We start from the raw sequence: 52,729 nt of genomic DNA, 5'->3' as shown, positions 1-52,729 counted from the left end.
ACGACGCCGCCGAGGGCGAGCGCCGGTTCAAGCTCTACCGGATCGGCGCGCCCATCTCCCTGTCGCATGTGCTGCCGCTGCTCCAGCGGATGGGCGTCGAGGTGGTCGACGAGCGGCCCTACGAGATCGACCGCGACAACGACCCGGCGACCAACGACGCCTGGATCTACGACTTCGGCCTGCGCTACACCCCCTCCTCGGAGGTGGACAGGGACGAGTTCAAGCGGCTGTTCCAGGACGCCTTCGGCGCGCTGTGGCGGGGCCGGGTGGAGAGCGACGGCTTCAACGGGCTCGTCCTGGCCGCCGGCCTGACCTGGGAGCAGGCCGAGATCCTGCGCATCTACGCCAAGTATCTGCGCCAGGCCGGCACCACGTTCAGCCAGGACTACATCGAGCGGGTGCTGCTGGGCAACGTACGGCTCGCCCGGCTGCTGGTGCGGCTGTTCGAGGCCAGGCTCGACCCCCGCCGCTCGGAGGAGGTCCGCTCGGACCTGAGCGAGGCGCTGAACGAGGAGATCCTCGGGGCCCTGGACGACGTGGCCTCCCTGGACGAGGACCGCATCCTGCGGGCCTACCTGGAGATGATCAATGCCACGCTGCGGACGAACGCCTTCCAGACGGTGGACGGCGAGCGCAAGCCGTACATCAGCCTGAAGCTCGACTCGCCGTCGATCAGCGTGCTGCCGCTGCCCCGGCCGAAGTTCGAGGTCTTCGTCTACTCGCCCCGGGTCGAGGGCGTGCACCTGCGCTTCGGCAAGGTCGCGCGCGGCGGCCTGCGCTGGTCGGACCGGATGGAGGACTTCCGCACCGAGGTCCTCGGCCTGGTGAAGGCGCAGATGGTGAAGAACACCGTCATCGTCCCCACCGGCTCCAAGGGCGGCTTCGTCGTGAAGAACCCGCCGAAGTCGGGTGCGCGGGAGGACGTGCTGGCCGAGGGCGTCGCCTGCTACCGGATGTTCATCTCCGGCCTGCTGGACATCACCGACAACCTCGTCGACGGCCAGGTGGTCCCGCCCGCCGACGTGGTCCGGCACGACGAGGACGACACCTACCTGGTGGTCGCCGCCGACAAGGGGACCGCGACGTTCTCCGACATCGCCAACGCGGTGGCCAAGGAGTACGGCTTCTGGCTGGGGGACGCCTTCGCCTCCGGCGGCTCGATCGGCTACGACCACAAGGCCATGGGCATCACCGCCCGCGGCGCCTGGGAGTCGGTGAAGTATCACTTCCGCACGACCGGGGTGGACATCCAGACCACCGACTTCACCGTGGTCGGCGTCGGCGACATGTCCGGCGACGTGTTCGGCAACGGCATGCTGCTCTCCCAGCACATCCGGCTGATCGCGGCCTTCGACCACCGGCACGTCTTCGTCGACCCCGACCCGGACGCCGCACGCAGCTACGCCGAGCGGGCCCGGCTGTTCGCGCTGCCGCGCAGCTCGTGGGCCGACTACGACACCTCGCTCATCGCGCAGGGCGGTGGCGTCTGGCCGCGCACGGCCAAGTCGATCCCGCTCTCCCCGCAGATGCGCGCCGCGCTCGGCATCGCCGACGAGGTGACCTCGCTGGCCCCCAACGACCTGATCAGCGCCATCCTGCGGGCCCCGGTGGACCTGCTGTGGAACGGCGGCATCGGCACCTACGCCAAGGCGTCGAGCGAGTCGAACGCCGACGTCGGCGACAAGGCCAACGACGGCCTGCGGGTCGACGCCTCCGAGCTGCGCTGCAAGGTGATCGGCGAGGGCGGCAACCTGGGCTTCACCCAGCTCGCCCGGATCGAGTTCGCCCTCAACGGCGGGCTCGTCAACACCGACTTCATCGACAACTCGGCGGGCGTGGACACCTCCGACCACGAGGTGAACATCAAGGTCCTGCTGGACCGGGCGGTCCGCGACGGCGAGCTCACCGACAAGCAGCGCAACCAGCTCTTCCTCGACATGACCGACGAGGTCGCCGACCTGGTCCTGCGGGACAACTACGACCAGAACGTGGTGCTGGCCGCCGCCCGCGCGCAGGCGACCGAGATGCTGCACATCCACTCGCGCCAGCTCCGCAAGCTGGAGCGGGCCGGCCTGGTCAACCGGGAGCTGGAGTTCCTGCCGTCGGACAAGACGCTCGCCGAGCGGCGCCAGGCAGGGCTCGGGCTGACCGCGCCGGAGTTCTCGGTGCTGCTGGCCTACACCAAGCTGGTGGTCGACGCCGAGATCCTCGGCTCCGACCTGCCCGACGACCCCTACCTGGCGTCCTGGCTGGTGTCCTACTTCCCGACGGCGCTGCGCGAGCGCTTCCGCGACTACATGGACGCCCACCCGCTCCGCCGCGAGATCATCACCACCGGCGTGGTGAACGACCTGGTCAACTCCAGCGGGACCACCTTCATGTTCCGCCTCGGCGAGGAGAGCGGCGCGTCCACGTCGGACATCGCCCGCGCCTACCTCGTCACCCGCGAGGTCTTCGACCTGCCCAGCTTCTGGCGGCAGATCGAGGAGCTGGACAACAAGGTGGACACCTCAACCCAGATCGCCATGGAGCTGGAGGCCCGCAAGCTGGCCGAGCGCGGCACCCGCTGGCTGCTCGGCAACCGCCGCGCGCCGCTGGACCTGGCCTCCACGGTGAGCTTCTTCGCCAAGGGCATGAACGGGCTGCTGGCCCACCTGCCCAAGCTGCTGACCGGCTCCGACCTGACGGCGTTCGAGGAGCGGCGCGACAGCTTCGTCGCCCGGGGCGTGCCGGCCGAGCTCGCCGAGCGGGTCGCCGCGATGGTCCCGGCCTACTCCACCTTCGACCTGGTGGAGGCGGCCGCGCACCTCGGCCGGCCGGTCAACGAGGTGGCCGAGGTCTACTTCGACCTGGCCGACCGGCTCCAGCTCGCCGGGCTGCGCGAGCGCATCATCGCGCTGCCCAGGGACAGCCGGTGGAACTCGATGGCGCGGGCCGCGCTCCGCGACGACCTCTACGCCGCGCACGCCACGCTCACCCGCGACGTCCTGGCGCACAGCGCGCCCGGCCTGTCGCCGGAAGAGCGCCTGGCGAGCTGGATCGAGGTCAACTCGGCGGCGATGGCCCGGGCCCGGCAGACCCTGTCGGAGATCTGGGAGAGCGACAACTTCGATCTCGCCACGCTGTCGGTGGCGCTGCGCGCGATCCGCACGCTGGTGACCGCCACCAGCCTGCCGCACAGCGAGGCCTGAGCACCCGGCGCGGGCCCGTACGGCCCGCGCCGGGTGAACACCGGCGCGGGCGGGGCCCGACAGGGCCGCTACGGCGAGGCGCGGCCTGACACGGCCCGGGCCCCGAGCGGGGGCCCGGGCGACGCCGCGCGCCGTCGGCCCGCCGCAAGCGGAACGGTCGCCCGGCCGCGCGCTGTCGGATCGAGGCGCGCGGAACGGTCGCCCGGCCGCATGCCGCCGGACCGCCGCAAGCGGAACGGGCGCCCGGTGGTCCGGGCGGCGTCCGCCGGCCGCGCGGGTCACCGGGTCACGCGGGTCACCGGGTTCTCCCGGCCGTCTCCGTCAGGAGACGAACGCCTTGGTGATGCCGCCCAGGTAGCCGATGATCTTGGCGGGCCGGCCGCTGTTCTTGGCCGGGACGGTGCTCACGTACTGCTGGGTCTCGACGGTGCGCAGCTCCTTGGAGGCGCGGCGCTCGGAGATCAGCCCCCGGGCGCTCGGCGGCACCACGATCTCCGCGCAGGGCTCGACCTTGGAGGTCAGGGTGGTGGTCCTGATGAGCGAGTATGTGACCATGGCGCCGCCGTCGGCCGTGCGCAGCGCGTGCACGGGGTAGTTGCTCGCGGCGAAGATCGAGTCGTAGCCGAGGCAGTCGTCCTTCTTGTAGTCCAGTCGCTTGGTCGAGATCTCGTCGGCGTAGCCGGTGGTGTGCGGGCCCTGCTCGATCAGCCCGGCGGTGAATCCCGCGGTGCCCTCCTCGGCGGAGGTCGCGTGCAGCGGCGCCATGAGCCGCGGGCTGATCTCGACGCTCGTGTCCTCGTAACCCAGCGCGGTGGCGTAGCCCTCCGCGTCCTTGGCGATCTCCGGCGCCCGCACGCCGGGCTCCAGCAGGGAGGCGGAGCTGAGGTACCACCGCTCGCCGCCGTATTTGATCAGGGTCAGCACGGCGGGGCGCGTGTTGCCCGCCGCGTCCACACGGCTGACGATCGCGGCGAACCAGAAGGGGCTCCGCTGCACCCGCGGGACCAGCAGCTGCGGCCTGCCCCAGGTGTAGTGGGGCGGCGCGCCCCGCGAGCTGTTGAGGGCGGCCAGGGCGAGGGCCTCCTGGCCGTCGCGGGTCTGCTCGGCCATGTTCCTGGCGTCGGCCTCCTGGCGCGGTGTGGCGCGGCTCAGCACCCCCTCGGCGCCCAGGATGCCGGCCAGCGCCTTCTCCGCCTCGGCGAGCGTGACCCGGGGCGCGGGCAGGGCGGCGGGGGCCGAGGTGACGCCGGTGCCGCGGGGGCTCCGGCCCGGCGCGGCGCCGTCGGAGCCCGAGCACGCCGCGGTGGCGGTCACCAGGCTCAGGGCGAGCACGAGCAGATCCCGTCGCCCACGTTCCCGCACGTCCGCCTCCCGATGGTCCCCTCGCGGGCCCATGCTAGCCATGGCGGGGGCAGGAGCCGTACACAATGGGGTTCGGCGGTCGCGTACCCTTTACAGACGTGGCACTCATCGATCCGGCAGAAGAGATCAACGAGCTTACCGGCACGCTCAACAGCATCCAGGACGTGCTCGACCTCGGCGTGATGCGCAAGCAGATCGAGGAGCTCGGGGAGCAGGCTGCCGCGCCCGACCTGTGGAACGACCAGGAGCGGGCCCAGCAGGTCACCAGCAAGCTCTCCTACCTGCAGGGCGAGGTCAACAGGATCGAGTCCCTCGGGCAGCGGCTGGAGGACCTGGGGGTCCTCTACGAGCTCGCCGCCGCCGAGGACGACGCCGACACCCGCGAGGAGGCCGACCGCGAGCTGGAGTCCCTCAGGAGCGACATCGGCGCCCTTGAGGTCCGCACCCTGCTGTCGGGCGAATACGACGCGCGTGAGGCGGTCGTCACGATCAACTCCCAGGCCGGCGGCGTCGACGCGGCCGACTGGGCGCAGATGCTCCTGCGGATGTACATCCGGTGGGCCGAGCGCAAGGGCTACCCGACGGAGGTCTACGAGACCTCCTACGCCGAGGAGGCCGGGATCAAGTCGGCGACCTTCACCGTGAAGGCGCCCTACGCCTACGGCACGCTCCGCGGCGAGCACGGCACCCACCGGCTGGTCCGCATCAGCCCGTTCGACAACCAGGGCCGCCGCCAGACCTCCTTCGCCGGCGTCGACGTGGTCCCGGTCGTCGAGACGACCGACCACATCGACATCAACGAGGACGACCTGCGGGTCGACGTCTACCGCTCCTCCGGCCCCGGCGGTCAGGGCGTCAACACCACCGACTCGGCGGTCCGCCTGACCCACCTGCCCACCGGCATCGTGGTCTCCTGCCAGAACGAGCGCTCCCAGCTGCAGAACAAGGCGACCGCGATGGCGGTCCTGCAGTCCAAGCTGCTGGAGCGCAAGCGTCAGGAGGAGGCCGCGGCGCTGAACGAGATCCGGGGCGAGTCCACCACCTCGTGGGGCACCCAGATCCGCAACTACGTGCTGCACCCCTACCAGATCGTCAAGGACCTGCGGACCGGCACCGAGGCCGGCAACCCGAGCGCGGTGCTCGACGGCGACCTCGACGAGTTCATCGAGGCCGAGATCCGGTGGACCCGCCGCCAGGAGTCGGGCGCCGAGCAGTAGACGGCGGGCACCCCGGGCGCGTTGGGGTGCCCTGAGAGCGCCTCAGCGGCTCCCTGGGGTCCTCGCGGAGCCCTCAGGCGCCCGTCAGGTGCTTGAGGGCGAGGGTGAGGAAGAAGAGCGCGAGCAGCGCCAGGGAGACGAGCGCCGGGGTCATCCCGCCCATCCCGTGCTGGTGCATCCGTTCGCGGTTGGCGCGGCACATGGGGCAGCGGCCCTCCGCGACAGGGTGGGCGCACCCCGCGCAGACCAGGTCCTCACAGCTCATGATGTCCTCCCTCTCCGAGGTCAGAACCACTTTATGTGGTCGTTACGGGGCGCCGAATCGTTTTGTTTCCGTTATGGACTTTCCATGCCAGTCTTCCCCCTAGACTGGGCTCCGGCCAACCGGAACGTCGATCAAGAGTAAAGACCGGCGCCCCCCGGCCGGCGAGAGGCGGAAGTGGACCTCTGCCACTCCTGCGACCGTCCTAACCCCTAGACTGGCATGCCGTGATGCGCCCGTGATCCATTTTGATAATGTCACCAAGGTCTACGCGAACCAGAACCGGCCCGCGTTGGACCACGTCAGCGTCGATGTCGACAAGGGCGAGTTCGTGTTCCTCGTCGGCCCTTCGGGGTCCGGGAAGTCGACCTTTCTCCGCCTGGTCCTGAAGGAGGAGCGCCCCAACTCGGGAGCGATCCACGTGGCCGGCAAGGACCTCGCCCGACTGTCCAACTTCAAGATCCCGCACCTGCGCCGCCGTATCGGCTGCGTCTTCCAGGACTTCCGGCTCCTGCCGAACAAGAACGTCTACGAGAACGTCGCGTTCGCGCTGGAGGTCATCGGCAAGCCGCGCCGGTTCATCCGCAAGGTCGTGCCCGAGGTCGTCGAGCTCGTCGGCCTGGAGGGCAAGGCCCACCGGATGCCCGACGAGCTGTCCGGCGGCGAGCAGCAGCGGGTCGCGATGGCCCGCGCCTTCGTCAACCGGCCTATGATCCTGCTTGCTGACGAGCCGACCGGAAACATCGACCCGGCGACGAGCATCGGCATCATGAAGGTGCTCGACCGGATCAACCGGACCGGCACCACCGTCGTCATGGCCACGCACGACGCGGCCATCGTCGACTCCATGCGCAAGCGCGTAGTGGAACTGGAGGACGGAAAGATCGTCCGAGACCAGTCGCGTGGCGTGTACGGCCAGGCGTACTGAGACACCAGGACCAGAGACAGCGACAGGAAGAGCATGCGGGCAAACTTCATCTTCTCCGAGGTCTGGATCGGCCTCCGCCGTAACCTCACGATGACCATCGCCGTCATCGTGACGGTGGCCATCGGCATGGCGTTGCTGGGCGTCGGTCTGATGATCAACTCCCAGATCTCCAGCATGAGGGACTACTGGACGGACAAGGTCGAGGTCTCGGTCTTCCTGTGCAAGAAGAATGACCCCTTCCCGCAGTGCAAGGGCAGCGGTGGCGTCAACGAGCAGGAGCAGGCCGCGCTCAAGACGCAGATCGAGAGCATGCAGCAGGTCCAGTCCGTGGAGTTCGAGGACGCCGCGAAGGCCTACGAGAACTTCAAGGCCCAGTACAAGAACGACACCGTGATGCTCTCGGCGATCCAGGTCGGGGACATGCCGGAGTCGTTCCGGGTCAAGCTGAAGGACCCCGACACCTACGAGGCGGTGATCCAGCAGCTCAACGGGGCCAAGGGCGTCTCGGTCGTGGTGAACCAGCAGACGTTCCTGGAGAAGTTCTTCGGACTGCTGGAGAAGCTCCGCTGGGCGGCCCTGGTGATCGCGATCGTCCTGGTCTTCGCGGCCACGCTGCTGATCGGCAACACGGTCCGCCTGTCGGCCTACAACCGCAGACGCGAGACCGGGATCATGCGCCTGGTCGGCGCCTCCAACCTCTACATCCAGCTCCCGTTCGTGATGGAGGGGGTCATCGCCGGTCTGATCGGCGGTGTGGTGGCGGCGGTGCTGCTGATCGTCAGCAAGGTCTTCATCTTCGACGGGGTGCAGCTCTACCTGTTCAACAACAGCGAGCTGTCCTGGGAGACCCTGGCCGGGGTGATCACCCTTACAATGATCATCGGTGTGCTCATCTGTGTGCTGGCCTCGTTCGTCACGCTCCGCCGCTATCTGCGGGTGTGACGCGGCCGTGCCTCCGGCTCGCTCGCTGAGCGCCCTCCCGCTCTCCGGCGCGGTTCACCGCCCCGGTCCCCGGTAGGCTCGTGGGCATGCCACGTGAGACCGGGCGGAAGGTCATCGCCCAGAACAAGCGTGCCTGGCACGACTACCACATCGAGGACACCTACGAAGCTGGTCTCGTGCTGCAGGGCACCGAGGTCAAGTCGCTGCGCCTTGGCCGCGCCTCCCTCATCGACGGTTATGCGGTCATCAAGGACGGCGAGGCCTGGTTGATCAACGTCCACATCCCCGAATACACCATGGGGACGTGGACGAACCACGCGGCGCGTCGCACCCGCAAGCTGCTGCTGCACCGTAAGGAGATCGACAAGCTGGTCTCGAAGACCAAGGAGGGCGGCCTCACCCTGGTGCCGCTCGCGATCTACTTCAAGGACGGCAAGGCCAAGATCGAGATTGGCCTTGCGAAGGGCAAGAAAGACTGGGACAAGCGGCAGACGCTGGCCGAGAAGCAGGCCAAGCGTGAGATGGCCCGCTCGCTGAGGTACAGGAACAGGTAATCGTGACGGGGAAGGCTCGGCGGACCGTTGCCGCGGCGCTCGTGCTGGCGGCGACGGCCCCCATGCTGTCCGCGTGTTTCGAGGAGCCATCGGCCCACGAGGCGGTGCGCGACTTCCTGGTCGGCTGGCAGACGGGCGACTACGCCATGGCCGCCCGGCGCACCGACGGGGACCAGAAGGCGGTCCGCCAGGCCCTGCAGGACGCCAAGATCCATCTCGACGCGGCCTCGTTCCGCTTCAAGCTCAAGGGGATCCGGGGCGCGGGGGAGCAGACCGAGGCCGACTTCGAGGCCGAGGTCGACCTGGGGGAGAACAACCCCCTCTGGGAATACACCGGCAAGCTCCCGCTCCGCCTGGTGGACGGCCACTGGAAGGTGCACTGGTCGCCCAGCGTGCTCCACCCCCAGCTCCAGGAGGGCCAGCGGTTCGCCGTGGACGTCACACCCCAGGGGCGCCAGCCGATCCTCGACCGCAACAACGACCCGCTCCAGGACGAGCAGACGCTTTACGTGGCCAACGTCATCCCGTCCCTGCTGAAGGACGAGGTCGCCGTCTGCCGGGAGCTCTCCAAGATCACCGGATTCCCGCAGGACCGCCTGCTGAGCAGGATCCGGTCGGCGATCCCCAACGTCCAGGTGCCGCTGGTCACCTTCGGCCGTACCAAATACGCCCAGCTCCGCCAGCAGCTCGACGCGATCCCCGGCATCAAGATGACCGCCGAGCCGCTGCCGCTCGCCCCCGCCTCGCCCGCCCAGATCGTCGGCACCGTCACCGCCGTCACCCCGGAGACCGAGCAGCAGCTCGGCGGGCCGCAGCGGGCCGGAGACACGGTCGGCCGGAGCGGGCTGCAGAAGGCCTACCAGGAATACCTCACCGGCTCGACCGAGACCCGGGTGATCACCCTGGACCTCAAGACGCTGAAGCCGGTCGCCGAGCTGCGCAAGTGGCGGCCCAACCGCTCCACCGCCTCGGTGCGCACCACCCTCGACCGGCCCATCCAGAAGGTCGCCGACACCGCGCTGCTCGGCGGCGGCCTGCCCGCCATGCTGGTCGCGGTCCAGGCCTCGACCGGCAACGTGCTGGCCGTCAGCACCACGAAGGAATACCACCAGGAGCGGCACGCGCTCGCCGGGAAGTTCCGCGCGGGCGGCCTTTTCTCGATCATGTCCGTCGAGGGGCTGCTCAAGGCCCAGGTGAACCTCAAGCAGAAGCTCGCCTGCCCGGTCGACCGGACCGTCGGCGGCGCCGAGTTCCACCAGGCCTCGCCGCCCGCCGGGAGCACGCTGAGCCTCAAGGGCAACTTCGCCACCGGCTGTGTGACCGCGCTGGCCTCGCTGGCCCGCCGGATCGACGGCGCGGAGCTGGAGGCCAGCGCCGCCCGGTTCGGTATCGGCTCGCAGTGGGACCTGCCACTGAAGACCTTCAGCGGCAAGATGCGGCCGCTGATCAACGACGCGGCCACCGCCAAGGCCATCGCCGGGCAGAACGTCCTGGTCAGCCCGCTGTCCATGGCTCTGGTCGCCGGGGCGATCGCCTCTCCCACCGGCACCTGGCACCCGCCCGTCCTGGTCACCGAGCCGAAGACGCCCGATCCCTCGGCCGAGGCCGAGACGGTGAAGGCCCCCGACCCGATCAAGATCGACGACAGGACGATCGACACCCTCAAGACGCTCATGCGCGCCGGCGTGACCTCCGGATCGGCCCGCGCGGCGGCGGCCCCGGGCGACCCGGTCTCCGGCATCACCGCCTCGGTGATGCAGGGCCGCAAGCCGATGGCCTGGTTCACCGGCTGGCAGGAGGACGTGGCAGTGGCGGTGCTGGCCGAGAGCTCCGATCCCACGGCGGGGGCGGCCATCGCCGGACGGTTCTTCCAGGGACTGCACGCGGGCCTGTGACGGGGACCGCGCAGGGCCTGCGCGTGCCGTGACGAGGGGGCCGCACATGGTCTGTGCGTGCCGCCTGTGACGGTCCGCGCAGGGCCTGTGCGTGCCGCCTGTGACCCAGCGGAATATTCTCCTCACGTCGAGCAACCATCGCGTGCCCTGTGTGCGTCCTTCTAAGTGACTGGGCACCGCTTGGGGGGTTGCGGGCTCAGTCGCCGCGATGAGATCAGGGCCCCGTCTCGGGGGAGGCCCTGCCGTCCGGACCGGCTCGACCCTGCCGGTCGGCCCCGGGGGCGCGTGCGACAGTCCCGCGCTCCCGGGGTTTCGGCATCTCCGGCCCGGCCGGACCTGCCGGGCTCGCCGGACGGGAATTGAGTTGGCGTTACCCGCGTTGTAACAGGTATCTTCGGATGGCTCGGTTCTTCGGAGCCGGGTTGACAATTCAACAGGGGGGTGACTGGTTTCGACTTTGGCTTTGCAAGTCAGGAGAAGCGGGTCGAGGACTGCGGACATAACCTCGTTAACACTGTGACCGCGACCAACAAGTGCCAATAAGACGCACTCTGAGGTCAGCCAGGCTCGCCTGGCCCTCGCCGCCTAAGCAGCGAGTGACCTCTGCCGGCCCGGGAGCGCCTCCGGCCCGGATCCGGCATCGCTAGGAGGCTCAACCGATCGACCCGGCCACGGGGAAGATCGGGAAATCAAACAGTGGCTGAGCCCGTCGGCGTCTTGCCTGTGTGAACGCCGGGGCTGAGAAAAGCACAGCAGGCTGCACCCGGAGAAGCCCTGTCTTGGAGTTGAAGGACGCGGGTTCGATTCCCGCCACCTCCACCCCCGTCCCGCGCCCGAGCGTGCGGGACAGATCGTCCAAGGGCGGTCGGGTCGGCGTCATCGCCGACCCGGCCGCCCTTCGGTCTGTCGGGCCTGCGGGCTGTCCGGCAGTGGATCCATGGAGAGTGTGTCGTTCATGTTCTGCTCCCTGTCCGGGGTGGGGCTGGACAAGACCGGCACCGACTCCTGGCGGCCCGTCCGGGCCGCGCCCGGGCCGGACACGCCGTCGGCTGAGCCGGTCTTCGAGACCGGTGGACATCGGCATGCCGGCGCCGTGCTGCGCGGTGATCGCCGGCCGCGGCCGCGTACGCGCTGATCGCCCACTGCGGGGTCTGGGTTCTGGCTGTTGGCAGGTGGGCCGGAGTCCTGGCCGTCGGGTTCAGGCAGGCTGTTCCACGGGCTCGGCCGGTGCGGGCGGGAGCCGTCGCGCGGACCGCCGTGCCGCGGCCGCGCAGGCGGCTGCGGCGAGCACGGCCGTGACCACCGGCAGTGACCACGGGCCGGAGACGGTGAGCAGCTGTCCGCCGATGATCGAGCCGGCGGCGATGCTGACGTTGAAGGTGATGATGAACAGCGCCGAGGCGCCGGTCTGCGCGTGCCGGGCGACCTTGAGCACCGCCGTCTGCAGCAGGATGGGCAGCGCGGCGTAGGCCGCCCCCCAGAACGCGGTGGCCGCGACGGCCAGGCCCCCTTGGGCCAGGACGAGTGCCGCCATCGACACCGTCATCAGGCCGAGCGCGGCCGGCAGTACCGTTCGGGACGGGCGGTCGGCGGCGGCGCCCGCCGCCACTGTTCCGGCGATCCCGGCCAGGCCGAAAGCGAACAGCGCCGGACCGACGCCGTGTTCGGGGACCCCGGCCCGCATCAGGACCGGCACGACGTAGGTGTGCAGGACGAAGTGTCCCGTCATCACCAGCGCGGTGATGACCAGCACGCCTCTCACGCCGGGGATGCGCGCGGCGCGTCCGACTCCGGGTGAGGTCGCGGAGTCGCCGGGGATGTCGGGCAGGGTGACGGGCGCCGCGGCGACGAGGAGCAGGGCGATCGCGGCCAGTATGGCGAACGGGATCCGCCAGCCGGCGGCGTCGCCGATGACCGTGCCGAGCGGGACGCCCAGGGTCAGCGCGGCGGAGTTGGCGGCGAACACCACGGCCACCGCGCGGCCCGCCCTGTCGGCCGTGACCAGCCGGGTGGCGTAGGAGGCCATCGCCGACCACAGCACGCCGTGCCCGAGGCCGGCGATGAGCCGGGCTGCCACGGCCACCGGGTAGTTCGGGGCGACGGCCATGAGCAGGTTGCCGACCGCGAAGGCCGCCATGATGACGACCAGCAGCCTGCGGCGGGGCCACCGTGAGGTGAGCGCGACCAGGGGCAGCGTCACGATCATGATGAGCAGGGCGTAGGCCCCGACCAGCAGGCCGATCCACGGCTGGGTCACCTGCAGGTCCCGGCTCATCGCCGGCAGCAGGCCCATCGGCAGGGTCTCGGTGGTGATGGTCGTGAACGCGGCGGTGAACAGGGCGGCCAGCCCCAGAAACGGCCGCCGGACTGCTGGTGAGGCGTACATGGTCGCGCCTTTTCCCGTGCGGAGTCCGGCTCAGGCCCAGACGCGGTCGAGGAAACCGGCGATGAGCGGGGCGATGTCGGGCAGATTCTCCTCCAGAGCGAAATGTCCGGTGTCGAACAGGTGCAGCTCGGCGTCCGGAAGGTCGCGCAGGTAGGCGCGGGCGCCGGGCTCGGGGAAGAAGGGGTCGTTGCTGCCCCAGGTGATGAGCGTGGGCGGGGTGTGCTTGCGCAGCCATGCCTGCCACTGGCCGTAGCACTCGAGGTTGGTGTGGTAGTCGAAGGCCAGTGTGACCTGGGCCTGCTTGCGCCCGGGCTGGTCGAGGAAGTGCTGGTCGAGTGTCCAGCCCTCCGGTGCGATGAGCTCGGGGTTGCCGGCGCCGCTTTCGTACTGGCCGCGTGTGCCGGGCAGGGTCAGCAGGTCGCGGACGGTGTTCTCGGCGCCCTCGGTCTCGGGTCGCAGCGCGATGAAGTCGCGGGCGTCGGCCGACAGGCCCTCGGTGTAGGCGTTGCCGTTCTGCACGACCAGGCCGGCGATCCATTCGGGGTGCCGCTGCGCGATCCGGAAGCCCACCGGTGCGCCGAAGTCGAAGACGTACATCACGAAGCGGGACAGGCCGAGCAGCTGGACGAAGCCCTCGGTGACGTCGGCGAGCCGGTCGAAGCTGTAGGTGAAGTCGTCCGGCGCCTGGGTGTGCCCGAATCCGGGGTAGTCCGGGGCGATGAGCCGGTAGCGGGTGCCGAGGACGTCGATGAGCCGGCGGAACTGGTGCGAGGCCGAAGGGAAGCCGTGCAGCAGCAGGAGCACCGGTGCGTCGGACCGGTCCGGGATCGACTCGCGGTAGAAGACCTTCACTCCGTCGACGTCGATGTGGCGGTGGATGGTGCGGGCGATAGCCGGGACAGTCACTTAACATGCCTCCTGAAATGGATTATGCATTAGTTATAGCGAGCTGGAATCTAATGCGTCAATGGGGTAATGTGGCATTAGAATTATGGGTGATCTCATTCCCCTGACCGGTGAGCCCCTGGCCCTGGATCTGGTCAACACCAGGCCCGCCGTCGGCGACTTGCTCGCCACCCCCGCCGATCTGCTTGCCTGGCTGGGGCTGCAGGCCGATCGGCTCCCCGACGCGGCATGCGGGACGGCGGAGCTCGCCGAGGCCGCCGCCGACCTGCCGGCCGACCCGGCGGTCACGCGTATCCGCCAGTGCGAGGCCGAGGACCGCGTGATGCCGTTCCTGTCCGCCCACCCGCGCCGCCGCCGGTGCTCGGCCGATCGCTGCGGCAACCGTGTCCGTGTCGCGCGTTACTACCGGCGGCACAGGAGCGCATAAGTGGGCGGGGCCGGGCGATGCCGGGGCGCGGCTCCGGGTGCGAGACTTGACCTCAAGTTAAGTTGAGGTCAGAGAGTGGGGGTTCTTCAGTAGATCTACCGGAAGGAACGGTCATGCACGCCGTCGTGCTGCACGTGTTCGGGCCCGCTGAGAACCTCCGCTACGAGACCGTGCCCGATCCCGTACCGGGGCCGGGCGAGGTCCGCGTCTCGGTGCGGGCCGCGGGGGTCCACCAGATCGAGACAGCGATGCGGGAAGGGCTGGAGATCGGTCCGCCGCTTCCCGAACTCCCGGCGATCTTCGGGGGAGAGGTGGCCGGTGTCGTCGAGGCGGTCGGGCCGGACGTGGACGAGACCTGGATCGGCGCCGAGGTGGTGACCGCACGGGGCGGGCCGGGAGGCTACGCCGAGCTCGCCGTCGCCGACGTCTCGTCCCTGCACCGGATTCCGGCCGGACTGGGGTACGAGGCCGCCGTCACCATGGTCGTCACCGGCACCACCACCGTCGGCCTGCTCGACATCGCCGATCTCACCTCCGACGACGTGGTCCTGATCACCTCCGCGGCCGGCGGTATCGGCCGTCTGGCCGTCCAGTCCGCTCGCCGCGTCGGCGCCACGGTCATCGGCGCGGCGGGCGGAGCGGCGAAGACGGCGGACGTGCGAGAGCTCGGAGCCGACATCGCTGTCGACTACAACCTGCCGGACTGGGCGGACACCGTCCGCGACGCCTTGGGCGGGCGTGGCGTCACGGTCGTGCTGGACGGTGTCGAGGGCGACAAGGGGCGCGCGGCCTTCGGGCTGCTGGCCGAGGGAGGGCGCTACGTCACCATCGGCGCGGCCTCGCGGGAGGGGTTCCGGCCCGATGAGGCGGAGCTGAAGGAGCGCGGCGTGCGTTTCGTCAACGCGCTGATGCTGCTGCTGGAGGGCCAGGACAGGCCCGCCGACGAGGCTCGCGCGCTCGCGGCGGCTGCCGACGGGAGCATGCTGCCCGCCTTCCAGACCTTCCCCCTGTCGCAGGCGGCCGCGGCGCACGCCGCCCTGGAGTCACGGGCGACGACAGGCAAGGTCGTCCTCGTCCCCGACGCCCACCGGTGAGGCGCGGCCGGCGTGGTCCAGCCGGAGCGGTGGTCCCACGACCGGAGCGGTGGTCCCATGGAGGTGGCGGGCGACCTCACCCGCCGGCCGGCCCGTGAGGTCAGGCTTCGGCCGTGTGGTCGAGCGGGGGAGCGCCGAGTGACCTGGCGTTCTCGCGGACCTTGCCGAGGGCGGAGGTCAGGGCGCGCAGCTCGTCGTCGGTCAGGCCCCGGGTGATGTGGCGTTCGAGCGACTCCCGGTCGCTGGTGACCGGCCCCCGGAGGGCCCGTCCCCGGTCGGTGAGATAGAGCCGGACCAGGCGGTTGTCGGCGTCGTCGCGGCGCCGGACCAGCAGGTCCGAGGCGCTCATGCGGGTGGCCATCTTCACCACGGTGGGGGTGGTGACGTTCAGCAGGGCGGCGAGCTCACCCGGGGTGCGGCCGTCCCGCTCCCACAGGGCGGCCAGCACCAGGTTCTGGCCCAGGTGGAGGCCGTGGCGGCGCATCGACTCCTCGGCGACGGCGCGCAGGGCCTTGTGGGTCGTGGTCATCAGATCAAGGATCTCGGTCACCTTCCGATGATAGCTGGTCGGCTAATGAATTGACGGCTAATGATTAGCCGGTTAGCGTATGTCTGTCGATAGACGGCAAACGGAACGGAGCCAGTCATGAGGAAGCTTGGGCCCCTGGAGGTCGGCGCGGTCGGTCTCGGCACGATGGGCATGGGCGGCTCGTACGGCCCGGCCGACGAGAGCGAGTCCGTCCACGTGATCCACCGGGCGCTCGACCTGGGCGTCACCCTGCTCGACACCGCCGACTTCTACGGCGGCGGGTCGAGCGAGGAGATCGTCGGCAGGGCCCTCCAGGGGAGGCGGGCGCAGGCCGTGCTGGCCACCAAGACCGGGAGCGTGCGCGGCCCCGGCGGGATGGGGATCGACGGCGGCCCCGCCCACATCCGGCGGGCGATCGACGGCTCCCTGCGGAGGCTGGGCGCCGACCACGTGGATCTGTACTACCTGGCCAGGGTCGATCCCCGGGTCCCGATCGAGGAGAGCGTCGGCGCCATGGCCGAGCTGGTCGCCGAGGGCAAGGTGCGCCACCTCGGCCTGTGCGAGGCGAGCGTGACCACGGTCCGCAGGGCCTGTGCCGTGCACCCGATAGCGGCCCTCCAGACCGAATACTCACTGTGGGAGCGCCACGTCGAGACCTCGATCCTGCCCGCCCTGCGCGAGCTGGGCGTCGGACTGGTCGCCTACCGCCCCCTGGGCAGCGGGTTCCTCGGCGGCTCCTTCACCACCCCCGACCGGCTGCCCGAGGGGGACTTCCGACGGGCCGACCCGCGCTTCCAGGGGGAGAACCTCACCCGGAACCAGGCCTTGGCCGCCGCCGTGGCCGAGCTCGCCGCCGCCAAGGGCGTCACCCCGGCCCAGCTCGCCCTGGCCTGGGTGCTGTCGCGGGGCGAGGACGTCGTGACGATCCCGGGGACCAGGCGGGCCTCCCGCGTGGCGGAGAACGCCTCGGCGGCGGGGCTCGCGCTCACCCCCGGGGAGGCGGAGGCGCTGGAGGCGCTGGGGACCGCCTCGGGCGAGCGCTATCCGGAGTTCCTGATGAGCACCATCGACCGGGACTGACGGCGGCCCTCCCGGCGGCGCGGCGGGGATACCGGGCGGTGGGGATACCGGAAAGTGTGCAGAAGGCCGTAAAGCTACGCTGACTCCGATGAATCCTTCGGAACGGGCCGCACCGGGCGAGTCGCAGGTGATCGGCGGCTACCTGCTCCGGCGCGTGCTCGGGCGCGGCGGCATGGGCACCGTGCATCTCGCCACCACCCCGACCGGCGGCCTGGCCGCGGTGAAGGTGATCAATCCGGAGCTGGCGCGCGACCCCGTCTTCCGGCGGCGGTTCGAACGAGAGGTCGCCGCCGCCCGCCTGGTGGCCCGCTTCTGCACGGCCCCCGTGCTGGACGCCGGGCTCGACGGGGACGTGGCCTACCTCGTCACCGAATACGTCAAGGGTCCCGACCTGGCGCAGGCCGTACGGGACCAGGGGCCGATGGCCGGGTCCGACCTGGAGGCCCTCGCGGTCGGCATCGCGGTCGCGCTGAACGCCATCCACGGGGCGGGAGTGATCCACCGGGACCTCAAGCCGTCGAACGTGCTGCTCTCGCCGCTGGGCCCCCGAGTGATCGACTTCGGGATCGCGAAACTGGTCGACGGGGACAGCCTGGTCAGCCAGGCGGTCGTGGGGACGCCGGCGTTCATGGCCCCCGAGCAGGTGCGCGGGGAGGCGCTCACCACGGCGGCCGACATCTACGCCTGGGGCGGTGTGATCGCGTTCGCGGGGACCGGGCGGCTGCCGTTCGGCGGCGGGGCGCCCGCGGAGGTGCTCTACCGGATCGTCAACGAGGGGCCGCATCTCGACGGCCTGGACGGGCGGCTGCGTGGCTTCGTCGAGCGGGCCATGGCCAAGGACCCGGCCGGCCGGCCGAGCGCCCGCGACCTGCTCGGCGAGCTGGTCGGCGGCCGGGACATGACACCGGCGACGGCCACCCAGGTGGTCGAGCGGACCTGGACGGACCACCCACCTGCCCCGGCCGGGCAGACCTGGTCGGCCCGCCCGCACGGCACGTCCGGGCCGTCGAGGCCGGGCGCGGCCGGGGGCCGCGATCTCGGCCCGCCGCCCGGGACGGCCAGGGTGCCCGGGACGGCCAGGGTGCCCGGGACGGCCGGGGTGCCCGGGGTGTCCGGGATGGCCGGGCCGCCTGGGGCGACCGGGCAGGGCCCGGGGCACCCCGCCCGGAGCGGGCGGCGCAGGCGGCTGCTCGCCGCTCTGACCGTCGCGGCGGTGGCGGTGGCGGTCGGGGCGGTGGCGTGGTGGGCCGTGGGACGCCCCGGCGGGACGTGGCCCTTCCACGCCGACTTCGGCGGCGCGGACCACTCCTGGTCGGTGGGCGCCACCGACGCCGGGCGCGCGGAGGTCACCGGCGGGTCCTACCTGCTGACCGTGAACCCGGGCTGGCGGCTGTGGAAGTCGGCGCCCGCGCCGGACGAGCCCGAGGGCGGAGTGGTCATCAGCAGCTCGGTGCGGCTGGCCGGGGGGACGGGAGAGTTCGGCGTCTGGTGCCGGGGCGACTCCGGCGGCGACCGCTACGAGTTCACGGTCAGCGGCTCCGGCACGGTCTCGATCATCAAGCGGCGGGCGGGGCAGAAGGTCACCGCCCTGTACGGCCCCGCCAGGAACGCGGACATCAAGAAGTCGGCCGACAACCGGATCGTCGCCGAATGCCGGCCCGACGGGTCGGCGCTCGCCCTGCGCGTGTGGGTCAACGAGGTCATGGCCGGGCAGGCCGTCGACGGCAGTCCCTACGGCCCGGGGAAGATCGGCGTGCACGCCGCACCGGACGGCGACGCGGCGGTGCGGGTCAGGTTCGGTACGTTCGACGCGCGCCCGGCGGAGGGGTAGCCGCGTGCGGTTCGGTCTGCTGGGGCCGCTCCAGATCCTCGACGGCGGCCAGGTCCTGACCCCCGGCCCGGCCAAGCACCGCGCGCTCCTGGCCGCCCTGCTGCTGCGCGCGGGGCACGTCGTGACGCTCGACCGCCTGACCGCCGTGGTGTGGGGCGACGATCCGCCGGCCTCGGCCGAGTCGGTGCTGCGGGTCTACGTGAGCGCGCTGCGCCGCCTGGTCGGGGCCGGGACCATCCACACGGCTCCCGGCGGCTACCTGATCGCGGTCCCCGCCGAGGAGGTGGACGCGCACCGCTTCGAGCGCATGGTCGAGCAGGCGCGCCGGGCCCGTGACGCCGGGCGCGCGGCGGAGGCCGCCGACGGGCTGCGCGGTGCCCTGGGGCTGTGGCGCGGACCGGCGCTGGCCGATGTCGACTCCGGCGAGCTGCGGCGGACGCAGGCCGTACGGCTTGAGGAGCTGCGGCTCAGCGCGGCCGAGGAGCGGATCGACCTGGACCTGACGCTCGGACGCCACGGCGAGGTCGTCGGAGAGCTCCGCGCGCTCGTCGCGGCCTACCCGCTCAGGGAGCGCGCCTGGGGGCAGTTGATCCTCGCGCTGCACCAGGCGGGGAGGCGGTCGGAGGCGCTCGCGGCCTACCAGGACGCCCGCCGCGTGCTGGTGGAGGAGCTGGGGCTGGAGCCCGGCCCGGAGCTGCGGGCGGCCCACGACAGGGTGCTGGCCGGGCGGGGACCGGCCGGGCAGGCGGGGGAGCGCGGTGCCGTCCCGCACGAGACGCCGCCCGACATCGCCGACTTCACCGGCCGCGCGGAGGTCCTGAGCTGGATCGCGGGGCAGGCGACCGCCGCCGGCGGCGCCCCGGTCCATCTGGTGCTGCACGGGCCGGCAGGGTCGGGCAAGAGTGCCGTGGCGGTCCACGCCGCCACGCTGCTGGGCGCGGAGTTCCCCGACGGCCGCCTCTACGCCGCGCTGCGCGCGGGCAGCCGTCCGGCCGGCGCGGGCGCGGTGCTGGAGGACCTGCTGCGCTCCCTCGGCTGTCCCGAAGGGGCCGTCCCCGCCGGTCTTGAGGACAGGGTGCGGCTCTACCGCAGCATGACGGCCACCCGGCGGCTGCTGGTGGTGCTGGACGACGCCGTCGGCGAGTCCCAGGTCAGGCCGCTGCTGCCGACGGGGCCGGGCTGCCTGACGCTGGTGACCAGCAGGTCACCGCTGTACGGGCTGGAGGCGTCCCGGGCCTTCGAGCTGGGCGTGCTCGGCACCGCCGACTCGGTGACGATGCTGGCCAGGGTGGCGGGGGAGACGCGGGTGCGGGCCGAGCCGCAGGCCGCGCGGCGGATCGCCGAGCTGTGCGGCGGGCTCCCGCTGGCGCTGCGGATCGCGGGGTCCCGGCTGGCCCGGCGGCCCGGCTGGACCCTGGAGCACCTGGCCGGCCGGCTGGGCGACGAGCGCGGGCGGCTGGACGAGCTGACGGCGGGGGACCTGGCCGTACGGGGCACTCTCGGCCTCGGCTACCGGGGCCTGGCGGAGGAGGAGCAGCGGCTGCTGCGACGCCTCGGGTCGCTGTCGGCGCCGGACGTCGCGCCGTGGGCCGCCGCCGCGGCGTTCGGCGGCCTGCGGGTGGAGCGGCAGCTGGAGGAGCTGGCCGGGGCCGGGCTGCTCCAGGCGCGCGGGCTGGACGACGCGGGCCAGGAGCGGTACGGCTGGCACGACCTCACCCGGCTCTACGCCGCCGAGCGCCTGGTCGAGGAGGAGGGCACGGCCGAGCGGGTGCTCGCCGTGGTGGCGCGTGAGGTTCTGGAGCGGGTCCGGCGGGCCCGCACCCTGCTGCTGCCGGCCGAGCCGGGCACCGGCCAGACCGTGGCGCGCACGGCGGAGTGGAGCCCGGCCCTGGAGACGGCGCACCTGCGCGAGTCGGCCCGGTGGCTCGGGGCCGAGCGGGGCTTCCTCGTCGCCGCCGTCGCGGACTTCCACCGCGCGGGGCTGGCCGACGCGGCCTGGCGGCTGGCGTTCTACCTGACGCCGTTCTTCGAACTGCGCGCCCACCACGAGGACTGGCACACGACGAACCGGACCGGGCTGGAGGCCGCGCGGCTGGCGGGGCACCGGCACGGCGAGGCGCTGCTGCTGAGGGCGCTGGCCGACCTGCACCGGATCGAGGGCCGTCTGGAGGAGGCGGCGCGGGCCCTCCAGGCGGCGCTGTCCCGCTTCCGGGAGCTGGGCGACGGGCCGGAGGAGGCACGCGCGCGCCACCGGCTCGGCCTGGTCCTCGCCGCCCAGGACCGTCCCGCCGAGGCGGAGCGGTGCCTGGCCGAGTGCCTGGCCGCGTTCGAGGCGGCTGGCGACGCGCGTGGCCGGGCGGACGCGCTGCGCGCGCTGGGGACGCTGCGGCGGGCCGAGGACCTGCTGACGGCCGGCCTCCACGCCTACCGTGAGCTGGGAGATCCCCGGGGTGAGGCGGCGGCGCTGCGCGAGCTGGCCCTGCTCCACCTGGACCTGCGGCGGGTGTCGGCCGCCCGGGACTGCGCCGAGCGCGGCCTGCGCATCGACCGGCGGCTGGGCGACCGGCTGCCCGAGGCCGCCGGCCTGCTGCTGCTGGCCCGGGTGGCGCGTGCCGAGGGGGTGCCGGAGGCGGCGCGGGCGGCGGCGCGGGAGGCGTCGATGATCTTCAAGGAGTACGGCGACCGCCGGGGGGCCGCCCGCGCGTCCCTGGTCCTGGCGGGGGCGGATCTCGACCTTGATGAGATCGATGGGGCGTTTGCCGCGATTGCCGGTTCCATGGCAGAGTTCGACGCTCTCGGCGATCGGCGAGGGGCGGCCGAGGCGGAGGAGCTCGCCCAGGAGGCGCGTCGCCGCCGCGGCCTGCCTCGATAGCGCACCATCTGCGGATATGGCGGGCTATACGGATCCTGAAGGTCGCCCCCTTACATTCGTGACCCTGACCCCCGAAAAGCAGAGGTGACACAGGATGCGAAGGAAGATCGCCCTCGCCGTGGCCGCCCCCGGACTGGTGATGGCCCTGACGGCGTGCGGCGCGCTCGGCGACCTGCAGGGCGGTAGCGGGCAGGAGCGCCAGGCCCGGCAGGCGGCCCGGACGGCCGCCTCCGGCGCTCCGTCGCAGGGAGAGCAGGCCCCGTCCGGGACGCAGGAGCAGGCCCGGCCCGAGTCGCAGGCGAGCGCGCCGCCCCAGCAGGGGGAGGTGATCGCCACCCGTCAGGTCAAGGCGGGAGGGGCGGAGCTGACCGTGGACGTCACCGGTCTCCGGCGGCAGGGGCGGCTGACCACGCTGAGCTGGACCATCACCAACACCGGTGACACCAAGTGGAACATGAGCAGCCTGATGGGAGACACGCCCGCCTACCTCGGCCTGACGGTGGCCGGGGTGAACCTCGTCGACCCCGTCAACGCCAAGCGCTACCGGCCCGCCCGCACCGGCACCGGTGGCGCCACCAAGTGCCTGTGCTCGGAGTACGACATCACGACCGAGCCCGGGGAGGTCCTGCCGCTGTACGCGTCGTACGCCGCGCCGCCGCCGGACGTACAGAAGATCAACATTGAGTTCCCGATCCTCGGGGTGTTCGCCGATGTCCCGATCTCCTGACCGCGCCCGGCGGGCCCTGGCCGCCGCGGTGCTGGCCGGCGGGCTCGTCGCCGGGGCCGGGCCGGTGGCGTGGGCGGAGCCGGACCCGCCGGCCGACGCCACGGCCCCGGTGGAGGACCTCGTCCTGCCGGTCGACGACATCCTGGCCGAGTCCGAGTCGCTGGACGGCAGCGAGAGCGAGTCGAAGCAGGGCCGGACGGTCACCCTGGCGCTCACCAGCGACGTGCTGTTCGCCCTCGACAGGGCCGCGCTGACCGCCAGGGCGACGGCGCGGCTGCGGGGGGTCGCCGGCCGGATCAAGGCGGAGTCGGCCGGCGGCCTGATCAAGATCCTGGGGCACACCGACGACCAGGGGACCGACGCCTACAACGACCGGCTGTCCCTGCGGCGGGCGCAGGCCGTGCAGGGGGCGCTGCGAAGCCTGCTGGCCGGGCAGGACGTGAGCTTCGAGGCCACCGGCCTCGGCGAGCGCCGGCCGAAGGCGCCCAACGTCGTCGACGGCAGGCCGGTCGAGGAGAACCGGGCCAGGAACCGCCGCGTCGAGATCGTCTTCACCGCCAAGTGACCGCGGGAGGACGCGCCCTCCCGCGCTCCCGTACGGCCCGCCCCGCGCCGCCGGTGCCCATGTTTCCCGGCTGTGGCGGGACAGCGCCCTCCCGCGCTCCCGCCGGCCGTACGGCCCGCCCCGCATCCAGCGCCGGCCGTACGGCCCGCCCCGCGCCCGAGCGGTCTCGCCCCCGGCGCGCGGCCCGGAACGGCCGGGGCTCCGGCGCGCTCGCGGAGAGCCCGACGGAGAGCGGGCCGGTCAGCCGCCGGGCAGCTCGCCCAGGGTCACGGTGACGGTGGAGGACGACCCGTCGGGACGCAGGAGTTCGACCTTGGCCCGGTCACCGGGGCGGAGGTCGGCGATGATCTCCGACAGGGCCTGGGATGTCGGGGTGGGCGTGCCGTTGATCGAGACGATCACGTCACCGGGCCTGATGCCCGCCTGGTCGGCGCTGCCGCCTCGGGACACGCGCACGACACCGGCGCCCACGGGACCGCCCCCGGAGCCGATCACGGTCTGTATGGTGACGCCGAGGGCGGCCCGGTGGGTGTTGGTGACCTTGCCGGTCTCGACGATCTGCTGGGCGATGTCGGTGGCGGTGTTGGACGGGATCGCGAAGCCGATGCCCGGGGCCTGCCCACCGCCGAGCTCGGGATTGACCGCGGTCAGGGTCGGGACGCCGATGACCTCACCGGAGAGGTTGACCAGGGCGCCGCCGCTGTTGCCGGGGTTGATCGCGGCCGAGGTCTGGATGGCGCCGGCGATCGTCGCGCCGGGGGACCCGCCGTCCGTGGGCTCGCTGACCGTACGGCCCAGCGCCGAGACGATGCCGTCGGTCACGCTGCCGGACAGGCCCAGCGGGTTGCCCATGGCCAGCACGATCTGACCGACCCGCAGCTTGCCGGAGTCGCCGAACACGGCCGGCCTCAGCCCGGCGGGGTCGTTCACCTTGATCACGGCCAGGTCGCCGAGGGCGAAGGACTCCACGAGCTCGGCCCGGCGGGGGGCGCCGCCGGTGGCGAGCGTCACCTCGAACCGCTTGGCCCGGCCGACCACGTGGGCGTTGGTGATGATGTGCCCGGAGCTGTCGTAGACGATGCCCGAGCCGAGACCGTTCTCCGTGGTGATCTGCACGATGGAGGGCAGCACCTTGGTGATGACCCGTTCGTAGGCGCTCTCCAGGGCCGCCGGGCCGCCCGGGGGCTGGGCCTGGGGCTGGGTCTGGGCCGGGGACGAGGCGGGGGGCGGGACTCCGGGCGGCTCGGTGGCCGTGTCGGATGGTTGCGATCGTGCGCTCTGGCCGCACCCGGCGAGCACCACGGCGATGGCGGCGGTCAGCGCGACACGTGAAGTCGATCCCCCCATGAAGGGATATCTTCCCAGCTCAGGGCGGAAGATACGTGTCCCGGAGGCTGCTGCGGCTCAGCTTGCCGGTGGGGGTGCGCGGCAGCCGGTCGCGATACTCGATCACGCGGGGATGCTTGAGCCGTGCCAGCCTGGGCGCGCAGTGGGCCAGCAGGTCGGCGGTGAGGCCGGGGCCGGGCTCGGCGCCGGGGGCCGGCTGGACCAGGGCGACGGCCCGCTGCCCCCACTCCGGGTCCGGCACGCCGATCACGGCCACGTCCGCCACCGCGGGATGCTCCAGCAGGGCGGCCTCGATCTCGGCGGGGTAGATGTTCACCCCGCCGGAGATGATCAGATCGGTGCGCCGGTCGCACAGGAACAGGTAGCCCTCCTCGTCCAGGTAGCCGATGTCGCCCGGGGTGTAGAGGCGGCCGCGCATCGCGGCGGCGGTCTTGGACGGGTCCTGGTGGTATTCGAACCGGTTGATGCCGCCGATGTAGACCAGTCCCGGCTCGCCGGGCGGGAGCTCCGTGCCGTCGTCGTCGAGGATCGTGAACTCCATGCCGTCGACCGCCCGGCCGACCGTGCCCGGCCGCGCCAGCCACTCGGCCGAGGAGACCATGGTGGCCACGGCGGCCTCGGTCGAGCCGTAGTACTCCCACAGCACCGGACCGAGCCAGTCGATCATCGCCTGCTTGGTGGCGGGCGGGCACGGGGCGGCGCCGTGATAGAGGTGGGTCAATGACGATAAATCATGCTTTTCCCTGATCTCCGCGGGCAGGGCCAGCAGCCGGTGGAACATGGTCGGCACCATGAACGTGTTGGTCACCCGGTGCCGCTCGATCAGCCCGAGCGTCTCCTCGGCGTCGAACCGCTCGGTGGCCACGAGCGTGTGACCGAGCTGCAGGGCCATCATCGCCTGGCCGTACGGGGCGGAGTGGTAGAGCTGGGACAGCAGCAGGTGCACGCCGTCGGGCGGGAGCGCGAAGTGCCGCCAGCTCTTGCGCTCCAGGATCGGGTAGAGGTCCTCGGGGGTGAGATCGATCAGCCGCCTCCGGACGCCCTTGGGCCTGCCGGTGGTGCCGGAGGTGTAGAGCATCATCGATCCGGCCCGGCGCTCCCGGGGCGGGGTGGCGGGCCGTCCCGCGGCGAGGTCGCCGGGCTCCACGGAGCCGGCCGGCAGGACGTGCGCGTGGCGCCCGGACCCCACCACCACGCGCGCCGCGCAGTCGGTGACGATGTAGCCGACCTCCTCGGCGGTGCAGTGCCAGTTCACCGGGACGTGGTAGGCGCCGATCTGGTAGGTCGCGAGCATCATCGTGACCGCGTCGGCCCCGTTGGGCAGGACCGTGACCACGGCGTCGCCGGGCCGGGTGCCGCGGGCGAGGAGGCCGTGGGAGACCTGGTTGGCCCGGCAGTGGAGCTCGCCGTACGTCGTGGCGGTGCCCGCGACGACGGCGACGCGTCCGGGGTCGGCCACGGCGATCTCGTAGAAGCCCCTCATGGCGCGACCATACAGAGCGACATTCTGTTTATGGAAGGGGGCTGAGATCACCAGGGAAAATGGTGACCTCGTGGCTTAAGTGTAATTGTGAGCCGGTGTATCGATCACGGGAGGTGACGTAATGTGACGCCTATGGCGGACGTTGGTGGAAACTCCTCCGGGCGCTCTCGTGAGAGATATGTCCCGTCCTATGAGGCGCTCACGGCACCTATACCCGCTGTCCGTGACGATGACGGTGCGATGATCGGCACCCGGGTGCCCCGGCGTTTCCCCATCGGAGACGGGGAGGAGGCCGTGCTCGTCTCGCGGCGCGGCTCCGATGGAGCGTTCCCCGACCCCGATCCGCCCCACTCCTCCGGCACGCTCGGTAACCGCGGCGTGCCCGGCGGCGCCGGCCCGGCCCCGCACCCCGCTCCGCCGGCGCGGACGGGCATCGCCCGGTTCAGGGCGGCCGTCAGCGTCGTCGCCGCCGTCGTCAGCGCCGCCGCGATCGTCGGGGCCTTCGTGCTGTTCGCCGGCGACGAGCCCGACGATCCGGTGCCGCTCCCGCAGGCCGACGCCGCCACCGAGCCGATGCTCCCCCGGGCCGTGCCCACCATCACGCTGCCCGGGGTGCCCAGGGTGAAGGCCCTGCAGGCGCTGCCGGGCACGCCGAGTCCGGTGCTGGGCTCGGTGACCGACGCCAAGGCCGCGATCACCTACGCCAGGCTGGGCGGCCCGTGGGCGCTCGGCGCCGTCCCGTCGTTCTCGGCCGGCCAGTCGGTGGGCGCGGCGCGGCTGCCGCGCACGATGGCCGCCTCCGGCCCGCTCCCCGGGGCGGCGCCGGCCGCCGAGCTGAAGACCGGCGCCGACTTCCGCAAGGCGGCGCTGAGCGCGGTCAGGTGGACGGTCCGCAAGCACTACCCGGCGGGCAGCAGGGTCGCCTGGACCGCCTCGCAGGAGCCGGTCGCCGGCCGGGGCTGGACCTTCGGCTACCGGGTGACCTACCGGGTCAAGGGGGTTGTGCGCAGTTCCCAGGCGGCGCTCGCGCTGCTGGACGTGGGCCGCAGGAAGCCCGCCATCTTCTTCGTGACCGTGTCCGACGCGCGCAAGCAGCTCTGGGCTGATATCGCACCTTTGGTGGCCAGCGTCCGAGCGTTGTGATGGAATCACCTTCTAGAATATGGTTCTGCCACTGAACCGTGTCTGGAGGCTGTCATGGCGATCGGGTTGAGCGAGGAGCACGAGGCGCTCCACGAGTCGGTGAGCGGCTGGGCGGAGCGGAACATCCGCTCCGAGACCGTACGCGCCGCCGTCGCGGCGGAGACCGAGGAGCGCCCCGCCTTCTGGCCCGGCCTCGCCGACCAGGGGCTGCTCGGCCTGCACCTGCCGGAGGAGTACGGCGGCAGCGGCTACGGCCTGCTGGAGGCCGCCGTCGCCGTCGAGGCGCTCGGTGAGCGGGTCGCCCCCGGCCCCTACGTCCCGACCGTGCTCGCCGGCGCCGTGATCCTGGCCTCCGACGGCAAGGCCCGAGGCGAGCTCCTGCCCGGCCTGGCCGACGGCACGCTGACCGGCGCGGTCGCGCTGACCGGTTCGATCACCGGGACCCGCGGGGAGGACGGCACGCTGACCGTTCAGGGCGCCGCCGAGCCGGTCCTGGGCGGCACGCTCGCCGACGTCCTGGTGCTCCCGGTGAGCACCGACCGCGGCGAGGAGTGGGTCGTGCTGGACGCCTCCGAGGCGACCGTCACCCCGCTCGGCTCGCTCGACCTGACCCGCGGCGTCGCGAAGGTCGAACTGGAGGCGGTGGCCGTGCCGGCGGGGCGGGTGCTGGACGGGCTGGACGGACCGGACGTCCTCGACCTGGCCGCGATCCTGCTCGGCGCCGAGGCCGCGGGCGTCGCGTCGTGGTGCGTGCGCGCCGCGTCGGAGTACGCCAAGGTGCGCGTGCAGTTCGGCCGTCCGATCGGCCAGTTCCAGGGCATCAAGCACAAGGCCGCCCGGATGCTCGTCGCGCTGGAGCAGGCCCGGGCCACCGTATGGGACGCCACCCGCGCCGCGGAGCGGGCCGGCCGCGGGGCCGGCGGGGAGGCGGGCGCGGGAGCCGCCGGCGAGGCCGCCTACGCCGCCGCGATCGCGGGCGTGGTCGCCCCCGACGCCGCCGTGCAGTGCGCCAAGGACGCCGTCCAGATCTTCGGCGGCATCGGCTACACCTACGAGCACGACGCCCACCTCTACTACCGCCGCGCGCTGACCCTGCGCGCGCTGCTCGGCCCCTCCGCCGACTGGGCCGAGACGGTCGCCTCGCTGGCGCTGAGCGGGGTGAGCCGGGAGATGGAGATCGATCTGCCCGACGACGCCGCCGCGCTGCGCGAGGAGATCCGGGCCGAGATCGCCGAGATCGCCAAGCTGGAGGGCCGGGAGCAGAAGCGGGCGCTGGCCGGGGCCGGCTACGTCATGCCCCACCTGGCCAGGCCGTGGGGCCGCGACGCCAGGCCGCTGGAGCAGGTGCTCATCTTCCAGGAGCTCAAGGCCGCCCGCGTCAAGCTGCCCCAGATGATCATCGGTGCCTGGGTGGTCCCGTCGATCGCCGCCTACGGCACGCCCGAGCAGCAGGAGCGCTTCCTGCCCGCCACGCTGAGCGGCGAGATGATCTGGTGCCAGCTCTTCTCCGAGCCGGGCGCCGGCTCCGACCTGGCCTCGCTGCAGATGAAGGCCGAGAAGGTCGAGGGGGGCTGGCGGCTCAACGGCCAGAAGATCTGGACCTCGGTCGCCCACGTCGCCGAGTGGGGCATCTGCATCGCCCGCAACTCCTCGGCGGGCTCCAAGCACGACGGCATCACCTACTTCCTGGTCGACATGAAGGGCCAGGGCGTCACGGTCCGGCCGCTGACCGAGATGACCGGCGAGAACCTGTTCAACGAGGTCTTCCTCGACGACGTGTTCGTCCCGGACGAGCTGGTCGTCGGGGAGGTCGGCCAGGGGTGGAAGGTAGCCCGCAACACCCTGTCCAACGAGCGGGTCTCGCTCTCCTCGGGCTCCGGCGGCACCGGTTCGTCGGTCCCCGACCTGGTCGGGCTGGCCGGGAGGCTCGGCCGTGAGCTCACCTCGGTCGAGCGCCAGGAGCTGGCCCGGGTGGTCTGCGAGGGTCACTCGATCAACGCCCTCGGCCTGCGGGTGACGCTGAAGCAGCTCACCGGTGCCGAGCCGGGCGCCGACGCCTCGGTCCGCAAGCTCCTGTCGACCTCGCACGCCCAGCACGTCTCGGAGTGCGCGGTCGGGCTGCTCGGCGCCTCCGCCGTGGTCGCCGCCGACATGAAGCTCGGCGACGCGGGCTACTGGAACCGCGCCGTCCTCGCCACCCGCGCCATGACGATCTACGGCGGCACCACCGAGGTGCAGCTGAACATCATCGGTGAGCGCATGCTCGGCCTGCCCCGCGACCCCGAGCCGGGCAAGTAGCCGGCTGAGGCGGTGCCTGCGGACATATCCCTAGGCACCGCCTAAAGTCGGTCACTATGCGCAGCGGGTGGGTCGAGACGGTGAACCGGTCCGCGCCCGCTCTGCTCGGGCTGCTGCTCGGGCTGCTCGCCCTCGGGCCCGCGCTGGGGCCCGGATACGTGCTCAGGTACGACATGGTGTTCGTGCCCGATCCGCCGCTGGTCCCGCCGGGGGCGGGTTTCCCCCGGGCCGTGCCCAGCGACCTGGTGGTCGCCCTGCTCTCGCACGTCGTGCCCGCGCAGGCGGTCCAGAAGGCGATCCTGATCGGGATCTTCGTGCTGGCAGCCTCGGGCGCGGCCGCCCTGGTGCCCTCGCGGCGCCTCGGCCCCCGCCTGGCGGCCGCGGCCTTCTACGCCTGGAACGCCTACCTCGCCCAGCGGCTCCTGCTCGGCCAGTGGGCGCTGCTGCTGGGGGTGGCCGGGCTGCCCTGGGCGGTGCGCGCGGTCACGTTCGGCGGGCGGCTCCGCCTGGCCGCCGCGCTCCTCCCGGCCGCGGTGGGCGGGTTCCAGGCGATGCTGGTCTCCGCGCTGGCCGTGCTCGCGACGGCGGCGGCCGCGCCGGCCCCCGCTCTCCCGGCGAGGGCGCGGCGGGTGGCGGAGGCCGCGCTGGTGCTGGGATGCCTGAGCCTGCCCTGGCTGGTGCCCGCCCTGCTCAGCCGGGCTGTCACCGACCCCGCCGGGGTCCAGGCGTTCGCGGCCCGGGCCGACGGGCCGCTCGGGACGGCCGGGAGCCTGCTGACGCTCGGCGGGATCTGGAACGCCAACGCCGCCGTGCCGGGGCAGGGGTCCTGGTGGTCGGCGCTCGTACGGCTGGCGCTGGCCGCGGTCGCGCTCTGGGGGTTCGCCCGGCTGCGCGTCCCGCAGCCGCCGCCGTACCGGGCCGGGGCGGCAGAGGGGCGGCCGGGCCGGAGCGGGGCGGCGGCGCCGCCGGACGGGGCCGGAGCTGAGGGGCCGGCGTACCGGGATGGGCGCGGGCAGGCGCCGCCGTACCGGGCCGGGCTGGCGGTGGCGGCGGCGGCCGGGCTGGTGGTGGCGCTGGCGGGGGCCTGCGCGCCGGGTCCGCTGAAGGGCCTGATCGCCTGGTGGCCCGGGTTCGGGCCGTTGCGTGACGGGCAGCTCTACCTGGCCCCGTTCGTCCTGCTCCAGGCGGTGGGCCTGGCCGGTGCCGTCGCGCGGTGGGGCTCCCGCGCCGCTGCGGCGGTCGCGGTGGCCGTCCCGGTGCTGGCCCTGCCGACGTTCGCGCTGGGCGCGTTCGGCAGGCTGGCGGCGGTCGACTACCCGGACGAGTGGCGCCGGGTCCAGGCGATCGTGAACGCCGACCCGGCGCCGGGGGCACTGCTGTCGCTGCCGTGGGGGGCGCACCGGGCGTTCGCGTGGAACGGCCACCGGGTGGTCCTCGACCCCGCCACCAAGATGTTCCGGCGCCGGGTGCTCTGGAACGACGCGCTGCTGGTGGGGCTGCCCGGCGGCGGCCGGCTGCGGGTCGCGGCGGAGGACCCGGCCGTCACCGCGGCGGAGACGGCGCTGCGCGCCGGACCGGGCGAGCGGGCGGCGGCGCTGGCGGCTCTCGGGGTCCGCTACGTGCTTGCGGAGCCCGGCGATAACACGTTCCAAGGCGCCGTGACCGTCTTCCAGGGCCGCGAACTCCGCCTGCTGCGCCTTGACCCACCCTCTTGAGCTCGTGTATCCGCAGCTCCTGGAAGTACCCGGCGGTAACTTTCTTTGTCACGGTTTCACTAAGGCTATGGCCTATGAGATGAATCACGTTCTACTCTCGGCACACTGTCAGGACTTTGGAGGGAGAGCTCAGTGATACGAGTGATCGCAGCCCTGGCCGTTGGGGCCGTCCTTGCGGTCGGTGCCTCCGTGGCAGTGGTCAACGTGGCCTCGCCCACGCCGGAGCCGCCCAACCGGCCGCTGTACAACTACGGCGACAGGTGATCCGCCGGCCCTGAGGGCCCGGACGCCGTTTTTCTCCAGCCCGCCGGGCTGAGCACCAGTCATCAGGAACGGGGTGTGGCTCAGCCATGCCCTGAGTCGGGCGCGCCGTCGCCGTAGAGGACGAGGAGACACCGTGGCCGACACCGTGGCCTTTTCCGGCGGGACCCCGAGTGCCGGACCGCGCCCGCCGGCCCCGCGGTGGTCCCGCCCGAGCGTGCGGGCCGTACCGGCCCCCGAGGCTCCGTTACGCGGGGTCCGGGTGGCGGTGCTGAACTTCCGCGAACCCCAGCAGTCGGTGGCGGGCGGCGCCGAGGAGTACGCCTGGCGGGTCAGCCGCCACCTGCTCGCCCAGGGGGCCTCGGTCCACTTCGCGACCGCCCGCGAGCCGGGCCAGGCCAGGTCCGAGCGGCGCGACGGCGTCGAGCTGCGCAGGATGGGCAACCGCTACCTCGTCTACCTCCTCGTGCCGCTCTGGCTCCTGCTGCGCCGCCGCCGCTTCGACGTGGTCATCGACTCGATGAACGGCGTCCCCTTCTTCTCCCCGCTGGTGGTGCGCCGCCGTACCGTGGTGATCTGCCTGGTCCACCACGTGCACGACCGGCAGTTCCACGCCTTCCTCCCACCGTGGCTGGCCAGGATCGGCTGCTTCGTCGAGGGACCGGTGGCGCGGCTGCTCTACCGCCGCCGCACGACGGTCACGGTCTCGGAGTCGTCCCGGGAGGACCTCCGCACGCGGCTGCGCTGGCTCGCCCCGATCCAGGTCGTGCCCAACGGCGCCCCCGCGGCCCGCCCGGCCGCGCGGCACGCCCTGCCCGGCGACCCCGCCCTGATCTACCTGGGCAGGCTGGTCGGGCACAAACGGGTCGAGCGCGTCGTCTCCCTGGCGGCCGAGCTGGGCGAGCGCCGTCCCGGCCTGCACGTGCACGTCGTGGGACGCGGCCCGGAGTCCGGGGCCCTCGCCGCCCGGGCGGCCGAGCTGGAGATCTCCGACCGGGTGCACCTGCACGGTTTCCTCAGCGAGCCGGACAAGAACGCCGTGCTCGGCTCGGCCCTGCTGAACGTGACAGCCTCGGAGTTCGAGGGCTGGGGCCTGACCGTGATCGAGGCCGCCGCCTCCGGGGTGCCCACGGTCGCCTACGACGTCGCCGGGCTGCGCGACTCCGTCAAGGACGGGGTGACCGGCTGGCTGGTCCGCGACGGCGAGGCGCTCGCCGACGTGGTCGACCGGGCGATCGGGGAGCTGGCCGACTCGGTACGGCGCGCGGAGATCCAGCGGGCGTGCAGGGCCTGGGCGGGGGAGTTCACCTGGGGGAGAACCGGCGCTACGATAACCAGGCTCATCGCCACAGAACTCCCCACGGCCGGTCACCGGGACCGGTCCGCGGGCTCGCCGGCCCGGACCGCCGATCTCCGTCTCGCCGTAGGTGAGACCGACCCCACTTGAGTGCCGCATTGACCCCTGACAGCGTGGACGCCGGGCCTGCCCGGCTGCGGCACCGGCTGCACCTGCTGGCGGGCTGCCTCCTGCTCGGAGCCATCGCCTTCAACACGGCGCCCGACAGGATCATCGCCGAGACCAAGCTCGACATGGCCCTCAACCCCCTCGGCTTCCTCGCCCGGGCGGTCCACCTGTGGGACGGGACGTTCTTCGGTCACCTGCAGAACCAGGCCCACGGCTACCTGTTCCCGATGGGCCCCTTCTTCAGCCTCTGGCTCGGCCTGGACATGCCCGCGTGGAACGTGCAGCGGCTGTGGATGGCGTCCGTCCTGATCGCCGCGTTCCTCGGGGTCGTCCGCGTGGCCGGGGCCCTGGGCATCGGCTCGCCGAGAGCGGGCATACTCGCGGGGCTGACCTACGCGCTCGCTCCTCACGCCCAGGCGCTGATCGGCGTCAACTCCTCGGAGTTCCTGCCCAGCGCGATCCTCCCCTGGATCCTGCTGCCCCTGATCAGGGGCGCCCGCGGGGATACCACCCCGCGTCGCGCCGCCGCGCTCTCGGCCGCCGCGCTGCTGCTGTGCGGCGGCGTCAACGCGGCGGCCGAGCTCGCAGTCCTGGTCGTCCCGTTTCTCTACCTGCTCACCAGGCGAGGGGGGCCGCTCAAGCGCAGGCTGATCGCCTGGTGGCTGCCGCTGGTCGGGATGGCGGCGTTCTGGTGGCTGGCCCCGCTGCTCGTCATGGGCAGCCATATCTTCTCGTTCCTGCCCTTCATCGAGACGGCCGTCGCGACCAGCAAGGTGACCTCGCTCACCAACGTCGTCAGGGGCACGTCGAGCTGGCTCAGCTTCCTGCAGGTGGACGGCAGGCCCTGGGTGGAGGCGGCCTTCGCCCAGGCGACCCGGCCGTGGCTGATCGTGGTGACCTCGCTCGTGGCCGCGCTCGGGCTGGCCGGACTGGCGCGCCGGAGCACCCCGGAGCGGTTTTTCCTGGTGCTCACCCTGCTGACCGGCGTGGCGGTGGTCGCCGCGGGCCACGCGGGCCCGCTGGCCGGCGTGACCCGGGAGATGCTCGACGGCCCGCTCGCCGCATTCCGCAACCTCCACAAGTTCGACGCGCTGATCCGTCTGCCCATCGCGCTGGGAGTCGCCGTCCTGGCGTCCCGCGTCGGCGCGCCCGCACGGGCCCGGCTGCCGCTGCGCGCCGGAGCCGTCGTCCTCGTCGGGCTAGGTCTCACCCCGGTCGCGCTGTCGGGGGTGACCGCGGGCGGCTCGTTCTGGCAGGTGCCCACCTACTGGCGTGACGCCGTGAACTGGCTCAACACCAACGCGACGGACCAGATGGTGCTGGTCGTCCCGGGGTCACGGCGCGGCGAGTACGACTGGGGCCGGCCCATCGACGAGCCCCTCCAGCCGCTGCTCGACAGTGTGCGCTGGTCGGCGCACACGAACGTGCCGTGGGGATCGCCGGGCATCGCCCGGATCATGCAGGCCCTGGACGAGCGGTTCAGCGCGGGCAAGGGGTCGCTCGGACTCGGCTCGACACTGCGCCGCATGGGGGTCGGCTACGTCCTGGTCCGTAACGACCTCGACCGGGCCACGATCGGCGACGCCTGGCCCGCCAGGGTCCATGAGACCCTCGACGAGTCACCGGGGCTGTCCAGGGTGCGCGGTTTCGGCCCCCAGGTCGGCCAGGAGCAGAGCAACATCGCGGCGACCTGGCTCGACCAGCCCTACGACGCCCTGGAGGTCTACAGGGTCGCGGGCTCGCCCATGCCGGCCGGAACGCTGCCGGCCACCCGCACGACGAGGGTCACCGGAGCGCCGGAGTCCGTGCTCACCCTCGCCGAACAGGGACTGCTCGGCGACGATCGACCTGTGGTGGTCGGCGACGACGCGGCGGCCTACGAGGTGCCGGCCAGGGACACGATCGTCACCGACACCCTCCGCCGCAGGGAGAACGTCTTCAGCGACCTGAGGCGGTCGGCCTCGGCCACCCTCACGGAGTCGGAGAACCCCCAGCGGACGGCAGGGGCCGCCGACCTGACCGACCCCGCCTGGGGCCGGTACACCTCGACGGCCGAATACACCGGGATCGCCGGGCTCTCGGCCTCGTCCGCAGCGAGCTCGGCGAGCGCGCTGCCGGGCACGCGCGACCCGGGACGCCAGCCGTTCGCAGCGGTCGACGGGGACCCTCGGACGAGCTGGCGTTCCGACGGATGGAACAGTCCTGTCGGCGAGTGGTGGGAGATGCGCTTCACCGAACCGATCACGCTGCCGTACGTGACCGCGCGGTTCGAGCGCTCCGCCATCGGGCCGCCGGTCACCGAGGTCGTGGTCGAGACCGACTCCGGCAGGGCCACCTCGGCGGTCACCCTGGCCGACACACAGCGGCTCGCCGTGCCGGGAGGCCCCACCTCCCGGATCAGGATCCGGGTCACGAAGGTCGGCGGCGCGCAGGCGGGGCCGCTCGGCGGCCGGGTTGGGCTGTCCGAGGTGACGGTGCCCGGCGTACGGCCCGGCCGTACCATCTCTGTGCCGAGCGTCGGGGACGGCAGCGCCGTGACCACCGTGCTGACCAGGACCGCCGACCTCTCGCCCTGCACGCGAGGGTCCTTCGCCTGGGTCTGCGACGAGCGGCTGGAGGTCCAGGGGGAGGACGGGTACGGCTTCGACCGCAAAGTGGTGAGCCCGGAGGTCGGCGAGTGGGAGATCAGCGGCCGGGCCCTGCTCACCGACCCGAAGACGGCCGAGCGGCTGGTGACACTGCCCGGGTCCCATCCCAAGGTGGCCGCCTCGTCCACGGCTGTCGACCATCCGGCCGTCCTCGGCCGCGCCGCGTTCGACGGCGACAACCGCACGATCTGGTACGCCGACCCGCTCGACCGGCGGCCGACGCTCACCATGGACCTGGGGCGCGAGGTGGCGATCTCCCGGATCAAGCTCCGCTTCCCCGACTCCTACCTCGGCCTGCCGCCGGTCCGGGTGACCGTCAGGACCGGCGACGGACTGGTCAGGTCCGGGTGGCCGGGCTCCGACGGCTGGCTCCGGATCGCCGAGGTCCGGACCAGGACCCTCAAGATCGAGTTCGGGACGACGGTCTCGCGGCCGCTCGAACTCGTCGACGTCTCGATCCCCGGTGTCCCTCACGTTCCCGACCTGGACACCTTCCCGCTCCGACTGCCCTGCGGCTTCGGGCCCGCGCTGACCGTCGGCGGCAACGAGGTGCCCACCGAGGTCGTCGAGGGCACGCTCGGGGACGTGCTCAACGGCCGGGAGATCTCCTACCGCGCCTGCGAGCCCGTCGCGGTGGGGCCGGGCGGCGTCCGCGTCACCGCCGGGTACGAGGACGCGTTCCGCGTGCAGTCATTGGTGATCCACGGCGACCGGACCGATGCCGCGCCGACCGCCATGAAACCGGTCGGCATCACCCGCTGGGACGCCGCCACCAGGCAGGTACGGGTCAGCACCTCCGAGGTCTCCTACCTCGTGGTGAACGAGAACTTCAACGACGGCTGGCGGGCCGTCGCCGGAGGGCAGGAGCTCCTCCCGGTCCGTCTCGACGGCTGGCGGCAGGCGTGGCTGCTGCCAGCCCGCCTCTCCGGGACCGTGACCATGCACTACACCCCTGACGACTCCTACCGCGCCGCGCTCCTGATCGGCGCCGGGCTCGCCTTGGCCGTGGTGGTCATGGCGGCCTGGCCGGCGCGGCGCCGGACCTCCTGGGCCCCGGCAGGCCCGGCGGCACCCCGCTCGGCCGTGCTGATCGTGCCGGTGGTGGGCTTCTGGACCGACGGCCTGGCCGGCGTCGCCGTGGTCCTGCCGGCCTTCCTCCTCATCGTCTGGGCCGGGCGAGTCGCCAGGGCCAGATACATGGCCGACGGAGGCGTCAAGCGGATCGTCGCCGCCATCCGGTCCCCCTGGCCGCCCGCCGTGCTCTTCGCCGCCGCCGGCATCGGGCTGGCCGCCGGCCTTCCCGAGTGGGCGGGCCAGTCGGCCACGCTCGCCGCACTCGGCCTGCTGGCCTCGGGCCTGCTCCCGGTCGCGCCCCGGCGGGACCCGAGGGAACTCGCACCCCCACCGGCCGCGACCGTATCCGGTTCCGGACCGACACCGGAGTATTCATGGACCTGATCGAGAAGCCGGAACGGGTCGGGCCCGGCGCGGAGACGGTGTCGCGGTACGGCCGGGCCACCCTGATCGCCGCGCTCGCCGTGCTGCTGGTCCAGGCGGCGTTCAAGGCGCTGATCGTCGCCCAGGCGTATTTCAAGGAGGACGACTTCGCCTACGCCGCCAGGTCGGTGGAGTCCGGGTTCGACCCCGCGCGGCTGACGGACCTCTACCTCGGGCAGTTCATGCCCGGGGGCTTCGCCGTCGACTGGGTGGTGACGCGGCTGGCGCCGTACGACTGGACCGTGGTCGCGGTGATCGTCGTGGCCGCGCACACGCTCGCCGGGTCCGCCGTCTACACCATGCTGGCGACACTCTTCGGCCGCCGCCCGCTGATCCTCGCGCCGCTGGCGCTGTTCGTCGTCGCCCCCGCCTCCGTGCCCGTGCTGACCTGGTGGGCGGCCGCGCTGAACACCGTCCCGCTGCAGATCGCGTTACCGATGGCCGTCACCGCGCACGTGCGCCATCTGCGCACGGGCAAGAACCGCCACGTCGCCGCCGCGATCGGCTGGACCGTCCTGGGGATGCTCTTCTTCGTCAAGGCCGCCGTCATTCCCCTGTTGCTCGCCGCACTCACCTGGGCCTATTTCGGGGGGCTGCGCGGTCGCGGACGGCTGTGGCTCGCCTACGGAGGCACGCTCGTCGCGTTCGCCGGCTTCTACCTGGTGCGCTCCGTCGGCGCCCTGGGGATCGGCGCGTTCCCCTCGCCCGCCGACGGGCTGACCTTCGTGGGGAACCTGCTCGGCCGTACGCTCCTGACTACCGCGCTGGGTGGTCCGTGGACCTGGTTCGCCGGACCCGACCGGGCCGTGGCCGCGCCGCCCTGGGGGCTGGTCGTGCTGTCGGCGCTGGTCGTGGCCGGGCTTTTCTGGGTGACGCTGCGCTACCGGCGCCGCGCCCTGGCGGCCTGGGCGATCCTGCTGGGCTGGGTGCTGCTGGCAGACGTGCCGCCGCCGCTGTACGGACGTGTCTACCTGGCCGGTGGCTTCCTGGGTATGGACACCCGCTACATCGCCGACGCCCTGCCGGTCGCGGCCATGGTGGCCGGGCTCCTCACACTGCCGCTCCTCGGCGAGGCCGCCCCGTACCGGCGACCGCTGCCCAGGGGGGAGGTCGTGTACGCGGCGGGCGGTCTGGCCGTCGGGGGGTTCGTGGTGGCCTCGCTCATCTCCCTGAACGCCTTCGTCGGGCATCTCGGCGCTCCGGACAAGTTCGCCTATCTCGCCACCGCGCGCAAGGCACTGGCCACCGTGGAGCAGCACAAAGTGATCTTCGATTCCTCCGTGCCCGACTTCATGCTCTCGTCCGGCTACGGTGAGTACGGCCGTACCTCGCGACTGCTGTCACCGCTGGCGGACGAGGCGCGGCGGCGGCTGATGCGCGTGCCGGTGCCGACGGCGGACGGGCTCGTGTTCGACGGGCAGGGCCGGCTGCGGCCCGTGGACGTCGACGGCGCCAAGCAGGACCCGCCCGGCGGCTGCTGGCCGCGGAAGCAGGGGCGGATCACGATCCCCCTTCCCGCGACGGGAGAGCTCGCCCGGCTGGGCACCTGGACCTCGGGCCGCACCGAGGTCGGAGTGCTGGCCGGGGACGCCAAGCACAGGGTCGTGCTGCCTGCGGGCCTCAGCCAGATCTATCTGCCGCTCCCGGAGGGGACACGTCAGATCGAGATCGTCGGCATCGCCTCCGGGGCCAAGGTCTGCATGGGTGACGTCAAGGCCGGAAGGGCCGTGCCGTCGCCATGAGGGTCCCGCATGTCCGGCAGGTCACGCTGCTCGCCGCCAGCTCGTTCGCGCTGATCCTGGCGGCGCTGCTACGCCTGTACGTCTACCCGTACAGCGCGGTCCACCCGCGCGAGCCGTACCCCACGACGGTCCACCTGGCCGCGACCGGCGCCACCTACTTCGACTGGGCGACCCTCCGGCTCCACGAGGGCGAACCGGTCTACCGGACCGTCATCCTGCAGGCCGACTCCTTCGCCGGGGACGGCGACACCGCGGTCTGGACCGAGTTGACCACCACCAACGACAGCTCCGGGGCGCGGATCGACTACCAGGAACGCCGTGTCGGCTTCGACCGGCGCACCGGAATCAGCAGGAGCTGCTGCGAGGAGTACGTCGGCGCTCGGCGGGGAGTGCGGCAGGCAGGCCTCGCCTTCCGATGGCCGATCGACGCCCGGCCGGTCGCCCATCCCTTCTTCGATCCCGTCACGCTGCGCGAGACCCAGATGCGCTACACCGGTGAGCAGTCACTGCGAGGGTTGCGCGTCTACCGCTACGAGCAGGACACGGCGCCGGTCAAGATCGAGGACGTGGCGGACCCGCTCCCGGACTCGGTCGCCCGGCGTGCCGGGCTCGCGGGGCGTGCGGTGAAGGTCGCCAGGTTCGCGGAGACCTCCCGCGTCTACTGGGTGGAACCTCGCAGCGGGCTGCCGATCAAGATCGAGGAACACGTCCGCCAGACTCTGCGCACCCCCGACGACCAGGAGCGGCTGGTGGTCTTCGACGCGACGTTCCGTACGGCGGAGCAGGACGTCGCGCTGTTCGCCGCCGTCGCCGGGGACTTCGCGGCCTGGGCGCGGGCGGTCGAGACGACCGTCCCGGCCGTCCTGGCAGGGCTCGGGGCGGGCATGATGGCCGCCGGTGCCCTGCCGGGACGGCGCCGGCGGTCAGCGGCGGCGCAGGACCAGCAGGAGGTTCCAGGTGACGATCTCCCGGAGGCCGGGGACCCGGATCACCGCGCCGGCCCAGCCCGGATGGTAGCGGGGCAGCGCGTCGACGACCTCGATCTCTGAACACGACCTGGCCCACTTCAGCGCGGCGCCCACCGAGACGGCGTACATGCTCTCGCCGTACACGTTCTTGGGCGGCCTGCCGTGGAGGCGCCGGTAGCGCCGCGCGGCCCGGTGGCCTCCCAGGTAGTGCCAGGGGGAGGTCTCGTGGCCGCCCCAGGGGGAGAGCCAGTTGGTGAACGAGAGGTAGATCAGGCCACCCGGCCGCGTGACCCGGACCATCTCACCGGTCATCCTCCACGGATCCGGCACGTGTTCCAGCACGTTGGAGGAGAAGCAGACGTCGACCGAGCCGTCGCGGAGGGGAAGGTCCAGCGCGCTGCCCAGCACCGCGCCCTCCGGAGGAGAGCCGTCCCGCATGCTCATCTCGCCCGCGTCGCAGTCGACGCACACCGGCCGCGCCCCCGCCCGGCGCAGGGCGTCGGCGAAGTATCCCGGGCCGCCGCCCACGTCCAGAACGAGCCTGCCATCGAGCGGGGTGTAGGCGCCGAGCTGGGCGACCGTGTCGGCCGCCAGCAGCCCGTAGAAGAAGTCAGGGTCGGTCTGCTCCTTGCGGAAGGCACTGAACAGGCGCACCGAGCGGCGCAGATCCGCGCGGAACGGCCCGGAGGAAATCTCCGCCGGTTCCGCCGGTTCGGTCGGCTCCGTTGGCTTCGCTGACGAGGTGCTGGTCATCGATCGGAGGTCCTCACTGCCGGTGGTTGCTCTACTGTGCCGGTGGCCGGACGGTGTCCGCGCGAGCCGAGTCGCCGGGCAGGTGCCTCGACGATCCGATAGGTCATGTCGGCCAGCACGACCGTGAAGAACGCCACGGCCACCAGGTTGATCGGAAAATTACCGGTCCAGGGCTTCTGGCCGGTCGTCTCGTACCAGACGAACAGCACGACGAACTGCCACAGGAAGACGCCGTAGGAGATTCTGCCGAGATAGCGCATGATCCGGTTGCCGAGGAACGAGTTCAGCGGCGTCTCCCTGCCGGAGGCCAGCGCGACCGGCGCCACCAGACCCAGCGCCACGATCGAGTACAGGCCCAGCTCGAACAGGCCGGTCCACATGGTCTCCAGCCCGAGGAAACGCACCCCGGTCACCGGTGAGGCGGCGAAGGCGAAGGCGAGGGCGGCCACCAGCCAACATGATCCCCAGGAGGCCGCGATCGTACGGGCCGCCCGGGCGGCAGGCCCCTCCGGCTCGGCGCGGGCCCAGAGCGCGAGCACGGCCAGCGCCATCCCGCCTGCGAAGTAGAGCAGTGATCGCGGGAGCCAGATGTTCAGGTGGGGCTGGTAGAGCGGGACGAACGAGAACACGGTCCAGATATAGGAGATCGAGGCCATCGCCGTCAGTCCCGCGAGAAGCCTGCGGGCCCGTGCCACCGGCTCCGGGCCCGCCCTGCGCGCGTACCGGTCCAGGACGACGGCCATGAGGGGGAGTGCGAGATAGAAGCTCGCCTCCACCGAGAGGCTCCACATCTGGGCGAGTCCCTTGGGGCCGAGCCCGAACCACCAGGGGTCGGGATTGTAGTTCTGGCCCAGCAGGAGCAGGTAGAGCCAGGTGCCCAGGTCCGCCACGTGGTCGCGTGACCAGATGAACATGGCGACCACGACGACAAGCCAGTATGCGGGGAGAATCCGCAGGCCGCGCTTGCGGAGGTAGGTGCGGACGTTCGGTGCGCCCCTCCCGGCCATGGTGGCTGCGGCGAAGGGGCGGTAGAGCAGCATTCCGGACAGAATGAAAAAGATCGGGACGCCGATGTCCCCCCGGGACAGCAGCGCCCCGCCGAAGCCCTCCTTGAGCGCCTCGCCTGACTCCATGGCCACGTGGTAGCTCAGCACGATGAAGGCCGCGACGGCGCGCATGCCGTCGAGCGCGTCCTGGTGGCCGCCGAGCCCAGACAGGGCCGCCGAAGTAGAACTTGTTTCGGTCACGTTTGCGCATCCCTCGGTGACGCATGTCACTGGCCGCACTAACATACCGGCCAGTAGCAAGTTAATTCAGTACAAATCGCCCTTTGAATTCCTGCACAGAAGGCCCAGGAGGGTAGATGCGCCGGATCGTCGGAGTAATCCTTGTAGCCGTCGGGGCGTTCCTCATCGTGCTGGCACCGCTCGTGCGCTTCCAGATCGGTGGCAGCCTGATCGCGGCTCCGGCCGCGCAGTACGGGGTGAGCAAGCTGGAGGCCCAGGGGGCCCAATACTTCTACCCCAAAGCTCTCAAGGTGATGACCGGTGACCTCGGCATCACCGTGACCACCCGCGGAGACGTCTCCCAGTCCCAGGGCGACCGGGTCGTCTGGGACGAGTTCACCGCGGTCAGCGACGTGACCAACGGCAATCCGGATGTCTCCTTCGGCGAACGGCGCAGCGCCTTCAACAAATACACCGGCGAGGGCGTCGACTGCTGCGCGGTGAACATCGACAAGAAGCCCGTCAAGATGGAGGGCCAGATCTACAAGTTCCCGTTCGACGTCGAGAAGAAGACCTACAAGGTCTTCAACTCCACCGTCGGCAGGGCCTTCGACGCCAAGTTCGTCGACGAGGATACGGTCAACGGGCTGCGGGTCTACCGGTTCGAGCAGGACGTCCCGCCGACGAAGACCGAGACCCGCACCGTCCCCGCCTCGATCCTGGGGGTGACCGACACGACGGGTGACATCCAGGTGGACCGGTTCTACGACGGTAAGAACACGTACTGGATCGAGCCCACCACCGGCTCGCCGGTCAAGCAGGAGCAGCAGCGCCACGAGGTCCTCAAGACCCAGGACGGCACCAAGAGCACCGTCGCCTTCGTGGCGACGGCGAAGATGACCCCCCAGACGGTCAACGACCTGGTGAAGAACGCCACCGAGGGCAAGAGCCAGATCACCATGATCAAGATGACGATCCCGCTCGTCCTGCTCGTGCTGGGCATCGCCCTGCTGGCCGGCGGGTTCTTCGCGCTCCGCGGCGCCGGCAGGGCCTGACAAGCCGGGACGGTGAACGAGGAAACGGTGGTCGCGCGGCCGCCGGCGGACCCGCCGGCGGCCGCGCGTGCTGCCCGCGGCTTCTCGCCCGCCGCTCTCGTCCGGGCCTGCCGGCCGCGCCAGTGGCTGAAGAACGTCCTGGTCTTCGCGGCCCCGGCGGCGGCCGGGGTGCTGGTGACCGGCCAGGGGCTGCTGGGCTCGCTGATCGCCTTCGCGGCGTTCTGTGTGGCCGCGAGCGGCACCTACCTGCTCAACGACGCCGCCGACGTCGAGGCCGACCGCCGGCACCCGCGCAAGCGGCACCGCCCGGTCGCGGCGGGCCTGGTCCCGGTACGGCTCGCGCGGGCCGCCGGGGTCCTGCTCGTGGCGCTGGCCCCGGCGGTCGCCGCGCTGTCCGGCGGCTGGCGGCTCCCGGCCGTGGTCGCCGGATACCTGGTGCTGACCTTCTCCTACACCTACTGGCTCAAGCACCGGGAGGTGGTGGACCTGGTGGCGGTCGCGGCCTGTCACGTGGTCCGCGCCTACGCCGGGGCGGTCGCCGTGGACGTGCCGGTGACGCGCTGGTTCCTCGTGGTGGTCTCGCTCGGCTCGCTCCAGCTCGTGGCCGGCAAGCGCGAGGCCGAGCTGCGCGCCTCCGACGGCGGCTCCACGCGGGCCATCCTGGCCGCCTACACTCCCGGATACCTGGCGGGCGTCCGTATGATGTCCTCCGGCGCCATGATCGTGACCTACTGCCTGTGGGCGCTCAGCGACCACCCGGGGCCGTTCCACGGGATCAGCATCGTCCCCTTCGTGCTCATGGTCCTACGGCACAACCTGCTGGTGGACCGGGGAGTGGGGGAGGAGCCCGAGGAGCTCGCCCTGCGCGACCGGCACATCCAGGCGTTCGTCGCACTCCTGCTCGTCTCGCTCGCCCTCGGGATCTATCTGCCATGACCTTCCTGACCGGCTGGGGCCGTACCGCACCGACCCCCGCGCGCCTGGCCCGCCCCCGTTCCGCGAGGGAGGTCGCCGAGCTGGTACGGCGGGCCCCCGGCCGGGGCGTCGCCGCCCGGGGACTCGGCCGCTCCTACGGCGACGCGGCGCAGAACGCCGGGGGGCTGGTCCTCGACTGCACCGCGCTGACCTCGTGGTCCATCGACGAGACCACCGGCCTGGTCACCGCGGCCGCCGGGCTGAGCCTGCACGACCTGATGACCGCCCTGGTGCCCCGGGGCTGGTTCGTCCCGGTCACGCCGGGCACCCGGCACGTGACGGTCGGCGGGGCCGTGGCGGCCGACGTGCACGGCAAGAACCACCACGCCGACTCCTCCTTCGGCGCCCACCTGCGCTCCCTCACCCTGGTCACGGCCGACGGCGCCGGCCGTACCCTCACGCCGGACGACGACCTGTTCTGGGCCACGGTCGGCGGGATGGGGCTCACCGGCGTGATCACCGAGGCGGTCTTCCGGTGCGTCCCGATCGAGACCTCGCGCATGCGGGTGGACGTCGAGCGCACCCGCGACCTGGACCACACGCTGGAGACGATGACCGCCACCGACGACCGCTACCGCTACACGGTCGCCTGGATCGACCTGCTCGCCTCCGGCGGCCGGATGGGCCGCAGCGTGCTCACCCGGGGCGACCACGCGGGCCGCGAGGAGCTGCCGCGCGGCGCCGACCCGCTGGCGTTCGCGCCCGCCGCCCGGCTGAAGGCCCCGCCCTGGGCGCCGGGCGGCCTGCTCAACCCGGTGACCGTGCGGGCGTTCAACGAGGCCTGGTACCGCAGGGCGCGTCCCGCGACCGGCCTCCTGCAGGGGCTCGCGCCGTTCTTCCACCCGCTGGACTCGGTGGACGGCTGGAACCGGGTCTACGGCCCGCGCGGCTTCGTCCAGTACCAGTTCGTGGTGCCGGCCGGTGCGGAGGCGACGCTGCGGCGGATCGTCTCCCGGCTGTCGGCCGAGGGCGTGGTCTCCTTCCTCACCGTGCTCAAGCGGTTCGGCCCCGGCACGCCGGGGATGCTGTCGTTCCCGATCCCCGGCTGGACGCTCGCCCTGGACATCCCGGCGGGCCGCGCCGGGCTGGCCGCGCTGCTGCGGGAGTTCGACGGCTGGGTCGCCGAGGCGGGTGGGCGCGTCTACCTGGCCAAGGACTCGCGGATGTCGGCCGAGACGGCGGCCGCGATGTATCCGCGGCTGGGGGAGTGGCGTAAGGTCCGCGAGGGGGCCGATCCCGGCGGGGTGTTCCGCTCCGACCTGGCGAGGAGGCTCCTGCTGTGAGGCCGGCTGTGCGGCGCGGGCCTGTGGAGCTCGCTGGGAGGCTTGCCCGATGAGGAACGCCCTGGGCGCGGTGGACACCGTGCTGCTGCTGGGCGGGCGCAGCGAGATCGGGCTGGCGATCGTCGAGCGGCTGGTCCGCGACGGCGCCCGCCGGGTCGTGCTCGCCGCCCGTGACACCGGTGACACGCCCCCGGTGATCGGCGCCGCCGAGGTGCACCTGCTGGACTTCGACGCCTCCCGCCCCGAGACGCACGGTGAGGTGATCGAGGCCGCCGCGGAACTGGTCGGCGACCTCGACGTGGTGATCCCCGCCTTCGGGGTGCTGGGCAGCCAGGCGGCCTACGACGCCGATCCGGTGGCCGCCGCCCGGGCCGTCGCCGTCAACTACGGCGGGCACGTGTCCGCCGGGCTCTTCGCCGCCCGCCGGCTGCGCGAGCAGGGCCACGGCACGCTGGTGGTCCTCTCCTCGGTGGCCGGGGTGCGGGTGCGCCGGGCCAACTTCGTGTACGGCTCGGCCAAGGCGGGCCTGGACGGCTTCGCGCAGGGGCTGGGCGACGCGCTGCACGGTTCGGGCGCCCGGGTGATGGTGGTCCGGCCCGGCTTCGTGATCGGCAGGATGACCGAGGGCATGTCCCCCGCGCCGATGTCCTCCACGCCGGGCCAGGTCGCCGACGCGGTGATCGACGGGCTGCGCTCGGGCGCCGAGGTCGTGTGGGTGCCCGGCAGGCTGCGGGCGGTCTTCGCGGTGATGCGCGTGCTGCCCCGCGCGATCTGGCGCAGGATGCCTCGCTGAAACATGTTCTCGACGAGGCCCCCCGGCGGTGCCGACATCCTCTCCGGCGGTACCGACGGAAGGTTCTAGACTAGAACGCGTTGCAGTTAGCTGGGTGTGACCGTACCGTGGGCGCATGCGGACACGTGTCACGGACATGCTCGGCATCGAGCTTCCGATCTTCGCGTTCAGCCACTGCCGGGACGTCGTCGCCGCGGTCAGCCGCGCCGGCGGGATGGGCGTGCTCGGCGCCCTCTACTTCACCCCGGAAGAGCTCGAGACGGAGCTCAAGTGGATCGACGACCACGTCGACGGCAGGCCGTACGGCGTCGACGTGGTCATGCCCGCCTCCTACGCGGGGGCCGAGCTGGGCACCGACTCCTCCGAGGACCTGGTGGAACGGCTCCAGGGGATGATCCCCCACGGCCACCGCGCGTTCGTCGACGGCCTGCTGGCCGCGCACGGCGTCGCGGAGCTGTCCGGCTCCGACGCCGGCAAGGTCCTGCTCGGCTGGACCGACGCCACCGCCCGGCCGCAGGTCGAGGTGGCGCTGAGGCACCCGATCGCGCTGCTGGCCAACGCCCTCGGCCCGCCGCCCGCCGACGTGGTCGAGCAGGCGCACGCCAAAGGGGTGAAGGTGGCGGCGCTGGCCTCCACCCCCCGCCACGCGGTCAAACAGGTCGAGGTCGGCGTGGACATCGTCGTCGCCCAGGGCACCGAGGCGGGTGGGCACACCGGTGAGATCTCCACGATGGTGCTCATCCCGCAGGTCGTGGACGCCGTGGACGTGCCGGTGCTGGCCGCCGGAGGCATCGGCGACGGGCGCCAGATGGCGGCGGGCATGGCGCTCGGCGCCGAGGGTGTGTGGACCGGGTCCATCTGGCTGACCGTCGAGGAGGCCGACACCCCCGAGATGGCCAGGCGGCGCATCCTGGAGGCCACCTCCCGCGACACCGTGCGCTCCCGGTCGTGGACGGGCAAGCCCGCCCGGCTGCTGAAGAACGAGTGGACCGACGCCTGGGAGTCCGCCGAGTCGCCGGGCACCCTGCCGATGCCGCTGCAGTTCATGCTGGTCTCCGACGCCCTGCGCCGGATCGGCCGCTCCGACGCCGCCGAGCTGGCCACCTTCCCCGCCGGTCAGATCATCGGGACCATGAACCAGGTGAGGTCGGCCAAGGACGTGGTCTTCACGATGGTCGAGGAGTACATCGAGGCCACCGAGCGCCTGGACCGCCTGACCGAGGGGTAGGAGTTCCGAGGGGGCGGTGCCGTTACATACCTGCCAGGAGGCGGCGCAGGCCCCAGCGGAACTGGTCGGTCGAGATGTAGGCGGCGATGGCGTCGGCCGCGGCGTGGGTGCGGGGGAAGACGTCGGGATCGACGGCGAGGGTGGCCCGGCGCGCGGCGATCCGCTCGGCCTCGGAGGGGAGGGCGCCCCGCGCCTCCGCCCCCTTGCCGTCCTTGCCTCCCGCGCCCACCAGCTCGGCCGCCTCCAGGGCGATGGAGCCCAGCACGTAGACCATCACGGCGTAGCAGGCGCGCGGGTCCGGCAGCACGCCGAGCATGCTCTCACCGACCCGCAGCGCGACCGGCCCGCTGTAGGCGGCGCCGAGGATCGCGGGCACCGCCGCCGGGTGGCACAGCAGCACTTCGCGCAACGCCAGCGCGAAGTCTTCGATCCGCTGGTGCGGCGGCCTGGCGCGGTCCTCCAGCACACCCAGGTCGGCATCGGCGAGCAGCCGGTCGGTCAGCGCGTTCATGATGGCGGCCCGGTCGGGGAAGTAGGTGTAGAGCGCGCCGGGAGTCAGGCCCACCCGCGCGGCCAGTGCCCGCATGGTCAGCCCTCCGCCGTCGACCAGCTCCAGGGCCGCGTCCAGGACGGCTCGCGGATCGACCGAGCGCTGAGGTCCTCTCTTCACGGGGAAACTCTAGTCTTCCAAAGAAACTCTGAACGGTGTTTAATATTAAACACCGTTCAGAGTTAAGGAGTCCCATGAGATCGATCCTCGCCCTGGGTGTGATCGCGGCCAACGCGGCCTTCATCGGCCTGGGCGCCGTCTTCGGCTATCCGGACGTGCTCGCCGAGCCGCCCGCGACGGTCCTGGCCAGGTTCGCCGCCAACCAGACGGCCGTCTCCGCCTGGTTCCTGCTGCTGGCGCTCGGCGCCGGCTCGCTGATCCCGGTCGCGGTGCTGCTCGGCCGCCGCCTGCCGGACCGGCCGGTCGCCGCGCTGGCGACGCAGGCCGGGGTGCTGGCCGGGCTGGTCCAGATCATCGGCCTGATCCGCTGGCCGTTCGCGGTGCCCGCACTGGCCCACGCGAGTGACCGGGCGACGGCCGAGACCGTCTTCGCCGTCCTGCACGGCTATCTCGGCACCGGGGTCGGCGAAACTCTCGGCTACCTGTTCACCGCCGCCTGGACCCTCCTGCTCCTGGCGGCCCTGCCCGCGCCGCCGCGCTGGTTCAGGGCGCTGGGCGCCGGCGCGGCGCTGGCCATCCTGGCCGGGCTGCTGGTGCCGCTCAAGCTGCCCGGCGCGGATCTGGTCAACTTCGCCGGATACGTGGCCTGGAGTGGCTGGGCGCTCTGCCTGGCCGCACTCGCCGACCGGCTGCTCCTGCCGGGAACGGCTCAGGCCCCGGCCCCGGCCCCGGCTTCACCCGGGCGACAAGGTGTGTGGCCACCGTACTAGGGGAGGGTGGATTGTCGGATTTATTACTTGATGAGAAGATTGATGGGCGATGCCCACCGATATAGCCGTCATCATCAGTGACCAGCCGGGTGAGCTGGCCCGCTTGGGGGAGGTCACCGGCGAGTCCGGCGTGAACATCAAGGGCCTCGCAGCTTTCACCGGGGAGGGCAAGGGCATCGTCCATGTGCTCGTCGACGACGCGGTCGCCGACAGGTGCCGGGAGGTGCTCGAAGGCGCCGGGATGGGGATCGCGGACGAGCGACCGGTGCTGGTGGTGGACCTTGAGGATCGGCCCGGGACGCTCGGCGAGCTGACCAGGCAGCTCGCCGACGCGAACGTCAACATCGACCTCGCCTACACCACCTTCGGGGGCGTGAGGATCGTGATAGCCACCGACGATCTGGAGAACGCGCGCTCGGCGCTCGAATGGTCCGCGGTCATGCGTCAGGAGACGGACACCCCCAGCATCTGGGACCAGCCCGCCTGACGGACGACCGCGTCGCGTCACGGCCCGCTGACGGACGCCCCCGGCACGGTCGGGTGAGATCGGACGAGGTCGATCCAGCGGTCGGTCACGCCACCCCAGAGCGTCCGGAGGGACGGTTCGGCGGCCTCGACCCGGTCGAGCATCGCGGCCACGTCCACTCCCAGCCGCACGAGCCTGCCCGACTCGTCCTTCGCCCACGCCCGGGCGGAATCGAGCAGCACCTCGGGGTGGAACTGCACGCCCCACGCCGCCGGGCCCAGCCGGAACGCCTGGAAGGGGAAGTCCTCGTCCCACAGGAGGGGCACGGCTCCCGGGGGCAGCGACGTGATCTCGTCCCAGTGCCACTGGACGGCCTGCGCGTCCGCGGGGAGACCGGCGAAGAGCGGGTCGTCGGCGGCGGCCGGATGGGCGTGCAGGCCGTACAGCCCGACCTGGGGACGCGCGGCGACCGCGACCTCGCCGCCACAGGCGGCGGCGAGCAGCTGGCCGCCGAGGCAGACCCCGAGGGTGGGCACCTCGTCGCGTACGGCTCCGCGCAGCAGCTCGCCGGCGTGCGGCAGCCAGGGGGCGAGGTCGACGTCGTAGGTGCCCGGGGTGCCGCCGAGCACGAGCAGCCCCTCGTATCCGTCGAGGGACGGGGGCAGGCTGTCGCCCCGGAAGGGGGACCGGAGGTCCAGCGTGACGCCGGCCGTCGCGATGCGCTCGCCGATCAGGCCGGGTCCGGTGCCGTCCTCATGCTGGATCGCGAGAATCACAGACGGCCTGCCGCGATGATCGACTTCAGGAACATTCGGGTGCGCTCCTCTACGGGTTCGGTGAAGATCTGCTCGGGTGGGCCCTGCTCCAGGAGGCTGCCCTGGTGGAGGAAGCAGACCCGGTCGGCCACCTCCCGGGCGAAGCTCATCTCGTGGGTGGCGAGCAGCATGGTCATGCCCTCGGCGGCGAGCTGCCGGACGATGCCGAGCACCTCGGCGACGAGTTCGGGGTCCAGCGCGGCGGTGATCTCGTCCAGGAGGAGGACCCGGGGTTCCATGGCGAGCGTGCGCACGATGGCCACGCGCTGCTGCTGGCCGCCGGAGAGCCGGTCGGGGAAGGCGCCGGCCCGGTCCGCCAGGCCGACACGCTCCAGCAGTGCCGTCGCCTTCTTCTCGGCCTCCGCGCGGGAGAGGCCGCCGAGCCGGATCGGCGCGAGCGTGACGTTGTCGAGCACGCTCATGTGCGGGAACAGGTTGTAGCTCTGGAACACCATTCCGACGTCGCGGCGGAGCAGGTTGACGTCCACCCCGGGGCCGGAGACGACCTCGCCGTCGAGCCTGACCTGGCCGCCGTCGATCGTCTCCAGGGCGTTGATGCAGCGCAGGAGCGTGGACTTGCCACTCCCCGAGGCCCCGATGAGGCAGATCACCTCGTGCTGCTCCACCGACAGGTCGATGCCGCGCAGCACCTCGTGGTCCCCGTAGCTCTTGCGCAGCCCGGTGATCTCAAGGAATGCCATCACGCCCCCCGGGCTTTGTCGCGTGCGATCAGCCGGTCGACGAGGCGCGCCTGCGGAATCGTGATCAGGATGAACAGGCCCGCGACGACCGTGACCGACGACAGGTTGAAGTGGTTCGCGGAGAAGATCTTGGCCTGGTTGAACGCGTCGATCGTGCCGATCACGTTGACCAGCGCGGTGTCCTTCTGCAGGCCGATGAAGTCGTTGAGCAGCGGCGGGACGACGCGCTTCGTCGCCTGCGGCACCACGACGTGGCGCATCGTCGCCAGGTGGGAGAAGCCGAGGGAGCGCGAGGCCGACACCTGGCTCGGGTGCACGCTCTCGATGCCCGAGCGGAAGACCTCGGCGACGTAGGCGCCGTAGACGACCGTCAGCGCGAGAACGGCGTACCAGGTCTGGCTCAGGCCGGACAGCACCGGGATCTGCGCGATCGGCAGGCCGAAGCCGATCAGGTAGATGACGATGATCGCGGGCACGGCCCGGATGACGTCGATGTAGACGACCGCCAGAGCCCGGATGGGCCGTCCCACGCGGCCGGGGGCGAGCCGGGCGAGGGCCAGGGCCAGCCCCCAGACCAGCACGAGGACCTGCGCCACGACGGCGATGAACAGGTTCGTGCCGAAGGCCCGGACGATGTCGAGGGTGCTCGTGCCGATCAGTTCGCCCTGGAAGAACGTCCGCTGCACGGCGGCGTCGTTCGCGAGCACGAAGACGATCAGGGCGAGGGCGCACAGGACGGCGAACGCCGTACCGGCCGCGGTCCACGCGGACTCCCGCACCCGGGCGGCGAGCCCTCGCCGCTCCACGACGTCCGCCGAGGTGGCGCACCGGCCCGAACAGCGCCAGGCGTCGAGCGCCGGGCGGTAGACGAGGAGCACGGCGGCGGCGCCCAGCAGGGCGGCAGCACCCAGCACCCAGCGCCAGACGCCGGGGCTCGCCGCCTCGAAGAGGACGGCCGCGACGGACCAGGTGGCCACGGTGGCGACCGTGGCCGCCGCGAGACCGGCGAGGGCCGCGCCGCGTCCCGGCGTCGGGACGGGCTGAGCCGTCGCCGTCATGACGCCTGCCACAGCGGAACCCGGGCGGGGTCACCGCCGAACGCCTTGGACAGATACGCCGCGGAGAGCTGGTCGAGGGTCCCGTCGGACTGCATCTGCTCGATGATCTTGTTGATGGTCTCGGCGTTCGCCGAGTCCTTCGGGTACAGGGCGCCGTAGGACTCACCGGTGCTGTACTGGCCGACGACCTCCAGCAGGCCGTTCGACTTGACGGCCGAGCCGAGCATGATGGCCACGTCCTGGAAGGCCGCGTCGAGCTGGCCGGCCTGGAGCGCGGCGCTCATCTCCGAGTCGTTGGCGAAGACCTTGGGCTGCTGCTCCGGCTTGAGGGTGCCGGCCACCCACAGCGCGCCCGCGGTGCCCTGCTTGACGCCGAGGCGGAGCTTGCGGATGTTCCCGGCGGTGACGGACGCCCCCTTCTTCACCATCACGCCGATGTTGGAGGCGAAGTACGGTGCGGAGAAGTTGACGACCTTCTTGCGCTCGTCGGTGATGGAGATCTCGGCGAGGGCCATGTCGAAGTTCTGGGTGCGGCCCGAGACGAGGGCGTCGAAGGGCGTGTTCTCGATCGCCAGCTTGGACAGGCCCGCCCGGTGGGCGATGGTGGCGGCCATGCAGTACTCGTAGCCGTCCTTGATCGCGGCGACGGTGTCGCCGTTCCACCAGCCGGGAGAGGGCAGGTCGCCCTGCACGCTCAGGGTGTCCGCGACGACGGGCTTGAGGGTGAACTCGCCGCGTTTGCCGGTGACCTTGCAGTTGCCGTACGAGCCGCCGCTCGCCTCGGTCGTGTTGGCCGAGGTGGACGGCGTGCCGCACCCGGCGATGGACAGCAGCGCCAGCAGACCTGCGGCGACGATGCGGGGACGGTTAGTGACCATTGGCGCGTCTTTCCTGGTTGGGGGCCTGGCGGAACTGTTGCAAAAGCGTTTTGGCAGAGTCAAGGAATGTTGCCAAAACGTTTTCTCATCCGTGGCACTATGCCTAGGTGACCCCTCGCATCGGCATCCGCGACGTCGCCCGGGCGACCGGGCTGTCGATCACGACGGTCTCCCACGCGCTGAGCGGCAAGGGCCGGGTCTCGGAGCGCACTCGCGACGTGGTGCGAGCGGCGGCGGAAAGGCTCGGCTACCAGCCCGACCCGATCGCGGCCGGGCTCGCCTCCGGCCGGGTCGGCGTGATCGGCATCCTGGTCGAGCACGTCAGTTCACGGCACTGGGAGCACACCTACCGGCCCTACTACGCCGCGTTCATCTCCGGGGCGACCATGCTCGCGGTCGAGCGCGACCACGCGGTGGTGGTCCTGCCCACGGCCCTGTGGGGCAAGGTCCCCCTGGACGGTGTGATCATCGTGGACCCCGCGCACGGCGACCCGATCGTGACCGAGTGCCGCCGGCGGGGCAAACCGGTGGTGACCGACGGCAAGCCCCTCGACCCGGACTGCGCGGACGTGCCCGGCATCGAGAGCGACTCCGACGAGACCCTGCACGTCCTGCTCGGCAGTCTGCGCGACGCGGGGGCCTCGCGCATCGCGCTGCTCACCGGCACCGAGCCCGACTCCTACACCCTCGACACCGAGAGGGCGTATCGATCCTGGGCGGCGG

At 72.2% G+C, this 52,729-nt stretch carries 43 protein-coding genes, 1 other RNA gene and 1 pseudogene; 31 read left to right on the top strand and 14 right to left on the bottom strand.

What is annotated here, in order from left to right; all coding sequences use genetic code 11:
* Positions 1-3,191: NAD-glutamate dehydrogenase (locus ACWDS7_RS09140; protein WP_451928813.1), on the top strand; the 3,191-nt coding region annotated here is incomplete at its 5' end.
* Positions 3,192-3,512: 321 nt separating this feature from the next.
* Here the strand turns inward: ACWDS7_RS09140 and ACWDS7_RS09135 are convergent.
* The gene (locus ACWDS7_RS09135; protein ID WP_451928812.1) at positions 3,513-4,553 is read right to left on the bottom strand and encodes a hypothetical protein; all 1,041 of its coding nucleotides are present in this window, start codon (positions 4,551-4,553) and stop codon (positions 3,513-3,515) included.
* Between the two features lie 98 nt (positions 4,554-4,651).
* On the opposite strand from ACWDS7_RS09135, the gene prfB reads away from it, so the two are divergent.
* Positions 4,652-5,770 carry a peptide chain release factor 2 gene (gene prfB / locus ACWDS7_RS09130; RefSeq protein WP_306858938.1) on the top strand — a complete coding sequence of 373 codons (1,119 nt, stop codon included), beginning with the start codon at positions 4,652-4,654 and terminating at the stop codon, positions 5,768-5,770.
* A gap of 73 nt (positions 5,771-5,843) precedes the next feature.
* Here the strand turns inward: prfB and ACWDS7_RS09125 are convergent, their stop codons facing one another.
* Positions 5,844-6,035, bottom strand: coding sequence for a hypothetical protein (locus tag ACWDS7_RS09125; RefSeq protein ID WP_451928811.1), 192 nt, complete (start codon positions 6,033-6,035; stop codon positions 5,844-5,846).
* A gap of 235 nt (positions 6,036-6,270) precedes the next feature.
* Here ACWDS7_RS09125 and ftsE point away from each other — a divergent pair, with 235 nt between their 5' ends.
* The 6 genes from ftsE (at position 6,271) to ACWDS7_RS09095 (ending at position 11,486) form a co-directional block, all read left to right on the top strand.
* A complete protein-coding gene (gene ftsE / locus ACWDS7_RS09120) occupies positions 6,271-6,960 on the top strand; it encodes a cell division ATP-binding protein FtsE (RefSeq protein ID WP_012888192.1) in 690 nt (229 codons plus the stop codon).
* Positions 6,961-6,993: 33 nt separating this feature from the next.
* Entirely contained in the window at positions 6,994-7,902 is a 909-nt protein-coding gene (ftsX, locus tag ACWDS7_RS09115; protein WP_306858930.1) for a permease-like cell division protein FtsX, read from the top strand.
* Positions 7,903-7,988: 86 nt separating this feature from the next.
* Positions 7,989-8,456 carry an SsrA-binding protein SmpB gene (gene smpB, locus ACWDS7_RS09110; RefSeq protein WP_306875276.1) on the top strand — a complete coding sequence of 156 codons (468 nt, stop codon included), beginning with the start codon at positions 7,989-7,991 and terminating at the stop codon, positions 8,454-8,456.
* A gap of 2 nt (positions 8,457-8,458) precedes the next feature.
* On the top strand, positions 8,459-10,351 hold the full coding sequence (locus tag ACWDS7_RS09105; protein ID WP_306858928.1) for a penicillin-binding transpeptidase domain-containing protein: 1,893 nt from the start codon (positions 8,459-8,461) through the stop codon (positions 10,349-10,351).
* A 437-nt stretch (positions 10,352-10,788) separates the two neighbouring features.
* Positions 10,789-11,173: a transfer-messenger RNA gene (ssrA, locus tag ACWDS7_RS09100) on the top strand.
* A 115-nt stretch (positions 11,174-11,288) separates the two neighbouring features.
* Complete coding sequence (locus ACWDS7_RS09095) at positions 11,289-11,486, top strand: hypothetical protein (RefSeq protein ID WP_451928810.1); 198 nt, start codon at positions 11,289-11,291, stop codon at positions 11,484-11,486.
* A gap of 63 nt (positions 11,487-11,549) precedes the next feature.
* Here the strand turns inward: ACWDS7_RS09095 and ACWDS7_RS09090 are convergent, their stop codons facing one another.
* Both ACWDS7_RS09090 and ACWDS7_RS09085 read right to left on the bottom strand, forming a co-directional pair.
* Entirely contained in the window at positions 11,550-12,737 is a 1,188-nt protein-coding gene (locus ACWDS7_RS09090) for an MFS transporter (RefSeq protein ID WP_451928809.1), read from the bottom strand.
* A 30-nt stretch (positions 12,738-12,767) separates the two neighbouring features.
* Positions 12,768-13,643 carry an alpha/beta fold hydrolase gene (locus ACWDS7_RS09085; RefSeq protein WP_451928808.1) on the bottom strand — a complete coding sequence of 292 codons (876 nt, stop codon included), beginning with the start codon at positions 13,641-13,643 and terminating at the stop codon, positions 12,768-12,770.
* A gap of 85 nt (positions 13,644-13,728) precedes the next feature.
* On the opposite strand from ACWDS7_RS09085, the gene ACWDS7_RS09080 reads away from it, so the two are divergent.
* Both ACWDS7_RS09080 and ACWDS7_RS09075 read left to right on the top strand, forming a co-directional pair.
* Positions 13,729-14,070 (top strand): CGNR zinc finger domain-containing protein, encoded by a 342-nt coding sequence (locus tag ACWDS7_RS09080; RefSeq protein ID WP_451928807.1) that lies wholly within the window; start codon positions 13,729-13,731, stop codon positions 14,068-14,070.
* Between the two features lie 113 nt (positions 14,071-14,183).
* A complete protein-coding gene (locus ACWDS7_RS09075) occupies positions 14,184-15,164 on the top strand; it encodes a zinc-binding dehydrogenase (RefSeq protein ID WP_451928806.1) in 981 nt (326 codons plus the stop codon).
* A gap of 100 nt (positions 15,165-15,264) precedes the next feature.
* On the opposite strand, the gene ACWDS7_RS09070 is transcribed toward ACWDS7_RS09075, so the two are convergent.
* The gene (locus tag ACWDS7_RS09070; protein WP_451928805.1) at positions 15,265-15,714 is read right to left on the bottom strand and encodes a MarR family winged helix-turn-helix transcriptional regulator; all 450 of its coding nucleotides are present in this window, start codon (positions 15,712-15,714) and stop codon (positions 15,265-15,267) included.
* A gap of 96 nt (positions 15,715-15,810) precedes the next feature.
* On the opposite strand from ACWDS7_RS09070, the gene ACWDS7_RS09065 reads away from it, so the two are divergent.
* The 5 genes from ACWDS7_RS09065 to ACWDS7_RS09045 all read left to right on the top strand — a co-directional run bounded on the left by ACWDS7_RS09065 (position 15,811) and on the right by ACWDS7_RS09045 (position 22,768).
* On the top strand, positions 15,811-16,773 hold the full coding sequence (locus ACWDS7_RS09065) for an aldo/keto reductase (protein ID WP_451928804.1): 963 nt from the start codon (positions 15,811-15,813) through the stop codon (positions 16,771-16,773).
* An 88-nt stretch (positions 16,774-16,861) separates the two neighbouring features.
* Positions 16,862-18,604, top strand: coding sequence for a protein kinase domain-containing protein (locus ACWDS7_RS09060; protein ID WP_451928803.1), 1,743 nt, complete (start codon positions 16,862-16,864; stop codon positions 18,602-18,604).
* 4 nt (positions 18,605-18,608) lie between these two features.
* Entirely contained in the window at positions 18,609-21,476 is a 2,868-nt protein-coding gene (locus ACWDS7_RS09055) for an AfsR/SARP family transcriptional regulator (RefSeq protein ID WP_451928802.1), read from the top strand.
* Between the two features lie 94 nt (positions 21,477-21,570).
* Positions 21,571-22,203 carry a hypothetical protein gene (locus tag ACWDS7_RS09050; protein WP_451928801.1) on the top strand — a complete coding sequence of 211 codons (633 nt, stop codon included), beginning with the start codon at positions 21,571-21,573 and terminating at the stop codon, positions 22,201-22,203.
* The gene (locus ACWDS7_RS09045) at positions 22,187-22,768 is read left to right on the top strand and encodes an OmpA family protein (protein WP_451928800.1); all 582 of its coding nucleotides are present in this window, start codon (positions 22,187-22,189) and stop codon (positions 22,766-22,768) included. The genes ACWDS7_RS09050 and ACWDS7_RS09045 overlap by 17 nt, the downstream gene beginning before the upstream one ends.
* A 240-nt stretch (positions 22,769-23,008) precedes the next feature.
* On the opposite strand, the gene ACWDS7_RS09040 is transcribed toward ACWDS7_RS09045, so the two are convergent.
* The gene (locus ACWDS7_RS09040) at positions 23,009-24,115 is read right to left on the bottom strand and encodes a trypsin-like peptidase domain-containing protein (RefSeq protein ID WP_451928799.1); all 1,107 of its coding nucleotides are present in this window, start codon (positions 24,113-24,115) and stop codon (positions 23,009-23,011) included.
* 19 nt (positions 24,116-24,134) lie between these two features.
* Entirely contained in the window at positions 24,135-25,598 is a 1,464-nt protein-coding gene (locus ACWDS7_RS09035) for an AMP-binding protein (RefSeq protein ID WP_451928798.1), read from the bottom strand.
* Positions 25,599-25,838: 240 nt separating this feature from the next.
* On the opposite strand from ACWDS7_RS09035, the gene ACWDS7_RS09030 reads away from it, so the two are divergent.
* The 8 genes and pseudogenes from ACWDS7_RS09030 to ACWDS7_RS08995 all read left to right on the top strand — a co-directional run.
* Positions 25,839-26,741, top strand: a complete 903-nt coding sequence (locus ACWDS7_RS09030; RefSeq protein ID WP_451928797.1) for a hypothetical protein — start codon at positions 25,839-25,841, stop codon at positions 26,739-26,741.
* Positions 26,742-26,795: 54 nt separating this feature from the next.
* On the top strand, positions 26,796-29,039 hold the full coding sequence (locus ACWDS7_RS09025) for an acyl-CoA dehydrogenase (protein WP_451928796.1): 2,244 nt from the start codon (positions 26,796-26,798) through the stop codon (positions 29,037-29,039).
* A 56-nt stretch (positions 29,040-29,095) separates the two neighbouring features.
* Positions 29,096-30,754 carry a hypothetical protein gene (locus ACWDS7_RS09020; protein WP_451928795.1) on the top strand — a complete coding sequence of 553 codons (1,659 nt, stop codon included), beginning with the start codon at positions 29,096-29,098 and terminating at the stop codon, positions 30,752-30,754.
* 132 nt (positions 30,755-30,886) lie between these two features.
* Positions 30,887-31,018 carry a hypothetical protein gene (locus ACWDS7_RS09015; protein ID WP_306858894.1) on the top strand — a complete coding sequence of 44 codons (132 nt, stop codon included), beginning with the start codon at positions 30,887-30,889 and terminating at the stop codon, positions 31,016-31,018.
* Between the two features lie 133 nt (positions 31,019-31,151).
* On the top strand, positions 31,152-32,462 hold the full coding sequence (locus ACWDS7_RS09010) for a glycosyltransferase family 4 protein (RefSeq protein ID WP_451928794.1): 1,311 nt from the start codon (positions 31,152-31,154) through the stop codon (positions 32,460-32,462).
* A gap of 8 nt (positions 32,463-32,470) precedes the next feature.
* Complete coding sequence (locus tag ACWDS7_RS09005) at positions 32,471-36,586, top strand: alpha-(1->3)-arabinofuranosyltransferase (protein ID WP_451928793.1); 4,116 nt, start codon at positions 32,471-32,473, stop codon at positions 36,584-36,586.
* Complete coding sequence (locus tag ACWDS7_RS09000; RefSeq protein WP_451928792.1) at positions 36,577-38,367, top strand: hypothetical protein; 1,791 nt, start codon at positions 36,577-36,579, stop codon at positions 38,365-38,367. Before ACWDS7_RS09005 ends, ACWDS7_RS09000 begins: the two co-directional genes overlap by 10 nt.
* A pseudogene (locus ACWDS7_RS08995) lies at positions 38,364-39,257 on the top strand (DUF3068 domain-containing protein); the annotation flags it as partial. The gene ACWDS7_RS09000 and the pseudogene ACWDS7_RS08995, both read left to right, overlap by 4 nt.
* A gap of 33 nt (positions 39,258-39,290) precedes the next feature.
* Here ACWDS7_RS08995 and ACWDS7_RS08990 read toward each other — a convergent pair.
* A complete protein-coding gene (locus ACWDS7_RS08990) occupies positions 39,291-40,088 on the bottom strand; it encodes a methyltransferase domain-containing protein (protein WP_451928791.1) in 798 nt (265 codons plus the stop codon).
* Complete coding sequence (locus tag ACWDS7_RS08985) at positions 40,085-41,335, bottom strand: acyltransferase family protein (RefSeq protein ID WP_451928790.1); 1,251 nt, start codon at positions 41,333-41,335, stop codon at positions 40,085-40,087. The genes ACWDS7_RS08990 and ACWDS7_RS08985 overlap by 4 nt, the downstream gene beginning before the upstream one ends.
* A 116-nt stretch (positions 41,336-41,451) precedes the next feature.
* Between ACWDS7_RS08985 and ACWDS7_RS08980 the strand changes: the two genes are divergently transcribed.
* The 5 genes from ACWDS7_RS08980 (at position 41,452) to ACWDS7_RS08960 (ending at position 46,648) form a co-directional block, all read left to right on the top strand.
* Positions 41,452-42,369: a DUF3068 domain-containing protein gene (locus ACWDS7_RS08980; RefSeq protein ID WP_451928789.1), complete on the top strand. Its 918-nt coding sequence runs from the start codon at positions 41,452-41,454 to the stop codon at positions 42,367-42,369.
* 12 nt (positions 42,370-42,381) lie between these two features.
* Positions 42,382-43,305 (top strand): decaprenyl-phosphate phosphoribosyltransferase, encoded by a 924-nt coding sequence (locus tag ACWDS7_RS08975; protein WP_451928788.1) that lies wholly within the window; start codon positions 42,382-42,384, stop codon positions 43,303-43,305.
* Positions 43,302-44,627: an FAD-binding oxidoreductase gene (locus ACWDS7_RS08970; protein WP_306858872.1), complete on the top strand. Its 1,326-nt coding sequence runs from the start codon at positions 43,302-43,304 to the stop codon at positions 44,625-44,627. The genes ACWDS7_RS08975 and ACWDS7_RS08970 overlap by 4 nt, the downstream gene beginning before the upstream one ends.
* Before the next feature lie 49 nt (positions 44,628-44,676).
* A complete protein-coding gene (locus ACWDS7_RS08965) occupies positions 44,677-45,420 on the top strand; it encodes a decaprenylphospho-beta-D-erythro-pentofuranosid-2-ulose 2-reductase (RefSeq protein WP_451928787.1) in 744 nt (247 codons plus the stop codon).
* A 115-nt stretch (positions 45,421-45,535) separates the two neighbouring features.
* Entirely contained in the window at positions 45,536-46,648 is a 1,113-nt protein-coding gene (locus tag ACWDS7_RS08960; protein WP_451928786.1) for an NAD(P)H-dependent flavin oxidoreductase, read from the top strand.
* Positions 46,649-46,670: 22 nt separating this feature from the next.
* On the opposite strand, the gene ACWDS7_RS08955 is transcribed toward ACWDS7_RS08960, so the two are convergent.
* Complete coding sequence (locus ACWDS7_RS08955) at positions 46,671-47,318, bottom strand: TetR/AcrR family transcriptional regulator (protein WP_451928785.1); 648 nt, start codon at positions 47,316-47,318, stop codon at positions 46,671-46,673.
* Positions 47,319-47,392: 74 nt separating this feature from the next.
* On the opposite strand from ACWDS7_RS08955, the gene ACWDS7_RS08950 reads away from it, so the two are divergent.
* A complete protein-coding gene (locus ACWDS7_RS08950) occupies positions 47,393-48,088 on the top strand; it encodes a DUF4386 family protein (RefSeq protein ID WP_451928784.1) in 696 nt (231 codons plus the stop codon).
* 49 nt (positions 48,089-48,137) lie between these two features.
* Positions 48,138-48,575, top strand: a complete 438-nt coding sequence (locus ACWDS7_RS08945) for an ACT domain-containing protein (RefSeq protein ID WP_451928783.1) — start codon at positions 48,138-48,140, stop codon at positions 48,573-48,575.
* A 17-nt stretch (positions 48,576-48,592) separates the two neighbouring features.
* On the opposite strand, the gene ACWDS7_RS08940 is transcribed toward ACWDS7_RS08945, so the two are convergent.
* From ACWDS7_RS08940 to ACWDS7_RS08925, 4 genes are read right to left on the bottom strand one after another with little or no spacing between them, the layout of a single operon-like run.
* Positions 48,593-49,330 (bottom strand): type 1 glutamine amidotransferase, encoded by a 738-nt coding sequence (locus ACWDS7_RS08940; protein WP_451928782.1) that lies wholly within the window; start codon positions 49,328-49,330, stop codon positions 48,593-48,595.
* A complete protein-coding gene (locus ACWDS7_RS08935; RefSeq protein ID WP_451928781.1) occupies positions 49,327-50,070 on the bottom strand; it encodes an amino acid ABC transporter ATP-binding protein in 744 nt (247 codons plus the stop codon). The genes ACWDS7_RS08940 and ACWDS7_RS08935 overlap by 4 nt, the downstream gene beginning before the upstream one ends.
* Entirely contained in the window at positions 50,070-51,128 is a 1,059-nt protein-coding gene (locus ACWDS7_RS08930) for an amino acid ABC transporter permease (RefSeq protein WP_451928780.1), read from the bottom strand. Before ACWDS7_RS08930 ends, ACWDS7_RS08935 begins: the two co-directional genes overlap by 1 nt.
* Positions 51,125-52,006: an ABC transporter substrate-binding protein gene (locus tag ACWDS7_RS08925; protein ID WP_451928779.1), complete on the bottom strand. Its 882-nt coding sequence runs from the start codon at positions 52,004-52,006 to the stop codon at positions 51,125-51,127. The genes ACWDS7_RS08930 and ACWDS7_RS08925 overlap by 4 nt, the downstream gene beginning before the upstream one ends.
* Positions 52,007-52,113: 107 nt before the next feature.
* Between ACWDS7_RS08925 and ACWDS7_RS08920 the strand changes: the two genes are divergently transcribed.
* On the top strand, positions 52,114-52,729 hold a 616-nt coding region (locus tag ACWDS7_RS08920), incomplete at its 3' end, for a LacI family DNA-binding transcriptional regulator (protein WP_451928778.1).

Source organism: Streptosporangium sp. NPDC003464 (assembly GCF_053588315.1).
This window is presented reverse-complemented; position numbering and strand designations above follow the sequence as displayed.

Bases quoted from the DNA above. Each gene is read 5' to 3' on its own strand.
- ACWDS7_RS09125 (WP_451928811.1), bottom strand. From the start codon at position 6,035: ATGAGCTGTGAGGACCTGGTCTGCGCGGGGTGCGCCCACCCTGTCGCG.
- ftsX (WP_306858930.1), top strand. From the start codon at position 6,994: ATGCGGGCAAACTTCATCTTCTCCGAGGTCTGGATCGGCCTCCGCCGT.
- smpB (WP_306875276.1), top strand. From the start codon at position 7,989: ATGCCACGTGAGACCGGGCGGAAGGTCATCGCCCAGAACAAGCGTGCC.
- ACWDS7_RS09095 (WP_451928810.1), top strand. From the start codon at position 11,289: ATGGAGAGTGTGTCGTTCATGTTCTGCTCCCTGTCCGGGGTGGGGCTG.
- ACWDS7_RS09090 (WP_451928809.1), bottom strand. From the start codon at position 12,737: ATGTACGCCTCACCAGCAGTCCGGCGGCCGTTTCTGGGGCTGGCCGCC.
- ACWDS7_RS09080 (WP_451928807.1), top strand. From the start codon at position 13,729: ATGGGTGATCTCATTCCCCTGACCGGTGAGCCCCTGGCCCTGGATCTG.
- ACWDS7_RS09075 (WP_451928806.1), top strand. From the start codon at position 14,184: ATGCACGCCGTCGTGCTGCACGTGTTCGGGCCCGCTGAGAACCTCCGC.
- ACWDS7_RS09065 (WP_451928804.1), top strand. From the start codon at position 15,811: ATGAGGAAGCTTGGGCCCCTGGAGGTCGGCGCGGTCGGTCTCGGCACG.
- ACWDS7_RS09060 (WP_451928803.1), top strand. From the start codon at position 16,862: ATGAATCCTTCGGAACGGGCCGCACCGGGCGAGTCGCAGGTGATCGGC.
- ACWDS7_RS09050 (WP_451928801.1), top strand. From the start codon at position 21,571: ATGCGAAGGAAGATCGCCCTCGCCGTGGCCGCCCCCGGACTGGTGATG.
- ACWDS7_RS09045 (WP_451928800.1), top strand. From the start codon at position 22,187: ATGTCCCGATCTCCTGACCGCGCCCGGCGGGCCCTGGCCGCCGCGGTG.
- ACWDS7_RS09040 (WP_451928799.1), bottom strand. From the start codon at position 24,115: ATGGGGGGATCGACTTCACGTGTCGCGCTGACCGCCGCCATCGCCGTG.
- ACWDS7_RS09035 (WP_451928798.1), bottom strand. From the start codon at position 25,598: ATGAGGGGCTTCTACGAGATCGCCGTGGCCGACCCCGGACGCGTCGCC.
- ACWDS7_RS09030 (WP_451928797.1), top strand. From the start codon at position 25,839: ATGATCGGCACCCGGGTGCCCCGGCGTTTCCCCATCGGAGACGGGGAG.
- ACWDS7_RS09025 (WP_451928796.1), top strand. From the start codon at position 26,796: ATGGCGATCGGGTTGAGCGAGGAGCACGAGGCGCTCCACGAGTCGGTG.
- ACWDS7_RS09020 (WP_451928795.1), top strand. From the start codon at position 29,096: ATGCGCAGCGGGTGGGTCGAGACGGTGAACCGGTCCGCGCCCGCTCTG.
- ACWDS7_RS09000 (WP_451928792.1), top strand. From the start codon at position 36,577: ATGGACCTGATCGAGAAGCCGGAACGGGTCGGGCCCGGCGCGGAGACG.
- ACWDS7_RS08990 (WP_451928791.1), bottom strand. From the start codon at position 40,088: ATGACCAGCACCTCGTCAGCGAAGCCAACGGAGCCGACCGAACCGGCG.
- ACWDS7_RS08980 (WP_451928789.1), top strand. From the start codon at position 41,452: ATGCGCCGGATCGTCGGAGTAATCCTTGTAGCCGTCGGGGCGTTCCTC.
- ACWDS7_RS08970 (WP_306858872.1), top strand. From the start codon at position 43,302: ATGACCTTCCTGACCGGCTGGGGCCGTACCGCACCGACCCCCGCGCGC.
- ACWDS7_RS08965 (WP_451928787.1), top strand. From the start codon at position 44,677: ATGAGGAACGCCCTGGGCGCGGTGGACACCGTGCTGCTGCTGGGCGGG.
- ACWDS7_RS08960 (WP_451928786.1), top strand. From the start codon at position 45,536: ATGCGGACACGTGTCACGGACATGCTCGGCATCGAGCTTCCGATCTTC.
- ACWDS7_RS08950 (WP_451928784.1), top strand. From the start codon at position 47,393: ATGAGATCGATCCTCGCCCTGGGTGTGATCGCGGCCAACGCGGCCTTC.
- ACWDS7_RS08945 (WP_451928783.1), top strand. From the start codon at position 48,138: ATGCCCACCGATATAGCCGTCATCATCAGTGACCAGCCGGGTGAGCTG.
- ACWDS7_RS08935 (WP_451928781.1), bottom strand. From the start codon at position 50,070: ATGGCATTCCTTGAGATCACCGGGCTGCGCAAGAGCTACGGGGACCAC.
- ACWDS7_RS08930 (WP_451928780.1), bottom strand. From the start codon at position 51,128: ATGACGGCGACGGCTCAGCCCGTCCCGACGCCGGGACGCGGCGCGGCC.
- ACWDS7_RS08925 (WP_451928779.1), bottom strand. From the start codon at position 52,006: ATGGTCACTAACCGTCCCCGCATCGTCGCCGCAGGTCTGCTGGCGCTG.